The organism is Alicycliphilus sp. T452 (assembly GCF_054512775.1).
Genome location: NZ_JBTNEH010000015.1, coordinates 1 through 54933 on the forward strand (window position 1 = coordinate 1; position 54933 = coordinate 54933).

Annotated in this window: 54 protein-coding genes, 1 other RNA gene and 1 pseudogene (1 of these 56 only partly in view); 16 read left to right on the forward strand and 40 right to left on the reverse strand. The window is 69.3% G+C overall.

Features of this window, described 5'->3' with window-relative positions:
* Positions 1 to 110 (forward strand): annotated as a pseudogene (locus tag ACX12L_RS13940) (IS5/IS1182 family transposase); the annotation flags it as partial.
* Between the two features lie 134 nt (positions 111 to 244).
* Here the strand turns inward: ACX12L_RS13940 and ACX12L_RS13945 are convergent.
* The 9 genes from ACX12L_RS13945 to ACX12L_RS13985 form a co-directional block, all read right to left on the reverse strand.
* Positions 245 to 1522 carry a branched-chain amino acid ABC transporter substrate-binding protein gene (locus ACX12L_RS13945; protein WP_459263140.1) on the reverse strand — a complete coding sequence of 426 codons (1278 nt, stop codon included), beginning with the start codon at positions 1520 to 1522 and terminating at the stop codon, positions 245 to 247.
* 23 nt (positions 1523 to 1545) lie between these two features.
* Positions 1546 to 2325 (reverse strand): DUF2242 domain-containing protein, encoded by a 780-nt coding sequence (locus ACX12L_RS13950; RefSeq protein WP_459263141.1) that lies wholly within the window; start codon positions 2323 to 2325, stop codon positions 1546 to 1548.
* Positions 2326 to 2480: 155 nt separating this feature from the next.
* A complete protein-coding gene (locus tag ACX12L_RS13955) occupies positions 2481 to 3689 on the reverse strand; it encodes an ABC transporter permease (RefSeq protein WP_459263243.1) in 1209 nt (402 codons plus the stop codon).
* Positions 3689 to 4432: an ABC transporter ATP-binding protein gene (locus ACX12L_RS13960; protein ID WP_459263142.1), complete on the reverse strand. Its 744-nt coding sequence runs from the start codon at positions 4430 to 4432 to the stop codon at positions 3689 to 3691. Before ACX12L_RS13960 ends, ACX12L_RS13955 begins: the two co-directional genes overlap by 1 nt.
* Positions 4429 to 5793 (reverse strand): efflux RND transporter periplasmic adaptor subunit, encoded by a 1365-nt coding sequence (locus ACX12L_RS13965; protein WP_459263143.1) that lies wholly within the window; start codon positions 5791 to 5793, stop codon positions 4429 to 4431. The genes ACX12L_RS13960 and ACX12L_RS13965 overlap by 4 nt, the downstream gene beginning before the upstream one ends.
* Entirely contained in the window at positions 5790 to 7190 is a 1401-nt protein-coding gene (locus tag ACX12L_RS13970) for an efflux transporter outer membrane subunit (protein WP_459263244.1), read from the reverse strand. The genes ACX12L_RS13965 and ACX12L_RS13970 overlap by 4 nt, the downstream gene beginning before the upstream one ends.
* Positions 7191 to 7315: 125 nt before the next feature.
* The gene (gene tsaD, locus ACX12L_RS13975) at positions 7316 to 8359 is read right to left on the reverse strand and encodes a tRNA (adenosine(37)-N6)-threonylcarbamoyltransferase complex transferase subunit TsaD (RefSeq protein WP_459263144.1); all 1044 of its coding nucleotides are present in this window, start codon (positions 8357 to 8359) and stop codon (positions 7316 to 7318) included.
* Positions 8360 to 8442: 83 nt separating this feature from the next.
* A complete protein-coding gene (locus ACX12L_RS13980; protein ID WP_201395269.1) occupies positions 8443 to 8880 on the reverse strand; it encodes a CBS domain-containing protein in 438 nt (145 codons plus the stop codon).
* Between the two features lie 86 nt (positions 8881 to 8966).
* On the reverse strand, positions 8967 to 9632 hold the full coding sequence (locus tag ACX12L_RS13985) for a DUF937 domain-containing protein (protein ID WP_459263145.1): 666 nt from the start codon (positions 9630 to 9632) through the stop codon (positions 8967 to 8969).
* A gap of 401 nt (positions 9633 to 10033) precedes the next feature.
* Between ACX12L_RS13985 and ACX12L_RS13990 the strand changes: the two genes are divergently transcribed.
* The 5 genes from ACX12L_RS13990 (at position 10034) to cobA (ending at position 17789) form a co-directional block, all read left to right on the forward strand.
* Positions 10034 to 11272 (forward strand): efflux RND transporter periplasmic adaptor subunit, encoded by a 1239-nt coding sequence (locus ACX12L_RS13990; RefSeq protein ID WP_459263146.1) that lies wholly within the window; start codon positions 10034 to 10036, stop codon positions 11270 to 11272.
* 9 nt (positions 11273 to 11281) lie between these two features.
* Positions 11282 to 14425: an efflux RND transporter permease subunit gene (locus ACX12L_RS13995; protein ID WP_459263147.1), complete on the forward strand. Its 3144-nt coding sequence runs from the start codon at positions 11282 to 11284 to the stop codon at positions 14423 to 14425.
* Positions 14422 to 15930: an efflux transporter outer membrane subunit gene (locus ACX12L_RS14000; protein WP_459263148.1), complete on the forward strand. Its 1509-nt coding sequence runs from the start codon at positions 14422 to 14424 to the stop codon at positions 15928 to 15930. Before ACX12L_RS13995 ends, ACX12L_RS14000 begins: the two co-directional genes overlap by 4 nt.
* 162 nt (positions 15931 to 16092) lie before the next feature.
* The gene (ybiB, locus tag ACX12L_RS14005) at positions 16093 to 17022 is read left to right on the forward strand and encodes a DNA-binding protein YbiB (protein ID WP_459263149.1); all 930 of its coding nucleotides are present in this window, start codon (positions 16093 to 16095) and stop codon (positions 17020 to 17022) included.
* Complete coding sequence (cobA, locus tag ACX12L_RS14010; protein WP_459263150.1) at positions 17019 to 17789, forward strand: uroporphyrinogen-III C-methyltransferase; 771 nt, start codon at positions 17019 to 17021, stop codon at positions 17787 to 17789. The genes ybiB and cobA overlap by 4 nt, the downstream gene beginning before the upstream one ends.
* On the opposite strand, the gene ACX12L_RS14015 is transcribed toward cobA, so the two are convergent.
* A complete protein-coding gene (locus tag ACX12L_RS14015; RefSeq protein WP_459263151.1) occupies positions 17790 to 18290 on the reverse strand; it encodes an acyl-CoA thioesterase in 501 nt (166 codons plus the stop codon).
* A 73-nt stretch (positions 18291 to 18363) separates the two neighbouring features.
* Between ACX12L_RS14015 and ACX12L_RS14020 the strand changes: the two genes are divergently transcribed.
* The 3 genes from ACX12L_RS14020 to ACX12L_RS14030 all read left to right on the forward strand — a co-directional run bounded on the left by ACX12L_RS14020 (position 18364) and on the right by ACX12L_RS14030 (position 21264).
* The gene (locus tag ACX12L_RS14020; protein ID WP_459263152.1) at positions 18364 to 19605 is read left to right on the forward strand and encodes a BaiN/RdsA family NAD(P)/FAD-dependent oxidoreductase; all 1242 of its coding nucleotides are present in this window, start codon (positions 18364 to 18366) and stop codon (positions 19603 to 19605) included.
* Positions 19606 to 19715: 110 nt separating this feature from the next.
* Positions 19716 to 20927: an NnrS family protein gene (locus ACX12L_RS14025; protein ID WP_459263153.1), complete on the forward strand. Its 1212-nt coding sequence runs from the start codon at positions 19716 to 19718 to the stop codon at positions 20925 to 20927.
* A 52-nt stretch (positions 20928 to 20979) separates the two neighbouring features.
* The gene (locus ACX12L_RS14030) at positions 20980 to 21264 is read left to right on the forward strand and encodes a DUF2249 domain-containing protein (protein WP_459263154.1); all 285 of its coding nucleotides are present in this window, start codon (positions 20980 to 20982) and stop codon (positions 21262 to 21264) included.
* Positions 21265 to 21334: 70 nt separating this feature from the next.
* On the opposite strand, the gene sufT is transcribed toward ACX12L_RS14030, so the two are convergent.
* The 6 genes from sufT to sufB form a co-directional block, all read right to left on the reverse strand.
* Complete coding sequence (sufT, locus tag ACX12L_RS14035) at positions 21335 to 21889, reverse strand: putative Fe-S cluster assembly protein SufT (protein WP_459263155.1); 555 nt, start codon at positions 21887 to 21889, stop codon at positions 21335 to 21337.
* The gene (gene sufU / locus ACX12L_RS14040; protein WP_459263156.1) at positions 21886 to 22350 is read right to left on the reverse strand and encodes a Fe-S cluster assembly sulfur transfer protein SufU; all 465 of its coding nucleotides are present in this window, start codon (positions 22348 to 22350) and stop codon (positions 21886 to 21888) included. The genes sufT and sufU overlap by 4 nt, the downstream gene beginning before the upstream one ends.
* The gene (locus ACX12L_RS14045) at positions 22347 to 23627 is read right to left on the reverse strand and encodes an aminotransferase class V-fold PLP-dependent enzyme (protein WP_459263157.1); all 1281 of its coding nucleotides are present in this window, start codon (positions 23625 to 23627) and stop codon (positions 22347 to 22349) included. Before ACX12L_RS14045 ends, sufU begins: the two co-directional genes overlap by 4 nt.
* Positions 23620 to 24855 carry a SufD family Fe-S cluster assembly protein gene (locus tag ACX12L_RS14050; RefSeq protein WP_459263158.1) on the reverse strand — a complete coding sequence of 412 codons (1236 nt, stop codon included), beginning with the start codon at positions 24853 to 24855 and terminating at the stop codon, positions 23620 to 23622. The genes ACX12L_RS14045 and ACX12L_RS14050 overlap by 8 nt, the downstream gene beginning before the upstream one ends.
* Before the next feature lie 4 nt (positions 24856 to 24859).
* Complete coding sequence (gene sufC, locus ACX12L_RS14055; protein WP_459263159.1) at positions 24860 to 25633, reverse strand: Fe-S cluster assembly ATPase SufC; 774 nt, start codon at positions 25631 to 25633, stop codon at positions 24860 to 24862.
* A gap of 70 nt (positions 25634 to 25703) precedes the next feature.
* On the reverse strand, positions 25704 to 27206 hold the full coding sequence (gene sufB / locus ACX12L_RS14060) for a Fe-S cluster assembly protein SufB (RefSeq protein ID WP_459263160.1): 1503 nt from the start codon (positions 27204 to 27206) through the stop codon (positions 25704 to 25706).
* Between the two features lie 279 nt (positions 27207 to 27485).
* Between sufB and rpsU the strand changes: the two genes are divergently transcribed.
* Together rpsU and ACX12L_RS14070 are read left to right on the forward strand one after the other, a co-directional pair.
* Entirely contained in the window at positions 27486 to 27698 is a 213-nt protein-coding gene (gene rpsU, locus ACX12L_RS14065; protein ID WP_007833691.1) for a 30S ribosomal protein S21, read from the forward strand.
* A gap of 87 nt (positions 27699 to 27785) precedes the next feature.
* Positions 27786 to 28232: a GatB/YqeY domain-containing protein gene (locus tag ACX12L_RS14070; RefSeq protein WP_459263161.1), complete on the forward strand. Its 447-nt coding sequence runs from the start codon at positions 27786 to 27788 to the stop codon at positions 28230 to 28232.
* 21 nt (positions 28233 to 28253) lie between these two features.
* On the opposite strand, the gene ACX12L_RS14075 is transcribed toward ACX12L_RS14070, so the two are convergent.
* From ACX12L_RS14075 to ACX12L_RS14085, 3 genes are all read right to left on the reverse strand, one after another.
* On the reverse strand, positions 28254 to 29642 hold the full coding sequence (locus ACX12L_RS14075; protein WP_459263162.1) for an HD-GYP domain-containing protein: 1389 nt from the start codon (positions 29640 to 29642) through the stop codon (positions 28254 to 28256).
* A 145-nt stretch (positions 29643 to 29787) separates the two neighbouring features.
* The gene (locus tag ACX12L_RS14080; RefSeq protein ID WP_459263163.1) at positions 29788 to 30426 is read right to left on the reverse strand and encodes a CoA transferase subunit B; all 639 of its coding nucleotides are present in this window, start codon (positions 30424 to 30426) and stop codon (positions 29788 to 29790) included.
* A gap of 3 nt (positions 30427 to 30429) precedes the next feature.
* Positions 30430 to 31137 carry a CoA transferase subunit A gene (locus ACX12L_RS14085; protein WP_459263164.1) on the reverse strand — a complete coding sequence of 236 codons (708 nt, stop codon included), beginning with the start codon at positions 31135 to 31137 and terminating at the stop codon, positions 30430 to 30432.
* An 82-nt stretch (positions 31138 to 31219) separates the two neighbouring features.
* On the opposite strand from ACX12L_RS14085, the gene ACX12L_RS14090 reads away from it, so the two are divergent.
* The 3 genes from ACX12L_RS14090 to argA all read left to right on the forward strand — a co-directional run bounded on the left by ACX12L_RS14090 (position 31220) and on the right by argA (position 34719).
* Positions 31220 to 31765: a LuxR C-terminal-related transcriptional regulator gene (locus ACX12L_RS14090; protein WP_459263165.1), complete on the forward strand. Its 546-nt coding sequence runs from the start codon at positions 31220 to 31222 to the stop codon at positions 31763 to 31765.
* A gap of 138 nt (positions 31766 to 31903) precedes the next feature.
* Complete coding sequence (locus ACX12L_RS14095) at positions 31904 to 33145, forward strand: acyltransferase family protein (protein WP_459263166.1); 1242 nt, start codon at positions 31904 to 31906, stop codon at positions 33143 to 33145.
* Positions 33146 to 33372: 227 nt separating this feature from the next.
* Entirely contained in the window at positions 33373 to 34719 is a 1347-nt protein-coding gene (gene argA / locus ACX12L_RS14100; protein WP_459263167.1) for an amino-acid N-acetyltransferase, read from the forward strand.
* Positions 34720 to 34729: 10 nt separating this feature from the next.
* Here the strand turns inward: argA and ACX12L_RS14105 are convergent, their stop codons facing one another.
* From ACX12L_RS14105 to ACX12L_RS14135, 7 genes are all read right to left on the reverse strand, one after another.
* Positions 34730 to 36355, reverse strand: coding sequence for a GAF and HD-GYP domain-containing protein (locus ACX12L_RS14105; protein ID WP_459263168.1), 1626 nt, complete (start codon positions 36353 to 36355; stop codon positions 34730 to 34732).
* A 141-nt stretch (positions 36356 to 36496) separates the two neighbouring features.
* Positions 36497 to 37015 carry a disulfide bond formation protein B gene (locus tag ACX12L_RS14110; protein ID WP_459263169.1) on the reverse strand — a complete coding sequence of 173 codons (519 nt, stop codon included), beginning with the start codon at positions 37013 to 37015 and terminating at the stop codon, positions 36497 to 36499.
* 61 nt (positions 37016 to 37076) lie between these two features.
* Entirely contained in the window at positions 37077 to 38204 is a 1128-nt protein-coding gene (locus tag ACX12L_RS14115; protein WP_459263170.1) for a sulfate/molybdate ABC transporter ATP-binding protein, read from the reverse strand.
* A complete protein-coding gene (cysW, locus tag ACX12L_RS14120; protein WP_459263171.1) occupies positions 38201 to 39145 on the reverse strand; it encodes a sulfate ABC transporter permease subunit CysW in 945 nt (314 codons plus the stop codon). Before cysW ends, ACX12L_RS14115 begins: the two co-directional genes overlap by 4 nt.
* Entirely contained in the window at positions 39142 to 40008 is an 867-nt protein-coding gene (gene cysT, locus ACX12L_RS14125) for a sulfate ABC transporter permease subunit CysT (RefSeq protein WP_013519274.1), read from the reverse strand. The genes cysW and cysT overlap by 4 nt, the downstream gene beginning before the upstream one ends.
* 4 nt (positions 40009 to 40012) lie before the next feature.
* Positions 40013 to 41020, reverse strand: coding sequence for a sulfate ABC transporter substrate-binding protein (locus ACX12L_RS14130; RefSeq protein WP_459263172.1), 1008 nt, complete (start codon positions 41018 to 41020; stop codon positions 40013 to 40015).
* Between the two features lie 91 nt (positions 41021 to 41111).
* On the reverse strand, positions 41112 to 42041 hold the full coding sequence (locus ACX12L_RS14135) for a LysR family transcriptional regulator (protein WP_459263173.1): 930 nt from the start codon (positions 42039 to 42041) through the stop codon (positions 41112 to 41114).
* Between the two features lie 127 nt (positions 42042 to 42168).
* Between ACX12L_RS14135 and ACX12L_RS14140 the strand changes: the two genes are divergently transcribed.
* Positions 42169 to 42819: an FMN-dependent NADH-azoreductase gene (locus ACX12L_RS14140; RefSeq protein WP_459263174.1), complete on the forward strand. Its 651-nt coding sequence runs from the start codon at positions 42169 to 42171 to the stop codon at positions 42817 to 42819.
* Positions 42820 to 42886: 67 nt separating this feature from the next.
* On the opposite strand, the gene ACX12L_RS14145 is transcribed toward ACX12L_RS14140, so the two are convergent.
* From ACX12L_RS14145 to dnaX, 9 genes are all read right to left on the reverse strand, one after another.
* Positions 42887 to 43438 (reverse strand): NADPH-dependent FMN reductase, encoded by a 552-nt coding sequence (locus tag ACX12L_RS14145; protein WP_459263175.1) that lies wholly within the window; start codon positions 43436 to 43438, stop codon positions 42887 to 42889.
* 91 nt (positions 43439 to 43529) lie between these two features.
* Positions 43530 to 44294 (reverse strand): MetQ/NlpA family ABC transporter substrate-binding protein, encoded by a 765-nt coding sequence (locus ACX12L_RS14150; protein ID WP_459263245.1) that lies wholly within the window; start codon positions 44292 to 44294, stop codon positions 43530 to 43532.
* A 291-nt stretch (positions 44295 to 44585) separates the two neighbouring features.
* Positions 44586 to 46166: a hypothetical protein gene (locus tag ACX12L_RS14155; RefSeq protein WP_459263176.1), complete on the reverse strand. Its 1581-nt coding sequence runs from the start codon at positions 46164 to 46166 to the stop codon at positions 44586 to 44588.
* Between the two features lie 44 nt (positions 46167 to 46210).
* Positions 46211 to 46876, reverse strand: a complete 666-nt coding sequence (locus tag ACX12L_RS14160) for a methionine ABC transporter permease (protein WP_459263177.1) — start codon at positions 46874 to 46876, stop codon at positions 46211 to 46213.
* 10 nt (positions 46877 to 46886) lie between these two features.
* The gene (locus ACX12L_RS14165; RefSeq protein ID WP_459263178.1) at positions 46887 to 47933 is read right to left on the reverse strand and encodes a methionine ABC transporter ATP-binding protein; all 1047 of its coding nucleotides are present in this window, start codon (positions 47931 to 47933) and stop codon (positions 46887 to 46889) included.
* Between the two features lie 97 nt (positions 47934 to 48030).
* On the reverse strand, positions 48031 to 48444 hold the full coding sequence (locus ACX12L_RS14170; RefSeq protein ID WP_459263179.1) for an MAPEG family protein: 414 nt from the start codon (positions 48442 to 48444) through the stop codon (positions 48031 to 48033).
* Between the two features lie 64 nt (positions 48445 to 48508).
* Positions 48509 to 49099 carry a recombination mediator RecR gene (gene recR / locus ACX12L_RS14175; protein WP_459263180.1) on the reverse strand — a complete coding sequence of 197 codons (591 nt, stop codon included), beginning with the start codon at positions 49097 to 49099 and terminating at the stop codon, positions 48509 to 48511.
* Between the two features lie 19 nt (positions 49100 to 49118).
* Positions 49119 to 49451: a YbaB/EbfC family nucleoid-associated protein gene (locus ACX12L_RS14180; RefSeq protein ID WP_013519285.1), complete on the reverse strand. Its 333-nt coding sequence runs from the start codon at positions 49449 to 49451 to the stop codon at positions 49119 to 49121.
* 31 nt (positions 49452 to 49482) lie between these two features.
* Positions 49483 to 51318: a DNA polymerase III subunit gamma/tau gene (dnaX, locus tag ACX12L_RS14185; RefSeq protein ID WP_459263181.1), complete on the reverse strand. Its 1836-nt coding sequence runs from the start codon at positions 51316 to 51318 to the stop codon at positions 49483 to 49485.
* Positions 51319 to 51379: 61 nt separating this feature from the next.
* Here dnaX and ffs point away from each other — a divergent pair.
* Positions 51380 to 51476: signal recognition particle sRNA small type (gene ffs / locus ACX12L_RS14190), an RNA gene on the forward strand.
* Between the two features lie 23 nt (positions 51477 to 51499).
* Here the strand turns inward: ffs and ACX12L_RS14195 are convergent.
* The 5 genes in view from ACX12L_RS14195 to ACX12L_RS14215 are tightly spaced (at most 47 nt apart) and all read right to left on the reverse strand, a layout consistent with a single transcriptional unit that may run on beyond the window.
* Positions 51500 to 52327, reverse strand: coding sequence for a TOBE domain-containing protein (locus ACX12L_RS14195; protein WP_459263182.1), 828 nt, complete (start codon positions 52325 to 52327; stop codon positions 51500 to 51502).
* Between the two features lie 47 nt (positions 52328 to 52374).
* Complete coding sequence (gene modD, locus ACX12L_RS14200; protein ID WP_459263183.1) at positions 52375 to 53226, reverse strand: ModD protein; 852 nt, start codon at positions 53224 to 53226, stop codon at positions 52375 to 52377.
* Positions 53223 to 53882 (reverse strand): molybdate ABC transporter permease subunit, encoded by a 660-nt coding sequence (gene modB, locus ACX12L_RS14205; RefSeq protein ID WP_459263184.1) that lies wholly within the window; start codon positions 53880 to 53882, stop codon positions 53223 to 53225. The genes modD and modB overlap by 4 nt, the downstream gene beginning before the upstream one ends.
* Positions 53883 to 54599: a molybdate ABC transporter substrate-binding protein gene (gene modA, locus ACX12L_RS14210; protein ID WP_459263185.1), complete on the reverse strand. Its 717-nt coding sequence runs from the start codon at positions 54597 to 54599 to the stop codon at positions 53883 to 53885.
* Positions 54600 to 54610: 11 nt separating this feature from the next.
* Positions 54611 to 54933 carry the 3' end of a Rossmann-like domain-containing protein gene (locus ACX12L_RS14215; protein ID WP_459263186.1) on the reverse strand. The gene runs 517 nt beyond the window's last position, so the window shows 323 of its 840 coding nt (coding positions 518-840); its start codon lies off the right edge, out of view — the gene reads right to left on this strand; the stop codon is at positions 54611 to 54613.

The window sequence follows — 54933 nt, forward strand, 5'->3', positions numbered from 1 at the left end:
TCGGACGGCTCAAGCAGTTCCGACGCATCGCCACGCGCTACGACCGCAAGGCCGCCCACTTCATGGCCTTCCTCTGCCTCGCTGCAAGTCTGGCTTGGCTGACAGATTGAATGTCGATTCGCCCTAGAGCACCCAATTTGCTAAGTTAATTTAAGCAAATTTTGTTTCTTGATGTTTTTTACCACCAAGCTAGAAACTAGAACAGGAGACACGTTGGCGACACGCCACGGAATATTAACTTGAGTCAATAACGCTGCATCTGGCAGGTGGTCGGCATCTGCGCTTTGTCCGCCGCGATCTGGCGCACCACGCGAAAGCCGTAGCCCGAGCCTTCCACGTCGAACTTGACGCCTGGCGCGCCCAGCCTGTCCATCACGCCGACCACCAGCGGTTGCTGGAACTGGTGGTCCTGCGCGCGCATGCTGCCCGCCTGGCCGTACAGGCTGACGCTGGCGCGCTCCAGCGCGCGCGCCACGGGCAGCGCGTCGGTGCTGCCGGCCTGCTGCATGGCCTGGGCCAGGGCCTCGACCATGAGCTGCATGCGCATGTGCACGTAGTCGTCCTGCGGCTGCGGGAAGCGCGCGCGGAAGGCCCGGTAGAAGTCCTCGCTGCCCTTCGTGGGCAGGTTGGGCAGCCAGTCGGCCACGGCCACCACCTTGCCCACGCCGGCGTCGCCCAGGGCGGCGGGCGCGCCCAGGGCGTTGCCGTAGAAGGTGTAGAACATGCCGTCGTAGCCCACCTCGCGCGCGGCCTTGACGAGCAGCGTGAGGTCGTTGCCCCAGTTGCCGGTGATGACGGCCTGCGCGCCGCTGGCCTTGATCTTGACGGCATAGGGCGCGAAGTCCTTCACGCGGCCCACGGGGTGCAGTTCGTCGCCGACGACCGCGACGTCGGGGCGCTGGGCAGCCAGCTGCCGGCGGGCCTCGCGCAGCACGGCCTGACCGAAGCTGTAGTCCTGGCCGATCAGGTAGACGCTCTTGAGCGCCCGGTCCTCGCGTATCACGTCCATGAGCGCGGCCATGCGCATGTCGGCATGGGCGTCGAAGCGGAAGTGCCAGAAGCTGCACTTGTCGTTCGTGAGCGCGGGGTCGACCGCCGAGTAGTTGAGGAACACCACGCGCCGGCCCGGCTCGCGCTGGTTGTGCTTGTTGATGGCCTCGATGAGCGCAGCGGCCGTGGCCGAGGAGTTGCCCTGCATGACGAAGCGCGCGCCATCGTCGATGGCCGCGCGCAGGGCCGACAGCGCCTCCTCGTTCGTGCCCTTGCTGTCGTAGCGCGCCAGCTGCAGCGGCCTGGCGCCGCCCGGCAGCGGCACGCCGCCGCGCGCATTCACGCGCTCCATGGCCCAGGCGATGTTGCGCAGCACCGCCTCTCCGGTGTTGGCGAAGCTGCCGGACAGGCTTTCGATGAGCGCGACCCTGATGGGCGCGCCGGCGGCGGGCTGGGGCTGGGCGCCGGCCGCCAGGGGCAGCAGCGCCAGGGCGCAGGCACGGATGGCCTGGCGGCGTGACGGAAGGGACATGGAAAGACTCGGGAAAAAGAGGGTTACTGGGCCATGAGCTGCTCGATGGACTGCGGCACCGGCTCCGCGGACGCACCGGCCCGCTGCACCGCCGCGCGCTCCTGCAGGGGCAGCTGGCTGGCGCTGGCGCCAGGCTCGGGCACGGCGGCCGTGGTGGCCGGCGCCGGCTCGGGTGCGGTGGCTGCCGGCGCGGCAGCCGCGTCTGCAGGCAGCTGCACGCCGGTGGCGCCGGCGGGCGCCATGCGCACGTAGCGCTCGAAGAGCTGGAAGAAGCGCTCGTAGAACTGCGCGTCGGTGATGGTCTCGCTGCCCACCTTGACCAGGGTGTCGTCGGTGGCGGAAACGGGCAGCGACACCGAACCTATGCCGCCCACGCCCAGCGAGGCCGAGTTGTTGACCTTCTTGATCACGTAGCGGTCCTGCAGCGCGCTGGCGAAGGCCGAGGTGCGCGCGTCCCCCTGTCCCTCGGGGGCGCAGACCACGCGCATCTCCACCTCGTAGTGGACGTCGGCCAGGGGCTGGTAGTACTTGCGCCCGGCCACCGTCTCGGCGCTGGCCGTGTTCACCAGATACCCCTGGCTCAGCAGGGCTCGGCGCGCGGCCTCGCAGGTGCGCGCCTGCGAGGCCAGGATATGGCGCGTGTGCATGCTGGTGCTGTCGAAATCGTTGGGGGTGAACTGCAGGTTGCGCTCCAGGCCGGGCATGGCCTCGGGCAGGCGCGCGCAGCCCGCCAGCAGGGCGCAGGCCAGCAGGCCAAGGCACTGGCCCAGGGTTGTGGAAGCAATGGGCAGGAATCGGGACACGGGGAGACGGGCAAAAAAATCCACAGCAGGCCTGCATTGTGAATGCCCGCCGCGCAGGGGCCGGGCAAATGCCCGGCGAGTCCCTTTTTTACTATCGAATAGAGAGCTGCCAGCGCTCTATCACAAAGGGCTAGGTCCTTATTTGAGCAATAACCCTATTCATGGCGCAGCGCCTCGATCGGATCGAGCCGCGCCGCGCGCCGCGCGGGAAAGAAGCCGAACAGCACGCCGATGCCGGCCGAGAACACGAAGGACAGCAGGTTCACGCCCGGGTGGAACACGTAGGGTATGCCCATGGCCTTGGACAGCGCCACGGACGCCCCCGTGGCCAGCACGATGCCGATGAGCCCGCCCAGCGCCGCCAGCACCACGGCCTCGATGAGGAACTGCATGAGCACTTCGCGCTCCAGCGCGCCTATGGCCAGGCGCAGGCCGATCTCGCGCGTGCGCTCGGTCACGCTCACCAGCATGATGTTCATGATGCCTATGCCGCCCACCAGCAGGCTCACGGCGGCCACGGCGCCCAGCAGCGTGGTCATGACGCGCGTGGTGCCCGAGAAGGTGTCGGCGAGCTGCTTGGTGTCGAGCACGTTGAAGTTGTCATCGTCGGTCTCGGCCAGCTTGCGTCGCTCGCGCAGCAGGTCGGTCAGGCTGGCCTTGACGCGCTCGGGATCGCTGCCGTCCTGCATCGACACCAGCAGCGTGGGCACGCGCGTGCTGCCGATCACGCGCCGCTGCAGCGTCTTGAGCGGCAGCAGCACCAGGTCGTCCTGGTCGTTGCCGAACGCGCCCTGCCCCTTGGAGGCGAGCACGCCCACCACTTCGCACGAGAACTGGCGCACGCGCACGCGCTCGCCCAGCACGTCGACGCCGGCGCCGAACAGCTCGCGGCGCACCGTCTGGCCTATCAGGCACACGGCGGCGCCCACGCGCAGCTCGTCGGCGGTGAATTCGCGCCCGCCCGCGAGCGTCCAGTTGCCCGTCTGCAGCCAGGCGTTGGTGCTGCCCAGCACGCTGGTGGTCCAGTTGCGCCCGCCCGCCACGGCCGTGGCGCTGGTGCGCGCCTCGGGGGCCACGGCCAGGATGCCGCCGATCTGCTGGGCGATGGCGTCGGCATCCACGTCCTTGAACGAGGGCGCGCCGCTGCTGCCGCCCGGCCCCATGCGCTGGCCCGGACGCACCTGCAGCAGGTTGGTGCCCAGGCTGGCGATCTGCGCCTGCACGGCCAGCGTGGCGCCGTTGCCCAGCGTGACCATGGTGATCACCGCGCTCACGCCGATCACGATGCCCAGCACGGTGAGGAAGGAGCGCATCAGGTTGCGCCGGATGGAGCGCAGCGCCAGCAGCAGGGAGTTGAGCAGCATCATGGCGCCACCGCCTCCTGCGCCAGCGCATAGGGATGCGGGTTGCGCGTGTCGCTGTCGATGCAGCCATCGACGAAGCGCACGATGCGCCGCGCGTACTGCGCCATCTCCGGCTCGTGCGTGACCATGAGCACGGTGATGCCCTGCTCGGCATTGAGGCGCCACAGCAGCTCCATGATCTCGCGACTGCGCTGCGTGTCCAGGTTGCCCGTGGGCTCGTCGGCCAGCAGCACGGCGGGCTCGCTGACGATGGCGCGCGCGATCGCCACGCGCTGCTGCTGCCCGCCCGACAGCTCGGCGGGCGTGTGGTGCTCCCAGCCCTTGAGGCCCACCGACTCCAGCGCGCGCGCCGCGGCCGCATGGCGCGCCGCCGCGCTCTCGCCGCGGTAGAGCAGCGGCAGCTCCACGTTCTCCTGCGCCGAGGTGCGCGCCAGCAGGTTGAAGCCCTGGAACACGAAGCCCAGGAAGCGCCGGCGCAGCCGCGCGCGGTCGTCGCGCGAGAGCGACTGCACCGGCACGCCGCGGAACAGGTAGCTGCCCGCGCTGGGCCGGTCCAGGCAGCCGATCACGTTCATGGCCGTGGACTTGCCCGAGCCGCTGGGGCCCATGATGGCCACGAAGTCGCCGCTGTCGATGTCCAGGTCCACGCCCTTGAGCGCCTGCAAGGCCAGCGCGCCCTCGCCATAGACCTTGGTGACGCCGCGCAGGCGGATCAGCGGCTGCGCATCGGCCGGCGCATTCATGGACGTGCCCCGGCGGCCAGTTGGTCGGTGATGACCTGCATGCCGGGCTGCAGGGCATCGCCCTCGACCTCGGTCACGCGGCCGTCGCTGATGCCCACCTTGACGCGCACGGCCCTGGGAGCGCCGTCCTCGAGCACCCAGATCCGGCGCAGCCCGGCGCCGCCCTTGCCGCTGCCGTCATCGGCGCTGCGGCGCTGGCCCGCCGGGTGCGGCATGCGCGGCATGAGCTGGCCCATGATGCCGCCGCCCGCCCTGCTGCCGCTGGCCGCCGGTGCCGGCGTCCGCGGGGCATCGTCGCCGGCCGCGCCCATGGGCGTGAAGCGCAGGGCGGTGTTGGGCACGGTGAGCACGCCGTCGCGCTCGGTGGAGGTGATGGTGGCCGCGGCCGTCATGCCGGGGCGCAGGCTCAGGTCGGCGTTGTCCACCTCCAGGTAGGTGATGTAGGTCACCACGTTGTCGGTCTTGGTGGAGCCGAAGGCCACGCGCGTGATGCGCGCGGGATAGGGCCGCGAGGGGTAGGCGCTCACGGTGAAGCTGGCCTTCTGGCCCGGCTGGACGGAGCCCACGTCGGCCTCGTCCACGTTCACCTCCAGGCGCAGGCGGGCCAGGTCCTCGGCCAGCGTGAGCAGGGTCACGGCCTGCAGCGACGCGGCCACGGCGTTGCCCGGCTCCACCGCGCGCGACAGCACCACGCCGTCGATGGGAGAGCGGATCGAGGCCTTGGTGACATTGGTCTCGTCGGTGGCCAGGGCGGCCCGGGCGTCCTCCACGCTGGCGCGGGCGCTGGCCTCGTCGGCCTGGGCCCGGTCGTAGGCGGCGCGGCCCGCGTCCAGTTCCGCCGCCGAGGGCACCTTGCCGCCGGACAGGCGCGCCACTTCCTCCAGCCGCGCCAGGCTCGCGCGCGCTTCCTTGACGGTGGCCCCGGCCTGCGCCAGGCGCGCCTGCGCCGACGCCACGGAGGCGCGCGAGCGCAGCACCTGCGCTTCGAGCTTGGTGGTGTCCAGCTCCACCAGCACCTGGCCCTTCTTGACGATATCGTTCACGTCCACCAGCACGCGGCGCACCGTGCCCGAGAGCTCGCTGCCGATGTTCACCGAGCGCGTGGGCTGCAGCGTGCCGTTGGCGGCCACGGTCAGCTTGACCTGGCCGCGCTGCACCGGCTGCGTGACGTAGCGCGGCGCGGCCTTGGCGCGCTGGCCGGCCTGCCAGTACCACCAGCCGCCGGCCGCGGCCGCCAGCGCCAGCGCTGCGAGCCAGAGGGTGATGCTCTGCCACCAGCGCCGGCCCAGGCCGTCGCCCAGGAGAGACTGCAGGTCCTGCGCGGCCGGCGCGGCGGAGTTGGTCGTTCGTTTCTCTGTCATGGTTCCTGTCCTTGAGGCCCTGCCTCCCTGGGGGCCTGCCAGCCGCCGCCCAGCGCCTTGTACAGGCGCACGTGGTTGGTGCTCGCGCTGGCCACCGTGCTGGCCACGCCGTCCTGCGTCGTCAGCAGCGTGCGCTGCGTGTCCAGCACCGTCTGGAAATCCACCAGGCCGCTGGCGTACTGGTGCTGCGCCAGCAGCGCCGCGTTGCCCGCCGCCTCGGCCGCGGCCTCCAGGCGCGCGAGCCGATCGCGGTCGCCCCGCAGCGCCACCAGGGCGTCCTCCACGTCCTGGAGCGCGCCCAGCACCGCCGCCTCGTAGCTCGCGCGCGCCTGCTCCAGCGCCGCCTCCTGTACGCGCACCTGGGCGCGCAGCGCGCCGCCGTCGAACACGGGCAGCGACACGCTGGCCAGCAGCGAGGCCGCCGTGGTGCCACCGCCCGTGAGCGCGCCCAGGGACAGCGCGCTCAGCCCCAGCGTGCCGCCTATGCGCAGGCTGGGCAGGCGCTGGGTCTCGGCCTGCGCCACGCGCTCCCAGGCGGCGCGCACGCGCTGCTCGGCCTGGCGCACGTCGGGGCGCTGGCGCAGCGTATCGGCGGGAAAGGCCAGCGCCAGTTCGGCGGACGGCTGCGGCACGGGCGCGCTGGCGGCCAGTTCCTGATCCAGCGCCGCGGGTGGACGGCCGGTGAGCACGGCCAGCGCATGGCGCGCCTGGGCGATGCCGGCCTGCAGCGTGGGCAGCTGGGCCGCGGTCTGCTCCACGATGGTGCGCGCCTGCTGCTCGGCCACTGAGCTCGCCAGCCCCGCCTGCACGCGCCACTGCGTGATCTGCGCCGTCTCGCGCTGCGCCGCCAGGTTGCTCTCGGCGATCTGCAGGCGCTGCTGCTGGCTGCGCAGGCTGACGTAGTTCACGGCCACCTCGGCCGCCAGCGCCACCTGGGCGGCGGCCACGCCCGCCTCGGCCGCCAGCAGGTCGGCCTCGCCGGCGCGCACACCGCTCGCGATGCGGCCGAACAGGTCGGGTTCCCAGCTCGCGTCCAGCCCCAGCTGGAAGCTGTTGCCCGTGGCGCCGTTGCTGCGGCTGCGCTGCGCCGACCCCGAGGCGTCCAGCGACGGCAGCAGCCCCGCCGCCTGCACGTCGCGCTGCGCGCGCGCCTGCTGCACGGCCGCGCGGGCGCTGCGCATGCTGGTGTGGGCCTGCAGCGCCTGCGTGATCAGGCCCGTGAGCTGCGCATCGCCCAGCTGCTGCCACCATTGGGTGAGGTCGTCCGCGGGCCGCGCAGCCGGCGCCGCGGCCTGGCCGGCCCAGGCGCCGGGCACCGGCACGCTGTCGTCCGGCGCCGGTGGCAGGCGCGTGGCGCAGCCGGCCAGCACCAGGGCCGCGAGCAGCGGCGCGCACAGGCGCGGCGCGGGCCATGGGCGGGAAGAGTCGGAAGGATCGGAGGAAGGCGGGGCAGGCAGCATGCTGCGCATTGTTACAACACCGTTTGTCGCCCCCGCCAGCGCGGGATGAACTTTTGTAAAGGTCAGGCCGCGATCGCGTCCAGCGGCCAGCGCGGCTTCACGTCGAATGCGTAGTCGCGGTTGGCCTGCTGCTGGCCCGACTGCAGCCGCATGGCCGCGGCCATGGCGATCATGGCGCCGTTGTCGGTGCACAGGTGCAGCTCGGGGTAGTGCACGCGCACCCGGCGCGCTGCGCAGGCGGCGTCGAGCTGCGCGCGCAGCAGCCGGTTGGCGCCCACGCCGCCGGCCACCACCACGCGCCGCATGCCGGTCTGGTCGATGGCCGCCAGGGTCTTCCTGACCAGCACCTCGACGATGGCGGCCTGCGTGCTCGCGGCCAGGTCGGCCTTGCGCGCCGCCAGTTCGTCGCCCAGCTTCTTCGCCTGTGTGAGCACGGCGGTCTTGAGCCCGGCGAAGGAGAAATCCAGGTCGCCGCTGTGCAGCAGCGGCCGCGGCAGTTTGAAGGCCTTGGCGTCGCCCTGCTCCGCCAGGCGCGACAGCGCCGGCCCGCCGGGGTAGCCCAGGCCCATGAGCTTGGCCGACTTGTCGAAGGCCTCGCCGGCCGCGTCGTCTATGGTCTCGCCCAGGATCTCGTAGCGGCCCACGCCGTCCACGCGCATGAGCTGGGTATGCCCGCCCGAGACCAGCAGCGCGACGAAGGGGAACTCGGGCGGATCACTGCTCAGGAAGGGCGACAGCAGATGGCCTTCGAGGTGGTGCACGCCCAGCACGGGCCTGTCGAGCGCGGCCCCCAGGGCGCAGGCCACGCCCGCGCCCACCAGCAGCGCGCCCGCCAGGCCCGGCCCGCGCGTGTAGGCCACCACGTCCACGTCGGCCAGGCGCTGGCCGGACTCCTTCAGCACCGTCTCGGTCAGCGGCAGCACGCGGCGGATGTGGTCGCGGCTGGCCAGCTCGGGCACCACGCCGCCATAGGCCTGGTGCATATCGATCTGGCTGTGCAGCGCATGCGCGAGCAGCGTGGGAACGGCATCGCCGCCCTGCCCGCGCACAAGGGCCACGCCGGTTTCGTCGCAGGAGGATTCGATGCCCAGGATCAGCAGACTCATGCCTGCGAGTGTAGGGCCTGTCATCGAATGATTTCCCCACGCGCTGCCCCCCGTAATACGGATGGATGCGCGTAGTCCGGGGCTCAGCGTGCGCCCGTGATGTAGCGCTCCATCTCGGTGATGATGAACTGCTGCTCGGAGATCACGCTCTTGACCAGGTCGCCGATGGACACCAGCCCCGCCACGCGCCCCTCGTCCACCACGGGCAGGTGGCGCAGGCGGTTTTCCGTCATCAGGGCCATGCACTGCTCGGCGCTGTGCGAGGGGTGCACGAAGCGCACCGCGCGCGTCATGACCTCGCGCACGGGCGTGTCGACCGATGCGCGGCCGAGCAGCACCACCTTGCGGGCGTAGTCGCGCTCGGTGAAGATGCCCGCGATCTGCTCGCCCTCCATGACCAGCAGCGCGCCGATGTGCTTCTCGGCCATGAGCCGCAGGGCGGCGAGCACAGTGTCCGATGGCGCGACGCAGTGCACCTGCGCGTCGGGCTTGGACTTGAGGATTTCTGCAACGGTTGTCATGGCGGCCTCCCAGGCTGTGAAGTGTGAAGCGAAAGCTTAGCCGAAAGTGCCCGCCGAACCGATGCCGAGATGCAAACGGATACCGCTCAGCGCCGCCCGCCCAGCAGGTTGGCACCGATCTTGACCAAATCCCCCAGCCCCACCTGGCCGTCGCCATCCTGGTCCAGCAGGCTGCCCAGCAGGTCGCCGCCCGGCATGCCCGAGCGCTGGGCCTGGGCGCGCTCCTGGCCGAGCATCTGGCCGAGGCCGCCCGCGTCCATGCCGCCGGAATTCACGCGCTGCGCCAGGAAGGACATGACGATGGGCGCCAGCATCTGCAGCAGCCGGCCCGCATCCACCCCCTGGCCCGTGCTCTGGCCCAGGGCGGACTCGGCCCGCTCGCGTGCGCCGCCAAAGATATGGCCCAGGATGGCCGCGCCGGCATCGCCGCCCGGGGCCGCGCCAGACGGCGCACCGCCACCGAGCAGGGAGCCCAGCAGTCCTCCCAGGTCCATGCCGCCCAGGCCCATCGCCTGCTGGGGCACGGCAGGCATGTGGTCGCGCTGCAGCGCGCCGAACAGGGACTCGGCGCCCTGCGCATCCTGCGCGTTGCGGCCCAGGGCGCCCAGCAGCATCGGCAGCGCCATGGCCACGGCGCTTTGCGTTTCGGCGTGGCCGGCGCCCAGTTGCCGGGAGATGTCCTGCAGGGGCGCGCCCTGCAGTTGCTGCATCAGCTGCTCGGCCAGCAGCGGCGTGGTGTCAGGGGTGTTCATGGTCGCGGATTCCTTCCAACGGTGGGGGCGGCGCGCACGGGCCGCACGCCCGCATGGTATGACGGACCGCGTCCGCCGCGCGGGACATGTCCCTGCCCGCAACCGAAGTTGACAATCGCAGTGCAGCCATTCATCAAATTTGATAGCTATTGGCGCTTACCCCATAAGCGCCATATGCACTTCTTATTAAAATTACCGGTGCGTGCCGCGCACGGCCTCCATGGCGCGGAGCCACCCCGTGGCCTGGGACGCCAACCCTGGAGAATGTAAAGAAAAATGAAGAGATACGCCCTGGGGAGCAGCCTTGGCACCGATGTGCGACATTCTGTGTCTGGCCGGGGCCGGCCCGCTCGACGCCCCGCCCCTGCCGGCCCCACCGAGACCCACTGCGTTCCGCACCCATGACCTCCGCGATCTGCGACAGCCCTGCCCTGGTCCCCGCTTCTCCGCCGCGCACCGTTCCCTTACCCAGCCTGGCCTGCGTGCTGGCGCTGTCCCTGCTGCTCGCCGCCTGCGGCGACAAGAACGCCAAGCCTGCCGCCGCGGACCAGCCGCCCGAGGTCGGCGTGGTCACGCTGCAGCCCGAGCGCCAGGTGGTGACCACCGAGCTGCCGGGCCGCACCACGGCCTTCCTCTCGGCCGAGATCCGCCCGCAGGTCGGCGGCATCGTGCAAAAGCGCCTGTTCACCGAAGGCGCGCGCGTGGCGGCCGGCCAGGTGCTCTACCAGCTCGACCCCGCGCCCTACGAGGTGGCGCTGGCCAGCGCCCAGGCACAGCTCTCCAAGGCACGCGCCACGCTGAACACGGCCCAGACCAACGCCCGGCGCAATGCCGAGCTGGTGAAGATCGACGCCGTCAGCCGGCAGGTGTACGACGACAGCCAGGCCGCGGTGGCGCAGGCGCAGGCCGACGCGGGCGTGGCCGCCGCCGCCGTCGAGGCGGCGCGCATCAACCTGGGCTACACGCGCATCAAGTCGCCCATCGCGGGGCTGACCACCACCTCGGCGGTCACGCCGGGCGCGCTGGTCACGGCCAACCAGGCGGCGGCGCTGACCACGGTGTCGCAGATCGATCCGCTCTACGTGGACGTGACGCAGTCGAGCAGCGAGGTGCTGCGCCTCAAGGGCGACCTGGCCGCCGGCCGCTTCAAGCGCGAGGGCAAGAGTGACGCGCGCGTGGCCATCAAGCTCGACGATGGCAGCACCTACGCGCAGGAGGCCGTGCTGCGCTTCAGCGGCGTGCAGGTAAACCCGGCCACGGGCGCGGTCACGCTGCGCGCCGTGGTGCCCAACCCCGACGGGCTGCTGATGCCCGGCATGTACGTGCGCGCCGTGCTGGAGGCGGGCGTGAACGAGCAGACCCTGCTCGCCCCGCAGCAGGCTGTGACGCGCGACCCCGCGGGCAACCCGAGCGTGCTGGTCGTCACGCCCGAGGACAAGGTCGAGCGCCGCCGCATCGCGACCGGCGCGGCCGTGGGCAACCGCTGGGAGGTGCTCTCGGGCCTGGCCGCCGGCGAGCGCATCCTGGTGGACGGCGCGCAGCGCGCGCGCCCCGGAGACACCGTGCGCCCCGTGCCCTGGGCGCCCAAGGCGCGGCAGGGCGCGGCGGCCCAGGCCTCCCAGCCCGCGCCCCAGCCCTGAGGAGCCGCCATGGCGCAGTTCTTCATCAACCGCCCCGTCTTCGCATGGGTGCTGTCCATCGTCATCATGCTCGCGGGCGGGCTGTCCATTCTCACGCTGCCGCTGGAGATGTACCCCGAGATCGCGCCGCCGCGCGTGACCCTCAACACCACCTACACCGGCGCCTCGGCCGAGACGGTGGAGAACTCCGTCACCCAGGTGATCGAGCAGCAACTCAAGGGCCTGGACAGGCTGCTCTACATGAGCTCCACGAGCGACTCGGCGGGCCGCTCGCGCACCACGCTCACCTTCGCGCCCGGCGCCAACATCGACGTGGCCCAGGTGCAGGCGCAGAACAAGCTGCAGGGCGCGATGAACCGCCTGCCCGACGCCGTGAAGAGCCGCGGCGTGTTCGTGAACAAGGGCGGGCAGGACTACCTCGTGACCTACGTGTTCACCTCGCCCGACCCGAACGTGTCGCAGGTGACCATAGGCGACTACCTGACCAGCAACGTGGTGGACGTGATCGCGCGCGTGGACGGCGTGGGCGACGTGACCGTGTTCGGCACCAACTACGCCATGCGCATCTGGATGGACCCGGCGCTCATGGAGAAGTACGCACTCATGCCGTCGGACCTCGTGAACGCGCTCAACGCGCAGAACGCGCAGGTCTCGGCCGGGCAGCTCGGGCAACTGCCCGCGGTGCCGGGGCAGATGCTCAACGCCACGGTCACCGCGCGCTCCAAGCTGCAAACGGTGCAGGAGTTCAAGGACATCGTGCTCAAGTCCGCGCCCGACGGCTCGGTGGTCACCATGGCCGACGTGGCGCGCGTGGAGCTCGCGGCCGACTCGCTCACAGTGCGCTCCATCCTCAACGGCCAGCCCGGCGCGGGCCTCGGCATCGTGCTGGCCGACGGCGCCAACGCCATGCAGGTGGCCGACGCGGTGGCCAGGAAGATCGCCGAGCTCGCGCCCTACTTCCCCGACGGCATCACGGGCTTCGTGAGCTCGGACACCACGCCCTTCGTGCGCGCCTCGATCAAGGAGGTGATCAAGACGCTGGGCGAGGCCATGGTGCTCGTGACGCTGGTGATGTTCCTCTTCCTGCAGAACTTCCGCGCCACGCTGATCCCGGCGATCGCCGTGCCCGTGGTGCTGCTGGGCACGCTGGGCGTGCTCTCGGCCATGGGCTACTCGATCAACATGCTGACCATGTTCGCGCTGGTGCTGGCCATCGGCCTGCTGGTGGACGACGCCATCGTGGTGGTCGAGAACGTCGAGCGCGTGATGGGCGAGCAGGGCCTGCCCCCGAAGGAGGCCACGCGCAAGTCCATGAAGGAGATCACGCCCGCGCTCGTGGGCATCGGCCTCACGCTGTCGGCCGTGTTCGTGCCCATGGCGTTCTTCGCGGGCTCGGTGGGCGTGATCTACCGGCAGTTCTCGATCACCATCGTCGCGGCCATGGGGCTGTCGGTGTTCGTGGCGCTCACGCTCACGCCGGCGCTGTGCGCGTCGCTGCTCAAGCCCATGGCGCACGAGCGCACGGTGCGGCGCGGCCCGCTGGGCTGGGTCGACCGCTTCTTCCTCTGGTTCAACCACCACTTCGACCGCAGCGCCACGCGCTACCAGGGCACGGTGGCGCGGCTGCTGCGCCGCACGGGCCGCATGATGGTGCTGTTCGGCGCGGTGCTGGCGGCGGTGGCCTTCATGTTCCACCGCCTGCCCACCTCGTTCCTGCCCAACGAGGACCAGGGCTTCGTCGGGGTCACCGTCACGCTGCCCTCGGGCGCGACCGACGCGCGCCTGATGGAGGTGATGGACCAGATACGCCTGTACTTCAAGGACAAGCCCGAGGTCTTCAGCACCAACGCCATCCTGGGCAACAACGGCAACCAGAGCTCGGGCAACATGTGGGTGCGCCTCACGCCCTGGGACAAGCGGCCCCTGCCCGGCCAGTCGGCCGAGGCCATCGCCAACCAGGCCACCAGGGACCTGGCCAGCATCCGCGACGCGCGCGTCTTCGTCACGCTGCCGCCGGCCGTGCGCGGCCTGGGATCGAGCGCGGGCATCAACTTCGTGCTCAAGGACCTGAACGGCCTGGGCCACGATGCGCTGATGAAGGCCATGAACGACGTGATCGCCGCCTCGCGCAAGGAGCCCGCCATCATCAACATGCGCACCACGGGCTTCGACGACACGTCCGAACTCAAGGTGGAGATCGACGACCGCAAGGCCGCCGCGCTCGGCGTGTCGGTGGCCGACATCAACGGCGTGCTCTCCAGCGCGCTGGGCGGCACCTACGTGAACGACTTCGTGCACTACGGCCGCGTCAAGCGCGTCTACATCCAGGGCGACGCGCCCTCGCGCATGCTGCCGCAGGACATCGCCCAATGGTCGGTGCGCAACCGCGACGGGCAGATGGTGCGCTTCTCGGCCTTCGCCACCACCAGCTGGGGCAACGGCTCGCCGCAGCTCATGCGCTACAACGGCAGCCCGGCGCTGGAAATGCAGGCCAACACGCCGCCCGGCGCGAGCTCGGGCGACGCCATGGCCGCCGTGGAGCGCATCATGGCCACCATGCCGCCCGGCATCGGCTTCGAGTGGACGGGCGCCTCGCTGCAGGAGCGCCAGTCGGGTTCGCAGGCGCCCATGCTGTACGCCGTCTCCATCCTGTTCGTGTTCCTGTGCCTGGCCGCGCTGTACGAGAGCTGGAGCGTGCCCTTCTCCGTCATGCTGGCCGTGCCGCTGGGCGTGATCGGGGCGCTGGCCGCCACCTACGGGCGCGGCATGGCCAACGACGTGTACTTCCAGGTCGGGCTGCTGACCACCGTGGGCCTGGCCTCGAAGAACGCCATCCTGATCGTGGAGTTCGCCGTGCAGCTGCAGGAGCGCGGGCGCAGCCTGATCGACGCCACCGTCGAGGCCGTGCGCCTGCGCCTGCGGCCCATCCTTATGACCTCGCTGGCCTTCGGCTTCGGCGTGCTGCCGCTGGCCATCGGCACCGGCGCCGGTGCGGGCGGGCGCCGGGCCATTGGCACCGCCGTGCTCGGCGGCATGGTGTTCTCCACGCTGCTGGGCATCTTCTTCGTGCCCGTGTTCTTCCTGATCGTGCGGCGCCTGTTCACCTCGCGCGGCGCGCCCGCGCACACACCCCAGCCGGAGGCCGCGCCATGATCCCCCGCCGCGCCCTGCTGGCCGCACCGCTGGCGCTGGCGGCCTGCACCTCGCTCGCGCCCGACTACCAGGCCCCCGCCCTGCCCGTGCCGCCCACCATGGGCGCCGCGCAGCCGCCCATTGCCGCGCAGGCGCCGGACCCGGCGCGCGAGGCCACGCTGCACGTGACCGGGGCCGGCTCCCAGCCCTGGAGCGACTTCGTGCAGGAGCCGCGCCTGCGCGAGGTGGTGGCCCTCGCGCTGGTCCACAACCGCGACCTGCGCGTGGCGGCGCTGGCCATCGAGCGCGCGCGCGCGCAGTACGGCATAGAGCGCTCCGCCCTCTTCCCCGCCGTGAACGCCACGGGCGCCGGCGCCCGCAGCCGCACGGCCGATGACCTGACCACCGCCGGGCGCCCCAACACCACGGGCCAGTACAGCGCCCAGCTCGGCTTCAGCAGCTACGAGATCGACTTCTTCGGGCGCGTGCGCAGCCTGAACGACGCAGCGCTGCAGGAATTCTTCCGCGTGGCCGAGAACCGCCGCAGCGTGCAGCTGAGCCTGGTGGCCGAGGTCATGAACGCCTGGCTCACGCTCGACGCCGACGCCCGCCGCCTGCAGCTGGCGCGCGAGACCCTGCGCACGCGCCAGCAGGCGCTGGACCTCACGCGCCGCAGCTTCGAGCTGGGCGCCACGTCGGCCCTGGCCCTGGCGCAGGCCCAGTCGAGCGCCGACACCGCGCGCGTGGACGCGGCCGCCTTCGCATCGCAGGTCGCGCGCGACCGCAACGTTCTCGCGCTGCTGGCGGGCACGAGCGTGCCCGATGCGCTGCTGCCCGCCAGCGTGGCGTCCGTCCTGCCCGGCGCGGGCAAGATTCCCGCGCTGCTCCCGCCCCCGGCGCCCGCCACGGCGCTGCTGGGCGTCGCGGCAGACCTGCCCTCCAGCGTGCTGCTGCACCGGCCGGACCTGCGCGCGGCCGAGCATGCGCTGCGCGGCAGCTACGCCAGCATAGGCGCGGCGCGCGCGGCCTTCTTCCCGTCCATCACGCTCACGGCATCGGTGGGCACGGCCAGCAACGCGCTGTCGGGCCTGTTCGGCGCGGGCAACGGCACCTGGACGTTCGCGCCCCAGATCCGCCTGCCGATCTTCGACGCCGGGCGCAACCAGGCCAACCTGCGCGTGGCCGAGGTCGCGCGCGACACCGCGCTGGCCCAGTACGAGAAGGCCATACAGACGGCCTTCCGCGAGGTCGCCGACACGCTGGCCGAACGCGCCACGCTGGACGAGCGCCTGAGCGCCCAGCGCTCGCTGGTGCAGGCCAGCGAGCGCGCGCTGGAACTGTCCGACGCGCGCTTTCGCCTGGGGGCCGACAACTACCTCACGGTGCTCGATGCGCAGCGCTCGCTGTACGCGGCGCAGCAGGCGCAGATCGCGCTGCAGCTGGCCGAGCAGGTCAACCGCGTCACGCTCTACAAGGTGCTGGGCGGGCAGTGGGCCGGGGATGCCGCTGCCCCGGAAAGCTCCTGAACCAGCTGCTGCGAGGTTGCTGCCTTCCCGCCCCCGGGGGATTGTCCGGCCAGACCCCGGGGACGCCGTCCATGCGGCCCGGCGCGCGCATCGGGCTGAAACAGCGGCCGGCCGGAACATGCCGGACAATCGGCGCAGCTTCTCTCATCCCCACGCTACACCATGGGCATCAGCCACTACATCAAGGAAATAGGCCGCGGCGCGCGCGGCGCCAAGGCTTTGGACCGCACCCAGGCCGCCGACCTGTTCGGCCAGGTGCTCGACGGCCGGGCGAGCGACCTGGAGGTCGGCGCCTTCTGCGTGGCCATGCGCATCAAGGGCGAGACCGTGGACGAGATGTGCGGCTTCCTGGACGCGGTGTACGCGCGCATCGCCGCCTTCCCCGCCTGCTCGGATGGGCGGCCGCTCATCGTGCTGCCCAGCTACAACGGCGCGCGCAGGCTGCCCGTGCTCACGCCGCTGCTGGCCCTGCTGCTGGCGCGCGAGGGCCAGAGCGTGCTGCTGCACGGCATGCGCACCGAGGCGCGCCGGGTCCTGGCGTCCGATGTGCTCGAAGCGCTCGACATCCCTGCGCTGGCAGCTCCCGAAGAAATAGCACCCGGCAGCGTGGCGCACATATCCACCGCGGCGCTGCTGCCGGGCCTGGCGCGCCTCTTGTCGGTGCGCGAGGCGATAGGCCTGCGCACCCCCGGCCACAGCGTGGCCAAGCTGGTCGCCCCCTGCGCGGGCCCGGCGCTGGTGGTGGCCAGCTACACCCACCCGGAGTATTTCGAGCTGCTGGGCGCCACCTTCGGCGCGCTGGGCGCGCATGCGCTGCTCTCGCGCGGGCTGGAGGGCGAGGTGGCGGCCGACCCGCGCCGCCAGCCGCGCTACGACGCCTTCGTGGCCGGCGCGCACCAGCTGCTGCAGGAGCAGCAGCCCGGCACGGCCGACGAGGTGCCGGGCCTGCCGGCCGAGATCGACGTGGCCAGCACCGCGGCCTACACGCGCCGCGTGCTCGCGGGCCAGGCCCCCGTGCCTGCGCCGCTGCAGCAGCAGGTGCGGCACATCGTGCGGCTGAGCCGACAGATCACGGCGCGGGGCCGGCCATGACGGCCCCGCCCACAAACGGCAGCTGCACCCTGGTGGGCGCCGGCCCGGGCGACCCGGAGCTGCTCACCATCAAGGCGCTCAAGGCCATCCAGGCGGCCACCGTGCTGCTGGTGGACGACCTGGTGAGCGACGCCATCCTGGCCCTGGCCCCGCCCGGCACGCGCGTCGTGTACGTGGGCAAGCGCGGCGGCTGCAGGAGCACGCCCCAGGCGCATATCGAGGAACTCATGGTCGCGGCCGTGCGCGAGGGCGAGACCGTGGTGCGCCTCAAGGGGGGCGACCCCTTCATCTTCGGCCGCGGCGGCGAGGAGGTGCAGCACCTGGTCGGCGCGGGCATCGCCGTGCAGGTGGTCAACGGCATCACGGCGGGCCTGGCCGGCATGACGCTGCTGGGCGCGCCGCTCACGGACCGCCGGTACGCCCATGGCGTGGTCTTCGTCACCGGCCACAACCACCCCGGAGAAGCCGGCACCGACTGGCGCCGGCTCGGCGCCACGGCGCGCGATGCGCGCCTCACGCTCGTGATCTACATGGGCATCGCCAGCTGCGCCCGCATCCAGCGCGAGCTGCTCGACGCCCTGCCCGCGCACACGCCGGCGGCCGTGATCCAGCACGTGAGCCTGCCGCAGCAGCGCCACGCGGTCACCACGCTGGGCGCGCTGCAGGACACGATAGCGCGCGAGCGGCTCGCGAGTCCCTCGGTGATCGTGATCGGCGACGTGGTGCGCGGCATCCATGCCGCGCAAGCCGGGGCGCGCCCGGCCTGATCAGCCGCCCGCACCGGCCTGCCCCGCCTGGCGGATCTCCTCGAAACGCTGGGCCTGCTCCCGGCGCAGCGCCTTGCGCAGCAGCGCGGCCTCCCAGCGGCGGCGCCCGTCGTGGCCCGTGGGCGCGAGCGGCGGCACGGGCGTGGACCTGCCCGCATCGTCCACCGCCACCATCGAGAAGAAGCAGCTGTTCACGTGCCGCACGACCTGGGTGCGTATGTCCTCGGCCACCACCTTGATGCCGATCTCCATCGACGACTTGCCCGTGTGGTTGACGCTGGCCAGGAAGGTCACGAGCTCGCCCACGTGGATGGGCTGCAGGAACGTCACCTGGTCCACGCTGAGCGTGACCACGTAGCGGCCCGAATAGCGGCTGGCGCAGGCATACGCCACCTGGTCGAGCAGCTTGAGGATGGCGCCGCCGTGGACGTTGCCGGAGAAGTTGGCCATGTCGGGCGACATGAGCACGGTCATGCTGAGCTGGTGGGCGGGCAGGTTCATCCGGGGCATTGTAGAAAGCCGCCCCCGCGGCTGCGCGACAATCGCAGGCTTTGCCCGCCAGGATAGCCGCCCCGTGTCCACACCGTTCTTTGACGCCGTCATCATCGGCGCCGGCGCCGCCGGCCTGTTCTGTGCCGCGCAGGCGGGCCAGCGCGGGCTCAGGGTGCTGCTCGTCGACCATGCGGAGAAGGTGGCCGAGAAGATCCGCATCTCGGGCGGCGGGCGCTGCAACTTCACCAACCGCGACCTGGACCCGCGCGCGCCGCAGCGCCACTTCCTGGGGCAGAACCCGCAGTTCTGTCGCTCCGCCCTCTCGCGCTACACCCCGCAGGACTTCATCGCGCTGGTGCAGCGGCACGGCATCGCGTTCCATGAAAAGCACAAGGGCCAGTTGTTCGCCGACCGCTCGGCCGAGGACATCATCGCCATGCTGCTGGCCGAATGCGACGACGGCCGGGTCCGGCGCTGGCAGCCCTGCGGCGTGGAAAAAATAGCCTTTTCGGCCCCTGGTGCCCAGGGGACGGGCGCCGGCAGCTATCAAATCGATACCGACCGCGGCCCCGTGCAGGCGCGCAGCCTGGTCGTCGCCACGGGCGGGCTGTCCATCCACAAGATCGGCGCGAGCGACTTCGGCTACCGGATCGCCCGGCAGTTCGGCCTGCCGCTGGTGCCGCAACGCCCCGGCCTGGTGCCGCTGACCTTCGACGGCGCGGACTGGGCACCCTACGCGCGGCTGGCGGGCCTGGCCCTGCCGGTGGAGATAGGCACCGGCGCCGGGAAGGAGCGCACGGTCTTCCACGAAGACCTGCTGTTCACCCACCGGGGCCTGTCGGGGCCGGCGGTGCTGCAGATATCGAGCTACTGGCAGGACGGCGCGCCGATCGACATCGACCTTGCGCCGGGCATCGACCTGCCCGCCGCGCTGGCGCAGGCCAAGGCGCGCTCCAGGAAGCGCGTCGCCAACGAGCTCGCCACCCTGGTGCCCGGCCGCCTGGCCGACGCCTGGGCCAGCACCGACGCCGACTGGCAGCGCCCCATCAACGAAGCCAGCGACAAGGCCCTGGCGCGCCTGGCCGCGCAGCTCGCACACTGGCGGCTCACGCCCACCGGCACCGAGGGCTACAGGAAAGCCGAGGTCACGCTGGGCGGCGTGGACACGCGCGCCCTGTCGCAGCAGACCATGGAGTGCAGGGCCCAGCCGGGCCTGTACTTCATCGGCGAGGTGGTGGACATCACCGGCTGGCTCGGCGGCTACAACTTCCAGTGGGCCTGGTCCAGCGCCCATGCGTGCGCCCAGGCCCTGCCGATGGATTGATCGATACAGGCGAAAAACCTGCCTTTCGGCCGGACTGCTGCTGCCTTCGTAATAATGTTCATATAAAATGAATCTTATCGGGCGATGCCCCCACCTCGAATTCACAGGCCATGCCCCAGCCACTGCCCCCGCTCATGTCCATCTCCGACAAGGCCCAGCCCGCCGCCCCGCTCAAGGGCTGGCCGCTGTTGCGCCTGGGCTTCCGGCCCTTCTACCTGGGCACGGCCCTGCTGGCCTGCCTGTCGGTGCCGCTGTGGATCGCCATCTTCCTGGGCCGCATCCAGATGCAGCTGGAAATGCCGCCGCTGCTGTGGCACGGCCATGAAATGCTGTTCGGCTTCGCCGCGGGCGTGGTGGTGGGCTTCCTGCTCACGGCCGTCAAGGCCTGGACGGGGCTGGAAACCGCGCGCGGCCCGCTGCTGGGCTCGCTGATCCTGCTCTGGCTGGCGGCGCGCGTGGCGGCGCTCGTGGCGCCCTACCCCGTCTTCGCGGCGCTGGACATGGCGCTGCTGCCGGCGGCCGCGGCCATCCTGCTGCGCGTGCTGCTCAAGGCCGGCAACAAGCGCAACATCCCGCTGATCTCGCTGCTGGTGCTCATGGCGATGGCCAACCTGGCGTTCCACCTGTCGGTGCTGGGCGCCATCGCCGTGCCCGCCGTCGCGGCCCTGTATGCCGAGCTCGCGCTCATCATCATGGTGGTGTGCGTGATGACCGGCCGCGTCGTGCCCATGTTCACCAAGAACGTGACGCCCGGCCTGGTGATCAACGTGCCGCGCAGGTTCGAGCTCACGCTGCTGGCCGTCACGGCCATCGCCCTGGCGCTGTGGGTGCTGCCCACGCCCGCGCCCCTGGTGCTGGTGGCCAGCCTGGCCGCCGCCGTGCTGCACGCCGCGCGGCTGTGGATGTGGCACCCGCGGGTCACGCTCAAGCGGCCCATCCTGTGGATCCTGCATGCCTCCTACGCCTGGCTGCCGGTCGGCTTCGCCCTTCTGGCGCTCGCGCAGCTGGGCTGGGTCAACCCGTCGCTGGCGGTGCATGCCCTCGCCGTGGGCGTGATCGGCGGCCTGATCATCGGCATGGTCACGCGCACAGCGCGCGGCCACACCGGCCGGCCGCTGCAGGCCTCGCGCGGCGAGGTCGCGGCCTACGCCCTGGTGATGGCGGCCGCCGTGCTGCGCGTGCTGGTGCCCGCCGTGCAGCCGGGCTGGTACGCCTACGCCCTGGAGGGCGCGGCCTGCCTGTGGGCCATCGCCTTCGCCATCTACCTGTTCATCTACACCCCCTGGCTCACGCGCACGCGCCTGGACGGCAAGGACGGCTGAGCCCCCCGCTTCCCCCCGTTTTCCTCCTCCCCCCCTTGAAAGGTTGAACCCCATGAGCAACGCAGCTTCCGTGATCGACGTGCGCACCATCGCCCCCTTCGAGCGCCACGCACGCATCTTCGGCCAACTGGACGCGCTCGCCGCCGGCCAGTCCCTGCAGATCGTCAACGACCACGACCCCGTGCCGCTGCACATGCAGCTCGAGGGCCGCGCGCCCGGCCAGTTCCAGTGGACCTACCTGCAGTCGGGCCCCGACCTGTGGCAGATCGAGGTCACCAAGAAGGCCACCGCGCAGGCGGAAGATTCCTGCTGCTCCGGCGGCGCCTGCTGCGGCTGACCCCGGGGCACCAGGCCAAACGGCAAGGGGCAGGTTTTCACCTGCCCCTTTTGCTTTGGATCCGCCCCGGCTACAGCCCCAGCGCCAGCTGCGCCTCTTCGCTCATCATGGAGCGGTCCCATTGCGGGTCGAACACCAGGTTCACCGTGATGTCGCCCACGCGCGGCAGGGCCAGCACCTTGTCGCAGACCTCGTTGGCGATCGCCTCGCCCATGCCGCAGCCGGGAGCGGTGAGGGTCATGTCGATGACCACGCGCACCTTGTCGGGCTCGTCGTGCGGCTCGAAGTCCAGGCGGTAGACCAGGCCCAGGTCGACGATGTTGACCGGGATCTCGGGGTCATAGCAGGTGCGCAGCGTCTCCCAGATCAGGGGCTCCAGGTCGTCGATGTGCAGGTCCTCGGGCACGGCCATGGCCTCGGGCGGCTGCTTGCCGATGGCATCGGCGTCCGCGCCCTTCAGGCGCATGAGCTGGCCTTCGACCAGGAGCGTGAAGGACGAGCCCAGCGCCTGGGTGATCTGCGCGAGCATCCCGGCCTCCAGTTCCACGGGGTGGCCGCTGGGGATGGTCTCCGCCATCACGTTGCGGCGCACCAGCACGTCTTCGCGGTGGCGGCGGTGCATCATGGCCGGCCCTCCTCGGTCGATACCGGGTCGCTGCCGCTGCCCGCGATCGCGTGCATGAGGGCATGCCAGCCCAGCAGCGCGCACTTGATGCGGCTCGGGTACTGGCGCACGCCCGCCAGGCTCACGAGCTTGCCCAGGGGGACTTCCTCCGGGTCTTCCTCGCCCGTGAGCACGGCGCGGAAATGCTGCTGCAGCGCCTGGGCATGGGCCAGGTCGCGGCCCTTGACGGCCTCGGTCATCATGGACGTGGAGGCCATGCAGATGGCGCAGCCCTGGCCCGTGAAGCGTATGTCCTGCACCTTGTCGCCCGCCAGCTGCAGCTCGACGGCGATGCGGTCGCCGCACGAGGGGTTGGTGCCCTGCGCCTGGTGCGTGGGCTGCTGCAGGTGGCCGAAGTTGCGCGGCGCGCGCTTGTGCTCCAGCACCACTTCCTGGTAGAGGTCGTTTTCCGCGTTGCTCATTGAAAGACCTCGATGGCGCGCGCCACTGCGGCGACGAGGCGGTCGACCTCCTCGCTGGTGTTGTACAGGGCGAACGAGGCGCGCGTGGTCGGCCCCAGGCCCAGGTGGTCGAGCAGCGGCTGGGCGCAGTGGTGGCCGGTGCGCACGGCAATGCCGCGCTCGTCGAGCAGGGTGCCGATGTCGTGCGGGTGCACGTCCCTGGCCACGAAGGACACCAGCGATGCCTGCGCGGCATGCGGCGCGAGCACGGTCACGCCCGGGATGGCCGAGAGCCCCGCCACCGCCTGCGCGCGCAGGGCGTGCAGGTGCCGGTCGATGGCGCCGCGCCCCACGTCCGTGATGAACTGCGCCGCCGCCGCCAGGCCCACGGCCCCGGCCACGTTGGGCGTGCCGCCTTCCAGGCGCGCGGGCAGAGCGGCCCAGCCGGCCGATTCGTAGCTGACCCATTCCACCATGTCGCCGCCCAGGCGCAGGGGATGGAGCAGCTCCAGCGCCGCGCGCCGGCCCGCCAGCGCGCCCGTGCCCATGGGGCCGTACATCTTGTGGCCCGAGAAGGCCATGAAGTCGCATTCGAGCTGCGCCAGGCCGGGCATGGCATGGCCCACGGCCTGGGCGGCATCGAGCACGGTGAGCGCCCCGGCCGCGCGCGCCATGGCCAGCATCTCCTCGTAGGGCGGGCGCTCGCCCGTGGCGTTGGCCCCGGCGGTAAGCGCCAGGACGCGGGTGCGCGGCGTGAGCAGCGCGCGCAGGCCGTCCACGTGCACGCGGCCCTGCGCGTCAGGCCTCAGGATGGCGAGCTCCGCCCCGCTCATGCGCGCGGCGTGCTGCCAGGGCACGAGGTTGGCGTGGTGCTCCAGGCCGCTCACGACGATGCGGTCGCCCACGCGCAGCCAGGCCTTGGCCGGCCCGGCGGCCCACAGGCCCTGGGCGACGAGGTTCAGCGCCTCGGTGGTGCCGCTGGTGAACACCAGTTCATGCTCCGCGCCCGCGCCGACGAAGCGCTTGAGCGTGGCGCGCGCCGCCTCGAAGGCGTCGGTGGCGCGCTGGCTCAGGCTGTGCACGCCGCGGTGGATGTTGGCGCGGTCGTGCTGCTCGAAGCGCTGCACGGCCTGCTGCACGGCCAGCGGCGTCTGCGTGGTCGCGGCGTTGTCCAGGTAGGCCAGCGGATGGCCGTGGATCTTCTGGTGCAGCACGGGGAACTGCGCGCGCAGCTCCTGCACGGGCAGGCCGTCGCCGGCGGCGCCCGCCAGCACATGTTCAGGCAATTTGTCACCCATGCTGCACCTCCACGCTCGCTTGCAATTGCGTACCAATGGTGCGCGAAAGCCAGCCGCCCTGCAGCCATTGCGCAAGAAGGCCCTCCTCCTCGCTGCCCAGGCAGCGTTCGAGCAGCGCGCGCGCCATGCCCTCGATGATGAGGGCGCGGGCGCAGGCCTCGCCGAGCCCGCGCTGGCGCGCGTAGAACAGCGCGTCCTCGGGCAGCGCGCCCCAGGTGGCGCCGTGCGCCGCCTGCACGTTGTCGTGCAGGATCTCCAGGTGCGGGCGCAGGATCAGGCGCGGGCTGCCCGCCAGCGGCACGCCCATGAGGCGCTGGCGCACGCCGGCCTCGTCGCAGCCGGGCGCGATGCGCGTGTGCGCGTTGGCCACGGCGTGCGCCCTGCCCTGGGCCAGCACCAGGGCCTCGGCCTGGCTGACGGTGTGCGCGGCCTGCACCTGGGTGTAGGTCTGCAGGTCGATCTGCTGCGAGCCCGCCAGGGCCAGGGCGGCGCCGTGCGCCTGCGCGCCCTGGCCCTGCAGCGCGATGCTGCTGCGCTGCAGGTGGTAGCCGCCGCAGGTGGCCACCAGGGCCTGCGCGTACTGTGCGCCCGCGGCCAGGCTGGCGTGGATGTGGTGCGCCACGCTGTCGGCGGCGCCGGGGCTGACGATGCGCAGGTGCTGCAGCTGCGCGCCCGCGCCCAGGCGCACGTGGGCGTGCAGGTTCTGCGCCACGGGGTGCAGGCAGTCGCCCTCGGTGCGCTCGTGGGTCTCGATGAGCACGCAGCGCACGCCGGGGTCCACGTCCAGCACCAGCAAGGGCGCCTCGGCCTGCGCGCGCGGCTGGTGGCGCAGCTCCAGCCAGACGGGTTCGCGCTCCTTGCCGGGCGTGGCGCCTATGCGCAGGCGCAGCCCCAGGCGGCACAGCGCGCGGTGCGCCCAGGCAAAGGGCGCGGCCTCGCCGTCGCCGGGCTGGGGCAGGCCCGCGAAGAGCTCCGCGCGCTCGGCGGCGTCCTGGGCGTCGAGCCAGCGCGCCTGGATGCCGCTGGCCGCGTGGCTTCCGAGCGGGTGCAGCGTCCAGCCCGCCCCGCCCAGGACGGGCGCCGCGCAGGCGTCCTCCTGGGCGCTGCCCAGCCAGTGCGCCAGCTGCGGCGGCGGCAGGTGGTGGAAGGCTTCACTGCGCCGCGCGATCCAGCCCTGCTGCTGCAGGTGGGCGCGCGCGGCGAGGATGTCGGCTCTTGCGCTGTCCATGGCCTCAGGCCTCCACCGCTTGGGCACGCGCGCGCGCGAACCCGGTGCGGGCGATGCCGCGCGCCAGCTCCAGATCGCCCGTCTCGGCGATGCAGCCCTGGTCCAGGCGCAGCACGGCGTCGGGTTCGAGCTGCTCGATCATTTGCAGGTAGTGCGATACGACGATGAAGGCCGTGCCCTCGCGCCGCAGCTTCTGCACCAGGGCCACGACGGCGCGCACGCCGTCCACGTCCATGCCGGAGTCGATCTCGTCGAGCAGCGCCAGGCGCGGCCTGAGCAGCGACAGCTGCAAAAGCTCGTTGCGCTTGCGTTCGCCGCCGGAGAAGCCCTCGTTCACCGGGCGGCCCAGCATGGCCTCGGGCAGGCCCAGCTCCTTGGCGGCCTTCTTGGCGCTGGCGAGGAAGTCGAACGCGTCCAGCGGCTCCTGGCCTCGCGCCTCGTGCATGGCGTTCAGGGCCGTGCGGATGAAGAGGTTGTTCTTCACCCCCGGTACGTCGGGCGGCGACTGGAAGGAGACGAAGAGCCCCGCGCGGGCGCGCTCGTGCGCGGGCATCTGCAGCAGGTCCTGCCCGTCCAGCAGCGCCTGCCCGCCCTGCACGGCATAGCTGGGATGCCCGGCCAGCGCCATGCCCAGCGTGCTCTTGCCGCTGCCGTTGGCGCCCATCAGCACCACGAGGTGGCCGGCGGGCACGTCCAGCGAGACCGAGTGCAGGACGGTGCGCTCGCCCACATTCACGCGCAGGTCGCGCACTTGCAGCAGGGGTGGGGTGTGGTTCATGTGGGTTCCTATTGTTTTGATAGCTGTCAGCGCTTTCCAGATAAGCGCCAGAGCGTGTTTTCCATCAATTTCAGCCTACGGCGCCTTCGAGCGACACTGCCAGCAGCGCCTTGGCCTCCAGGGCGAATTCCATGGGCAGTTCCTCCAGCACGGCCTGGCAGAAGCCGCCGACGATGAGGGCCGTGGCCTCCTGCGGGTCGATGCCGCGCTGCTGGCAGTAGAACAGCCGCTCCTCGGAGATGCGCGTGGTCGTCGCCTCGTGCTCCACCACGGCGTCGCCGCGCGCGGTGTCCACGTAGGGAAAGGTGTGGGCGCCGCAATCTGAGCCTATGAGCAGCGAGTCGCACTGCGTGTGGTTGCGCGCGCCCGCCGCGCCGGCGTTGACCCGCACCAGCCCGCGGTAGCTGTTCTGCGCATGGCCCGCGCTGATGCCCTTGGAGACGATGCGGCTGGTGGTGTTCTTGCCCAGGTGGATCATCTTGGTGCCGGTGTCCGCCTGCTGGAAGTGGTTGGACACGGCGATCGAGTGGAACTCGCCGTTCGATTCTTCGCCGCGCAGCACCACGCTCGGGTACTTCCAGGTGATGGCCGAGCCGGTCTCGATCTGCGTCCAGGCAATGCGCGAGCGCCTGCCCGCCGCCAGGCCCCGCTTGGTGACGAAGTTGTATATGCCGCCCACGCCGTTCTCGTCGCCCGGGTACCAGTTCTGCACCGTCGAATACTTGATGAAGGCGTCGTCGTGGGCGATGAGCTCGACCACGGCCGCGTGCAGCTGGTTCTCGTCGCGCTGCGGCGCGGTGCAGCCCTCCAGGTAGCTCACCGAGCTGCCCTCCTCGGCGATGATGAGCGTGCGCTCGAACTGGCCGGTGTTCTGCGCGTTGATGCGGAAGTAGGACGACAGCTCCATGGGGCACTTGACGCCCTTGGGGATGTAGACGAACGAGCCGTCGGAGAACACCGCGGAATTGAGCGCCGCGTAGAAGTTGTCGCCCTGGGGCACGACGCTGCCCAGGTAGCGCTCGACCAGCTCCGGGTGGTTCTGCACCGCGTGCGAGAAGGAGCAGAAGATCACGCCCACGTCGGCGAGCTGCTTGCGGAACGTCGTGCCCACCGAGACCGAGTCGAACACCGCGTCCACCGCCACCCCCGCCAGGCGCGCTCGCTCGTGCAGCGGCACGCCGAGCTTTTCGTAGGTTTCCAGCAGCTTCGGATCGACCTCGTCCAGGCTCTTGGGCGCGTTCTTCAGCGACTTCGGCGCCGAGTAGTACGACAGGGCCTGGAAGTCAATGGGCTCGATCCTCAGGTGCGCCCAGTCGGGCAGCTCCATCGCACGCCAGCGCTCGAAGGCCGCCAGGCGCCAGTTCAGCAGGAACTCGGGCTCCTTTTTCTTGCGCGAGATCGCGCGTATGGTGTCCTCGTCGAGCCCCGGCGGCAGGCTGTCGGACTCGATGTCGGTGACGAAGCCATGCTGGTAGGGGCGCGCGAGCGCCTGCTCCAGGGCGGGCGCCTGCTGGACAGGCGGCGCATCCGGGCTGGCCACGGGCGCGTCGAAGGTGACGGGTTGTAGGGGCATGGCTGAAGCACTGGTTTAAATATTCATATGATATGAATCTTTTACCGTTTCAGCAAATCATCCTCCTGTCCCTGCACCCGTGCCAGGGGTATCGCCAGCACCCCTCCAGCGCGCAGGAACCCTTGCCACTGCGGCCCGCTTCGCTATAATGCTTGGCTTTGCTGGCAATGCCCCGTCGGCCGGATACTAGTTACAGACGGGCGAACCCGCCACGCATGGCTTGCCGGGCCCGATCTTCTCGACAACCCCTCTGCTGGCACATTTGGAACACATTAGCTAATGACGACCATCCGTGTAAAAGAAAACGAACCCTTTGACGTGGCCCTGCGCCGCTTCAAGCGCACCATCGAGAAGCTGGGCCTGCTGACCGACCTGCGCGCCCGCGAGTTCTACGAAAAGCCCACCGCCGAGCGCAAGCGCAAGAAGGCCGCCGCCGTCAAGCGCCACTACAAGCGCGTGCGCAGCATGCAGCTGCCCAAGAAGCTGTACTGAGCACGGCCGGCGCAGCCTGACGCCCGCCCAACCCGCGCTAGGGACGCCGAGCGCGGGTTTTTTGTTTTTTGCCGGAGAAGCCACACCATGAGCCTGAAGGAACAGATCACCGAAGACATGAAGAACGCCATGCGCGCCAAGGACGCCGGGCGCCTGGGCACGATCCGCCTGCTGCAGGCCGCCATGAAGCAGAAGGAAGTGGACGAGCGCGTCACCCTGGACGACGCGGCCGTCATCGCCATCGTGGACAAGCTCATCAAGCAGCGCAAGGACAGCATCGCCGCGTTCGAGGGCGCCGGCCGCCAGGACCTGGCCGACAAGGAGAAGGCCGAGATGGCGGTGCTGCAGGCCTACCTGCCCGCGCGCATGTCCGAGGCCGAGATCGTCCAGGCCGTGCAGGCCATCGTGGCCGAGGTGGGCGCCAAGGGGCCCGGCGACATGGGCAAGGTCATGGGCGTGGTCAAGGCCCGCCTGGCCGGCAAGGCCGACATGGGCCAGGTGTCGGCGGCGGTCAAGTCCGCGCTCGCGGGCTGAGCCCTGGGCCAGGCCTGCGCATCACTCCAAAGCAGCCGCGCCCAGGCACCGCCCTGCTGCGATCCGGCTGCACGACGAGGCAATGGCATCGAGCTGCGCCGCGCAGGCATCGCGCCATTGCCCGACGGCGATGTCGCCGGCGTCCATGCTGTCCTGCAGCTGCGGCCAGCGTCCGTGGATGAAGTCCACGATGCTCTGCAGTTGCCACAGCGCCTCGCATCCCAGCAGGGCCAGTTCCACCAGGCCTTGCTCATCGCCCTGCAGATGCTGCAGCACCTCGGCCAGCTGCCGGGGGTGCGAACCGGCCTCGAACAGCGTTTTCTGCAATGCCGCCAGCCGCTGCGCCACGAAGGCGCAGGGCTGCTCGGATGGATGCTCCAGCGCCTGTGGCGGCAGGACGGCGCAATGCCTATCCCAGTCGCCGAACGCGCTGGACAACAGCTCGACGGTGCGCTGCACATCCTCCTGCATGACCGGCACGTCGGACTGCACGGCCCGGATCTGCAGCACCGGCAACATGTGGGCCACCAGCTCCGCGGGGAACTTGCGGTGGTTCAGCTTCAGCATCAATGCCAGGCGCTGGGCGGCCGCCTCGTGGGCGTATTTCTCGAAGAAGGCGGACACCACCTCGGCGAGCAGCAGTATCTGCCCCATGCGCGAGATCTCCTCGCCCCGCAGGCCGCGCGGGTAGCCGCTGCCGTCCATGCATTCATGGTGCTCGAGCACCGCCTGCTCCACCGAGCGGGGATAGACGCCCTGCTCCCGAACGATCAGCATGGCCGTGACCGGGTGCACCAGGAGCTGTTTGCGCCCTCCTCCCGTCACCTTGTTGGCCGGATCGTGCCAGACAGGGTCCATGTGCATGACGCCGATGTCGTGCAGCAACGCCGCCGCGGCCAGCGGCACGCATTCGCGCTCGCTCCATCCGTTCTTGATGCCCAGGTACACGGCCACCAGCACCATGCGCACGCTGTGGACAAACAGTGCGGGATGCTGCTCGCGCATCACCGTGAGCTTGAAGGCGATTGCGGACGGCAGCGGCATGGAGCGCAGGGGGGCGAGCAGCCTGTCGACTGCCATGCCCTCCAGCGTATGGACCAGCAGGTAGGCCAGGGTGTCGCTTTCGCACTGCGCGCCGGCCAGCTGCACCAGGGACTGCACGCTGACCATGTCGTCCATGGCCAGGTGCTCTTCGATCTTGCCGCGCAGCTTGTGCATGACGAGCCGGTCATAGAGCCGGGTGTCCACGCGCACGCCCTTGTCCAGCAGCTTGACGCCCCGCTCGGTATAGAGAGCCTCCTGCGTGACCACGTTGCGGCGGTCGGCCATGTCGGTGAGGGCTCGCAGGTAGTGGCGGTTGTCGCCCGCTGCATCGGCAGCCGCTACCGGGCTTGTGTCGGGTGCATTCATGCGGTGGAGCTGGAAATGTTCACAAAATGTCAACGGCGACTATACGGCGCTTTGCTCCCGTGCACATGGACAAAAGCCGGGCATGCATCCCGGCTTGGCGAATCGGCTGGCTCCACCCCGCATGGCGGGGCTGGCTGGCAACGGATCAGCGCAGCAGCGTCACACCCGTCTTGGACTGGATGTCCTCGAAGCTCACGTCCGGGGCCAGCTCCACCAGCTTCAGGCCCTCGGGCGTGACGTCCATCACGCCCAGGTCGGTGATGATGCGGTTGACCACGCCCACGCCGGTCAGCGGCAACGTGCATTGGGGCAGGATCTTCAGGTCGGACGTGCCGTCCTTCTTCCTGGCCACATGCTCCATGAGCACGATCACGCGCTTGACGCCGGCCACCAGGTCCATGGCGCCGCCCATGCCCTTGACCATCTTGCCGGGGATCATCCAGTTGGCCAGGTCGCCCTTCTCGGACACCTGCATGGCGCCCAGGATGGACAGGTTGATCTTGCCGCCGCGGATCATGGCAAAGCTGTCGTGGCTGCCGAAGATGGACGAGCCGGGGAGAGTCGTCACCGTCTGCTTGCCCGCGTTGATCAGGTCGGCATCGACCTGGTCTTCGGTCGGGAACGGGCCGATGCCCAGCATGCCGTTCTCGGACTGCAGCCACACTTCCTTGTCGCCGGTGTAGTTGGCCACCAGCGTGGGGATGCCGATGCCGAGGTTCACATAGAAGCCGTCCTGCAGCTCCTGCGCCGCACGGGCGGCCATCTGGTCTTGGGTCCACGGCATGGCTCAGTCTCCTGTTTTCTCGGTGATGGTGCGCTTCTCGATGCGCTTTTCGGGATGGGGGTTGTGCACGATGCGGTGCACGTAGATGCCAGGCAGGTGGATCTGGTCGGGGTGCATGGCGCCCGTCTCCACGATTTCCTCCACCTCCACGATGCAGATCTTGCCGGCCATGGCGACGGCCGGGTTGAAGTTGCGCGCCGTCAGGCGGAACTGCAGGTTGCCGCTCTTGTCGGCGCGGTGCGCCTTGACCAGTGCCACTTCGGGCACCAGAGAGCGCTCCATCACATAGGTTTCCCCGTCGAAATCGCGCAGTTCCTTGCCCTCGGCCACCAAGGTGCCCACGCCCGTCTTGGTGAAGAAGGCCGGAATGCCGGCGCCGCCGGCGCGCAGCTTCTCGGCCAGCGTGCCCTGGGGCGTAAACTCCAGCTCCAGTTCGCCGGACAGGTATTGGCGCTCGAACTCCTTGTTCTCGCCCACATAGGAGCTGATCATCTTCTTGATCTGGCGCGTGTTCAGCAGCTTGCCCAGGCCAAAGCCGTCCACGCCGGCGTTGTTGGAAATGACGGTGAGATCCTTGACGCCGCTGGCGCACAGCGCGTCGATCAACGCCTCGGGGATGCCGCACAGGCCAAAACCGCCGACGGCCATCAACTGGCCATCCGCCACGACGCCCTTGAGCGCCTCGGCCGCAGAGGGGTAAAGCTTTTTCACTACTGTCTCCTGGTGTACTGGGTCGATGCGCTACGATACTACGTATCCGCTTAAGTAGTATTCCCTAAAGACTTGCACTACCATGAACGTTGCCGACTACCGCCTGGCCTTCGAGATGGCGCCCGTGGGCCTGGTGATTTCGCGCAACCGCACCATGGTGGACTGCAACCGCCACGTGTGCGAGATGTTCGGCGCCTCGCGCGAACTGCTCATCGGCCAGTCCTTTCTCATTCTGTATCCCACGGCCGACGAATATGAGCGCCTGGGCAAGCGCATGGAACCCATCCTGAACGCCAAGGGCCACTACGCCGACAACCGCATCATGAAGCGGGCCAGCGGCGAAACCTTCTGGTGCCATGTGTCGGGCCGCGCCCTGAATCGCGCAGACCCGCACGCCTCGGGCATCTGGAGCTTCGAGGACCTGTCCGCCCAGCGGCCCGTGCGCGCCGAGCTCACCGCGCGCGAGCGCGAGGTGGCGGCGCGCGTGCTCGACGGCATGACCTCCAAGGAGATCGGCCGTGCGCTCGGCATCAGCCATCGCACGGTGGAGATCTACCGCGCGCGGCTGATGCGCAAATACGGCGCCTCCACGGCAGCCGATCTGGTGCAGAAACTCCTGGCCGGTTGAAAAAAGCGAGCGGCCGGCGCTTGGCGCACAACGGTTGCGGCCCCAAGATGTAACCGTTCGGCACTATCCGCCCGCCGCCGTTCCCGGGGGGCCTCCCCGGGAGCCCTGCAGCGGCACGAAAGTCATCATTCCTTGTGAATGCTGACATTCGGCTACGTCTTGCACCACCTCCCCTGCCTAGAATTTTCCGCACCGGACACTGATCCTGCGGTGGCATGCGCCACCCGCACCCTCGTTTTGCCCGACAAGATCCACGACACCCGGCGCAGCGGCGCCACCACCCAAAGCAGCCACCCCTTCGCCCTGGCCCACAATCCCGCTCTGGACGGATTGCGCGGCGTGGCGATCCTCCTCGTCATCCTCTCGCACGCGCATGCGCCGCTGTTCGACGGGGCGTTCTACGGGGTGGACCTGTTCTTCGTGCTCAGCGGCTTTCTGATCACCACGCTCCTGCTGCAGGAGCTGCAGCGCGACGGGCGCCTGGACTACTGGCGCTTCTACCGCCGGCGCCTTTGGCGGCTGATGCCGGCGCTGGCGTTGCTGCTGCTGGCCTACTGCGTGTTCGCGCCCATGCTGTGGCCCGGGCTCACGGACGTGTATTCCGACGCGCTGGTGTCGCTGCTGTACCTGGCGGACTACGGCATCGCCTTCTTCGACAGCCCGGGCACGCTGCTGCACATGTGGTCGCTGTCGGTGGAGGAGCATTTCTACCTGGTCTGGCCGCCGCTGCTCGCGGTGTTGGCGCGCACTGCGCCGCGCGGCAGACTGTGGCGCCGGATAGCGGGCCTGCTGCTGCTGGCCTGGGCCTGGCGCGTGCTGTGGGTGGTGCAGGGCCAGCAGTTCTACGAAATCTTCTTCCGCTTCGACACCCGCGCCACGGGCCTGCTGGCCGGCAGCCTGCTGGCGGCGCTGGTGCTGGAGCAGCCGGCCTGGTTCGAGGCGCTGCGCCAGCGGCTGACCCACTTCATGTGGGTGGTGCTGGCCGTGCCGCTGCTCATGGCCCAGGCCTGGGACGACATGAACGCCATGGTCTGGGGCATGACGGTGGTGGAATGCGCGGCCGTGGTCGTGCTGCTGGCCATACTGCAGCGCCGCGGCGCGGTGTACGAGATGCTGAGCGCGCCGGCGCTGACCATGACGGGCAGGCTGTCCTACGGCATCTACCTGTGGCACTACCCGGTCGTGCGCTACCTGCGCGCCGACCTGCCCTGGCCCGCCGCCGCGCTGCTGGGGCTGGCCATCTCGGCGGCGCTGGCTGCCCTGTCGTACTACACCATCGAGCGCTGGGCGCTGCGCAGGCGCGACGCGCGGCCCACGCCCAGGGCAGCGAGGCCGCGCCCCGCGGGCGTCGAGGGCATGCAACGGCCGCTATCGCAGTGATAGCTGCCAGCGCTTGACCCAAGGCACTTTCAGCTGAAAATCCATTGATTTTCCTTGACTGGCAAGCGCCAGCAGCTATCGGATTGAAAGCAAGGCCCGGCGCCAGGCACACGCGGGCCCGCAACCGCTACACTGCGCTCTGCGCTTGCAGGCGCCGCTGCCACCACCGCCGGTGGCATGGGGCCGCAGGCGTTTTTTCTTCGCCCGCCCTCCGCCTACAACCGCCCATGTCCACGGTCTTCAACTTCACCTTCGTCCCCTGGTTCCGCTCCGTGGCGCCGTACATCCACAAGTTCCGGCACCAGACCTTCGTGGTGGGCCTGACGGGCGAGGCCATCGCCGCAGGCAAGCTGCAGAGCATCGTGCAGGACCTGGCCATGATCCAGGCCATGGGCGTGAAGATCGTGCTGGTGCACGGCTTTCGCCCACAGGTGAACGAGCAGCTCGCGGCCAAAGGGCATGCCGCCAGGTACTCGCACGGCATGCGCATCACCGACCCGGTGGCGCTGGACTGCGCGCAGGAGGCCGCCGGCCAGCTGCGCTACGAGATCGAGGCCGCCTTCAGCCAGGGCCTGCCCAACACGCCCATGGCCGGCGCGCGCGTGCGCGTGATCTCGGGCAACTTCCTCACGGCGCGGCCCGTGGGCATCGTCGACGGCGTGGACTTCCAGCACACGGGCCTGGTGCGCAAGGTGGACGTGGCGGGCATACGCCGCTCACTCGAATCGGAAGCGATGGTGCTCATCTCGCCCTTCGGCTTCTCGCCCACGGGCGAGGCCTTCAACCTGGCCATGGAGGAAGTGGCCACGCGCGTGGCCAGCGAGCTCAAGGCCGACAAGCTGCTGTTCCTCTCGGAAGTGCCCGGCATACGCACGCGCCCGGACGACCCCGCAGGCGAGGACAACCCCATCGACACCGAGCTGCCGCTGGCCCAGGCGCGCCAGCTGCTGGCCAGGCTGCCCGCGGCCCAGCGCCCCACGGACGCGGCCTTCTACCTGCAGCACTGCGTGCGCGCCTGCGAGCATGGCGTGGAGCGCAGCCACATCATCCCCTTCGCCGTGGACGGCGCGCTGCTGCTCGAGATCTACGTGCACGACGGCATCGGCACCATGGTGGTCGATGAGAAGCTCGAAGAGCTGCGCGAGGCCACGGCCGACGACGTGGGCGGCATTCTGCAGCTCATCGAGCCCTTCGAGAAGGACGGCACCCTGGTCAAGCGCGACCGCACCGAGATCGAGCGCGACATCGCCGCCTACACCGTGATCGAGCACGACGGCGTGATCTTCGGCTGCGCCGCGCTCTACCCCTACCCCGAGGCCGGCACGGCCGAGATGGCCGCGGTGACCGTTTCGCCCAACAGCCAGGGCACGGGCGACGGAGAGAAGCTGCTCAAGCGCATCGAGCAGCGCGCGCGCGTGCTGGGCCTCACGAGCATCTTCGTGCTGACCACGCGCACCATGCACTGGTTCATCAAGCGCGGCTTCCAACCCGTGGACCCCGACTGGCTGCCCGAGGCGCGCAAGCGCAAGTACAACTGGGACCGCAAGAGCCAGGTGCTGGTCAAGAAGCTCTGACCGGGGAGCGCTACAGCGCCGGCGCGTGCACCGCGTCCAGGTCGACCTGCTCGGGCTCCAGGAACTGCCGGGCGTAGCGCAGGTAGACGCGTTCGCGCACGAAGACGTCGAACAGGTCGGGGTCGATGTGGCCGTTGTCGCGCATCTTGCGCATGATGGCCAGCGCCTGCGACAGGGTCATGGCCCGCTTGTAGGGCCGGTCGGCTGCGGTGAGCGCCTCGAAGATGTCGGCCAGGCCCAGCATGCGCGCCTGCCACGACAGCTGCGCGCGCACGAGTCCGCGCGGGTAGCCCTTGCCATCCATGCGCTCGTGGTGGCCGCCCGCGTATTCCGGCACGTTGCGCAGGTGCCTGGGCCAGGGCAGGCTTTCGAGCATCCTGATCGTGGCCACAATGTGGTGGTTGACGATGGCGCGCTCGGAGCGCGTGAGCGTGCCCGAGCGGATGCTCAGGTTCTCGATTTCGTCCTGCGTGAGGAAGCTCGCCTGCTGCCCCTGCGGATCGCGCCAGCCGCGCCCCGTGCCTATGTCGCGCACCCGCTGCTGCTCGTGGGGGAGCATGGCCTCGCTGCCCAGGTTGCAGTGGCGCAGGAAGGCGCGCTCGCCGTCGAGCTCCTGCAACTGCTCCTGCAGGCCGCGCTGCAATTGCGCCTCCGCCGCGGCATCGGACTGTGAGCGCAGCGCGAGCTGGCGGCGCAGCATGTCGATCTCGGCGTCGCGCTTGAGCACCTCGAAGCGCGTGTCCACGAGGCCGATGCGGTCGTAGAGGGTCTGCAGCTTGGTCGCCTTGTCCACCACGTGCACGGGCGTGGTGATCTTGCCGCAGTCGTGCAGCAGGCCCGCCATCTTGAGCTCGTAGCGGTCGCGCTCGGTCATGGCGAACGCCGCCAGCGGCCCCTCGGTGGTGGCGGCGGCGGCCTCGGCCAGCATCATGGTCAGGGCGGGAACGCGCTGGCAATGCCCGCCCGTGTAGGGCGATTTTTCGTCGATCGCCAGGTTGATGAGGTTCACGAAGGATTCGAACAGGCGCTCGTGCTGCGTGATGAGCAGGCGGTTCGTCACCGCGATCGCGGCCTGCGAGGCCAGCGATTCGGCGATGCTGCAGTCCTCCTGCGAGAACGCCTGCACCGCGCCCGTGGCCGGGTCGATGGCATTGATGAGCTGCAGCACGCCGACCAGCTCGTGGTCGTGGTTCCGCAAGGGCACCGTGAGAAAGGACCGCGAGCGGTAGCCCGTGCGCTGGTCGAAGGCCCGCGAGCCGGCGAAGTCGAAGTCCGCGCTGCCATAGGCATCTGCGATGCTTACCGTGCGATCGTGCACGGCGGCGTGCACGGCCACCAGCGAATCGTTCGCGCGCCCGTCGGGCAGGTGGAGCGGCAAATCCGGAAAATCGACCGCCTGCCCCGACCTTCCCCCCTGGTGCAGCCCCAGCGAATGGGTGCGCACCAGCGCGAAGCGCAGCGCGCTGCCGTCATCGGTCACGCGGTACAGGGTGCCGGCGTCGGCATGGGTGAGCATCTGCGCCGCATCCAGGATGCGTTCGAGCAGGAGGTCGATGTCCCGCTCGCGCGACAGGGCGGAGCCCACCTCGTTGAGCTCCTGCAGGCGCCCCAGCAATTTCTGCGATGCATCGGGCATGCAGGCGCTCCCTCCTTCGGTCAAGCCATGGATCAGTGTGACGGTGGGTCACACCGCACCAGCGCAACCCGGGTGCCGATTGTCGCAGTCTTTATTTACAAATGTTGGTGGCGGAAACAACACTGCCGGTGCGGCAAGGGTCTATGCGAACCGGGCCTGCGAGCCCCCTCTGCGCAGCAGCAGCACCAGCAGCAGCACGGCAAGCACCGTGAACCAGACGAAGGACCAGTTGGCGATGGAGCCGCCCAGGAAGGTCCAGTCCACCGCCGTGCAGTCGCCCGAGCCGCGGAAGATCATCGGCACCGCGCGGCTGATGGAGTAGTTTTCGATCATCCCGTAGAAGTCGCGCCCGCAGGTCGCCATCTCGGGCGGGTACCACTGCAGCCAGCTCTGGCGCGCGGCGGTGAAGGCACCGAAACCCGCCATCACCAGGGCCAGCGCACCCCAGCCCATCCACCAGGATTTTTGGTTTCTAAGGCTTGCCAGGCCTGCGGAAACAGCTATGCCAATGAGAGCATAGCGCTGCACGATGCACATGGGGCACGGCTCCAGGCCCACCACATGCTGCAGGTACATGCCAAAGGCCAGCATGGCCACGCAGGCGGCGCTGACCAGCACCAGGGTGCGGCGCGGGGCGATCGTTATCCAGTTCAGCAACACTTTTCTTTTTCCCTATAGAGCCGGCCCGGGCGCCGCGCCGCTCCACAGGAGCAGGCGGGGCTCAGATGCCGGCGGCTTCGTCCAGAAACACCTTGGCGCGCCGTGGCGTGACCACCAGCATCTCGCCGTCGCGCAGCCCCATGTCATGGAACTGCTGCGCCGGGATCTGCGCCTCGATCAGCGTATCCGGGGCCGCATTGTCCGCCGATTGGGTGCTGCCTTCGGGAATTAGTTCCAGACGCGCGATCGGCCCCACGACGATGGAGCGCACCAGCTGCACCACGATGCCGCGCGGGCGGCCGTGCGCGTCGAGCGCCTGGCCCGGAGAGTAGCGCTCCACGTCCAGGTCGTGCGGCCGCACGTAGGCGAAGGCCTGCGCGCCGTCGGCATGCCGGGCCTCGGGGCTGTCGAGCTGCATGCCCTCGTCCAGGTGGATGCGGCCGTCGTTGGCGCGGCCCTTGAACAGGTTCACATCGCCCAGGAACCCGTAGACGAAAGGGCTGGCCGGGTTGTCCCACACCTGCTGGGGCGTGCCCTGCTGCTCGATGCGGCCCTGGTTGATGACGACCACGCGGTCGGCCACCTCCAGCGCCTCCTCCTGGTCGTGCGTCACGAAGATCGACGTGACGTGCAGTTCGTCGTGCAGGCGGCGCAGCCAGCGGCGCAGTTCCTTGCGCACCTTGGCGTCCAGCGCGCCGAAGGGCTCGTCGAGCAGCAGCACCTTGGGCTCCACCGCCAGCGCGCGCGCCAGGGCGATGCGCTGGCGCTGGCCGCCCGAGAGCTGCGAGGGGTAGCGGTCGGCGATCCAGTCGAGCTGCACGAGTTTCAGCAGGTCCATGACCTTCCGGCGGATCTGCGCTTCGCTGGGCCGCTCCCTGCGCGGCTTCATGCGCAGGCCGAAGGCCACGTTGTCGAGCACCGTCATGTGGCGGAACAGCGCGTAGTGCTGGAACACGAAGCCTACGCCGCGCTCGCGCACGTGCACGTCGGTCTGGTTCTCGCCGCTGAAGTGGATGCTGCCCGTGTCGGGCGTCTCCAGCCCGGCGATGATGCGCAGGAGCGTGGTCTTGCCGCAGCCCGAGGGGCCAAGCAGCGCGATCAGCTCGCCCGACTCGATGTCCAGGCTCACGTCGCGCAAGGCCTGGAAGCTGCCGAACTGCTTGCTCACGTTGCGGATTTCGATACTCATGATTCGATAGCTTTCAGCGCAGGCTGGGTGCGGGCTGAGGGGGGATTTGGGCTTGAAGCCGGGCGCTCGGGCGGCAATGCCGCGGCGGCCTTGCGCTGCTGCTCGTTCTGCCACTCGGCCACCGTCTTGATCATCAGCGTGACCAGCGCCAGCAGCGCCAGCAGCGAGGCGGCGGCGAACGCCGCGACCGACTGGTACTCGTTGTAGAGGATCTCCACGTGCAGCGGGATGGTGTTGGTCTGGCCGCGGATGTGGCCCGAGACCACCGACACCGCGCCGAACTCGCCCATGGCGCGCGCGTTGCACAGGATCACGCCGTACAGCAGGCCCCACTTGATGTTGGGCAGCGTCACGTGCCAGAAGGTCTGCCAGCCGCTCGCGCCCAGCACGATGGCGGCCTGCTCCTCGTCGTTGCCCTGGGCCTGCATCAGCGGGATCAGCTCGCGCGCGATGAACGGGAAGGTGACGAACACGGTGGCCAGCACGATGCCGGGCACGGCGAAGATGATCTTGATGTCGTGCGCGGCCAGCCAGGGGCCGAACCAGCCGTTGGCGCCGAACACCAGCACGTACATCAGGCCCGCCACCACGGGCGAGATGGAGAACGGCAGGTCGATCAGCGTGGTCAGGAAGGCCTTGCCCCTGAACTCGTACTTGGCGATGCACCAGGCCCCCGCCACGCCGAACACCAGGTTCAGGGGCACGGCGATGGCCGCGGTCAGCAGGGTCAGCCGGATGGCGGACCAGGCATCGGGCTCGGACAATCCCGCCAGGTAGGCATCGACGCCCTTGCGCAGCGCCTCGGTGAACACGGCCGCCAGCGGCAGCACCAGGAACAGCAGCAGGAACGCCAGGGCGATGCCGGTGAGCAGCCACCGGACCCACGGCGCCTCGGTCGTGCCCGCGCGGGCGCGCGGGGCGGTACGGACGGCGGCGCTCATGCCGGCATCCCCGCGTGGCGCCGCTGCCAGGCCTGCAGCGCGTTGATGACCAGCAGCATGACGAAGGAGATCAGCAGCATCACCACGGCCACGGCCGTGGCGCCCGCGTAGTCGTACTGCTCCAGCTTGCCGATGATGATGAGCGGCGTGATCTCCGACACCATGGGCATGTTGCCCGCGATGAAGATGACCGAGCCGTACTCGCCGATGGCGCGCGCGAAGGCCATGGCGAAGCCCGTGAGCAGCGCGGGCATGATGCCCGGCAGGATCACGTGGCGGAAGATCTGCCAGCGCGTCGCGCCCAGGCTGGTCGCGGCCTCCTCCAGTTCCTTCTCGCTGTCCTCCAGCACCGGCTGCACCGTGCGCACCACGAAGGGCAGGCCGATGAAGATCAGCGCGATCACCACGCCGTTGGGGTTGAACGCGAGCTGTATGCCCAGCGGCTCGAAATACTGGCCCACCCAGCCGTTGCCCGCCAGCAGCGCCGTGAGCGAGATGCCGGCCACGGCCGTGGGCAGGGCGAACGGCAGGTCCACCAGCGCGTCCACGACCTTCTTGCCCGGGAACTGGTAGCGCACCAGCACCCAGGCGATCAGCAGGCCGAACACCAGGTTCACGCACGCGGCGATGAACGACGCGCCGAACGTGAGCCGGTACGAGGCCAGCACGCGCGGCGCGGCCACGGCCTCCCAGAACTGCGGCCAAGTCATGGAAAAGCTCTTGAACAGCAGGGCCAGCAGCGGGATCAGCACGATGAGGCTCAGGTAGAACAGCGTGTAGCCCAGCGTGAGCCCGAAGCCGGGCAGCACGCGCCTGGGCGCGCGCTTTCGGGGCTGGGCGGCGCCCAGCGCTAGCGTGGTCATGAAATTACTTGCCGCTCTGGTAGAGCTTGTCGAACTGGCCGCCGTCGTTGAAATGCACCTTCTGCGCATCGCTCAGGGAGCCGAAGTACTTGGCCACAGTGAACTGCTGGATGGGCTTGAACTGGTCGGCATGCTTCTTGAGCACCGCCTCGGAGCGCGGGCGGATGGCGTGCCGGGCCGCGATCTCCTGCGCCTCGTCCGAGTACAGGTAGTCCAGGTAGGCCTTGGCGAGTTCCGCCGTGCCCTTCTTGGCCACGGTGCGCTCGACCACGGCCACGGGGTTCTCGGCCGTGATGCTCACCGAGGGGTAGACCGCATCGACCTTGCCCTTGCCGAACTCGCGCTCCACCGACACCACCTCGGACTCGAAGGTGATCAGCACGTCGCCGATGCTGCGCTGCAGGAAGGTGGCCGTGGCGTCGCGCCCGCCCTTGGCGAGCACGGGCACGTTCTTGTAGAGCTTGGCGACGAACTCGGCCGCCTGCGCGTCGGTGCCGCCCTTCTCGCGCACGGAGCCCCAGGCGCCCAGGTAGGCGTAGCGGCCGTTGCCGCCGGTCTTGGGGTTGACCACGATGACCTTCACGTCGGGGCGGGTCAGGTCGTTCCAGTCGCGGATAGCCTTGGGATTGCCGTGGCGCACCAGGAACAGCATGGTGGACGTGGTGGGCGATGCGTCGTGCGGGAACTTCTTGGCCCAGTCCTTGGCCACCACGCCGTTGTCGGCCAGGAACTGCACGTCGGTCGTGGTGTTGAAGGTCACCACGTCGGCGGCCAGGCCGTCGTTCACGGCGCGCGCCTGGGCGCTGGAGCCGCCATGGGCCTGGTCCACCTTGACTTGAACGCCCTTGGTCTTTTGATAGTGGGCGATGAAGGCCTGGTTGTAGTCCTTGTAGAACTCGCGCGCCACGTCGTAGGAAACGTTGAGCAGGGTGTTGGACTGGGCCGATGCCAGGGCGCTGGCGGTCAGGGCCAGGGCGGCGAAAAGGGTCTTGAGTTTGCTTGCCGGTGTCATTGATGCCTCTCCACGATGCAGGAATGGGAGGCATTGTCGAGACGGCATCTTAAAACTCAAAAGAATATATCGTTTTTAATTTATAGAAAATTCATCTATCGCCAGCACCCTCTTCGTCCTCTTGCCTGCCGCCGGGCACGGTCTCGCCCAGGAAGTCCAGGAAACCGCGCACCGCCGGCGACAGCCCCCGCCGCGAGGCGAACACCGCATGCACGATGCCCGGCGGCTGCGACCACTGGGGCAGGATCCGCACCAGGCGCCCCTGCTGCAGCTCGGCCTGGCACATGTAGTCGGGCAGCCAGCACAGGCCCGTGCCCGCCAGGGCCGCGAACTTGAGGGTGAGCAGGTCGTCGGCCACGTAGCGCGGCGCGAACTGCACCGTTTCCTCACGCCCCGCAGGCCCTATCAGGCGCAGGCTGGCGCGCCCGTCGGTGGCGGACATGGCCAACATGTCCATGCGCGCGAGGTCCTGCAACGCGGCCGGCGTGCCCTGGCGCGCCAGCTGCGCGGGGCTGGCCACCAGCAGCTGCCGCCCCTCGTCCAGCCGCTTGACCACCATGCTGGCGCTGTCGTCCAGGGTGGCGCGCACGCGCAGGGCCACGTCCACGCCCTCCTCCACCACGTTGACCACGCGGTTGGTCACCTGCATCTCCAGCCGCACCAGGGGATGGCGTGCCAGGAAAACGGGAATCAGCCGCGCCAGCACGGTCTGCGCCAGGGTCACCGGGCAGGTCACGCGCACGGTGCCGCGCGGCTCGGAGCGCACCTGGGCCACCGCATCCGCAGCGGCCTGGGCCGACTCGCGCATCGCCAGGCAGTGGCGCAGGTACGCCTCGCCCACCGCGGTCAGCGACAGCGTGCGCGTGGTGCGCTGCAGCAGGCGCACGCCCAGGTGCGCCTCCAGCTCGGCCACGCGCCGCGACAGGCGGGACTTCGGAATGCCCAGCGCCCGCCCGGCAGCGGCAAAGCCGCCGCGCTCGGCCACCTCGGCAAAATACAGCATGTCGTTCAGGTCTTGCATGGGAGCGTGGATTGGCGACGAGTTCAGGACAATTTATCGTGATTCCTCCACCTAATCAAAGATTGATCCCAAAAATACAATACACCCATCGCCCAAACCCAGGGTTTGCACTCAGACAGGAAATTTCATGCAATTGCTGCACATCGATTCCGCCATCACCGGCGACCAGTCCGTCTCCCGCCAGCTCACGGCCCGCATCGTCCAGGCCTGGCAGGCCAGCCACCCCGCCACCCAGGTCAGCTACCTGGACCTGGTGGCCGAGGCCCCCGCACACTTCACCATGGAGGCCATGGCCCCGCGCACGGGCCAGACCGAAGGGCTGAGCAAGGCGCAGCAGCGCGAGAACGCCGTGTCCGAGCGCCTGGTGCGCCAGTTCCTCGCGGCCGACGTGGTGGTGATCGGCGCGCCGTTCTACAACTTCGCCATTCCCACCCAGCTCAAGGCCTGGATCGACCGCATCGCCCAGCCGGGCCGCACCTTCCGCTACACGGCGAACGGCCCCGAGGGACTGGCCAAGGGCAAGACGGTGATCGTGGCCTCCAGCCGCGGCGGCGTGTACTCCACCAGCGAGGCCGGCCGCGCCATGGAGCACCAGGAAAGCTACCTGCAGACCGTGCTGGGCTTCTTCGGCGTGACCGACGTGCGCTTCGTGCGCGCCGAGGGCATGGCCCTGGGCGAGGAGGCCAAGGCACAGGCCCTGGCCGCCGCCGCACAGGCCATCGAGGCCCATGTGCAGGCCGGCGCCGCCAACCAGGAGCGCATCTCGCAGGCCGCCTGACGCGCGGGGCCCCTCTCCCCAACCCCTCCCCCCGCCAGGGGGGAGGGGCTCGGGCGCGTGGTTCACTTCAGGCGCTGTGGCGCTTGACCCAGGCGACGTAGGCGTCCATCCACGACTGCACGAAGCCCCGGCTGGCCTCGCCGATGTTGCCGTCGGCGTCGAAGAAGCCGTCCTTGGCCTGCAGGAAGGCCTCGGGCTGCGCCATGGCGGGCATATCCAGGAAAACCAGCACGTTGCGCAGGTGCTGCTGCGCCATGGCCGTGCCGATGGTGCCGATGGAGATGCCGATCACCCCCGCCGGCTTGCCCGCCCAGGCGCTCTGGCCGTAGGGGCGCGAGGCGTTGTCGATGGCGTTCTTGAGCACGCCGGGGATGGAGCGGTTGTATTCCGCCGTCACGAACAGCACGCCCTGCGCCGCGGCGATCTCCTTCTTGAGCCGCAGCACCTGCGCGGCCTGGTGGCCGTCGTCGTCCTGGTTGTACAGCGGCAGGTCGTCGATGCGCACCTGCTCGAACTCGAAGTCCGGCGGCGCCAGGCGCGCCAGCGCGTTCGCGAGCTTGCGGTTGAAGGAATCCTTGCGGAGGCTGCCCACGACGACAGCGATGCGGTACTTGCTCATACGGAAGCCTTTCTGGGAGAAGCCGCCGGGGCGCGGCCGCTGCATCGTACGGCAGCCCCACGCGCGGGGCTGTCGGACGAGAGGCTGTCGATCACCAGCCGGCCAGCACCGAGCCCTTGAACTGCGTGTCGATGAAGCGGCGTATCTCTTCGCTGTGGTAGGCCTTCACGAGCCTGGCCACCCAGGGCTTGTCCTTGTCGGCCGCGCGCACCACGAGGATGTTCACGTAGGGACCGTCGGGGTTTTCCTGGGCGATGGCGTCGGTCTTGGGGTTGAGCCCTGCCGAGATGGCGAAGTTGGTGTTGATGGCCGATGCGTCCAGGTCGTCGAGCGAGCGCGGCAGCTGCGCAGCGTCGAGCTCCACGAACTTGAGCTTCCTGGGGTTGCCCACCACGTCCAGCGGCGTGGCCTTCAGCCCCGCGCCGTCCTTGAGCTTGATCAAGCCCTGGGCCTGCAGGAGCAGCAGCACGCGGCCGCCGTTCGTGGGGTCGTTGGGAATGCCGAAGCGCGCGCCCTCCTTGAGATCGGCCAGCTTCCTGATCTTCCTGGAATAGATGCCGATGGGGAAGTTGACCGTATTGGCTGCCACGGCGAACGCGTAGCCGCGGTCCTTGATCTGCGCGTCAAGATAGGGCTTGTGCTGGTAGCTGTTGGCGTCCAGGTCGCCCGCGGCCAGGGCCGCGTTGGGCTGCACGTAGTCGCTGAACTCCACCACCTGGATCTTCAGGCCCTGCTGCTCGGCCACCTTCTTGACCTGCTCCATGATCTGCGCGTGCGGACCGGCCGTGACGCCGATCTTGAGCGGCTTGTCCTGTGCGAGCGCGGTGGATGAAAGGCCAGCCACAAGGACCAGCATGATGCTCGATTGAAGCAAGGAACGCTTGTTCACGAAAAGTACCTTTCCATTGAGAGATGACACGCATCCTAGGCGCTCCCGTACAGCGCAAAAAGAATAAATTTTCATTTCCACACAACCCATGCATATATGAGTACGCCCACTGGCCGTGGCGGCATCCGCAGAAACATCTGCGCCTTGTGCAATGCCTCATAGAGCGTGGCGTGGGGCCCCCATCGGACGGGCAGCAGGCGCGACCAACGCGTCACCGCCCCGATCACGCTTCGGCAAACTTGTCAAATTCCGGAATCTTTATTTCCTCTCCAGCACTTTGTAAAGCTGCCATTCGCCGCTGACTGCGATCTGCGCCACCCGGCCGCCTGATCTTTCCTTCAACCAGGCCTCACCACTCTCCTGGCGGCGTATCAAGACATACTGAAACGAATCACCTTGGTGCCTCTGCCAGTCCAAGGATTGGGGATACCATTCGAAATCCTGCGAAGCCCCTTCCAACAAGTCTTTCTTGTATTGGAGCGGAGAAACCCAGAAACGGGCAAAATTGAACTCCGCCAATCCTTCATGTTCTGCCTGATACCATCCAGCCATATGAAGCATTAATGGTGCATAGGATGCTTTGCTCGTCAGAGCAAAATCCAGCATCAATATCTTTTCTCCGGACTCTGCTTTCGCCACGACATTTTTGTAGCCAGCCACTTCTGCATTGAAAACTGTTGCACAAACACTGTGCCACCCCACAATGGCGATGGCCATGGTCACTAGCCCTGACCGCACCATCGCCAAGCGATATGCTTTCCGCGCATCCTGCCTCTTTTCAAAACACAGTAGGTAGAAAGGAAGGCCGAGAATACCGAAGCGCTCATAGGTAAAAAACGTCCCTACCATATAATGCGGAACAACACCCATCCAAACCACATAAAAGATAAATGGCAAATACGCCACCCAGTCCCTTTTTGGTTTTGCGCCAGACAGAAAAGGTATGAGCAAAAAGACAAAGCCAATCATTTGACCAGTCCTCGTATCGGGTGCGGATACCAGCGCGGGTAGAAATTCAACGAGCCGCCGTTCGTCAATATGCCATACGATTGGATCACCTGCAGATGGTGTACTCAACAGGCTGACGCCCAACCAGAGTATGGTCAACGGCAAGATGGTGAGCAACGGCAGACATCGCCGCAACCAAACCCGCCAGCCCGCCCACGGAGCGGCCAGCAATAGCATTGCAACAGCGCAGAAGAATCCAGCGATCAGAATATGGGCAAAAAACAGGCAATGCAACCATACGGCGACGCGGATTACGGCACACCAGTCATTGCGCCCGTTTAAATCCAGCAACATCACCAGAAACAGGAAACCCAAAGGGGCCGCCACAATAAAGTTGAGAAACCCCCATTGAAAGGCAACGCCATAAGGCAATACCAATAGCATCCAGATCCAGACCGAGGGCACTCCCATTCGGATGCAAAAACGCGCAGCCGCCCATACAAAAAGACTCAGAGAGCCTGCCACTATCAGCTTGACCGCCATCACGATTCCAAAAGGCACGGACAGAGCCATGGAGATTCCGTACCCCAACCAATAGGGAGTAAAGGGCTTTATTTCAAATAAATTACTGTAGGGCCAATTTCCGCCAAAGAGAATGGCTTTGAGCGACATAATCTGTGCTGCATGCTGAGGAACGTCCACCATGGGCGGATACGTTGACAACATGACTGGCAAACCACACAACAGGCAGGCCAGTGCAAAGAATTTATTCTCGTTACAGGAAAATTGCATTTCAAGTCGTTTTATATTGAGGCGCCCATCGAATTTTCGATGATCCATGCTCGGAAAACGATTTTTATTCTCGCACAAAAATACATGAAGCCCTTGCATCGCAAGGGCTTCATGCAGTGAAAACGGGAAACGATTTCGGCAAATCAGCGGTGCGACATACGGCGCACGGCCCAATCGCCCAGGCTCTGAATGGCCTGCACGAAGACGATGAGGATCAGCACCACGGTCAGCATCACGTCGGGCAGGAAGCGCTGGTAGCCGTAGCGGATGCCCAGGTCGCCCAGGCCGCCGCCGCCCACGGCGCCGGCCATGGCCGAGTAGCCCGTGAGGCTCACGAAACTGATGGTCAGCCCGGCGACGATGCCCGGCAGCGCCTCGGGCAGCAGCACCTTCCAGACGATCTGCCAGGTGGTCGCGCCCATGGACTGCGCGGCCTCGACCAGGCCGGCATCCACCTCGCGCAGCGCGGTCTCCACCAGGCGCGCGATGAAGGGCGCGGCCGCCAGCGTGAGCGGCACCACGGCGGCCCAGGTGCCGATGGACGTGCCCGTGACCAGCCGCGTGAACGGGATGATGGCCACCAGCAGGATGATGAAGGGCGTGGAGCGCACGGCGTTGACGATGCCGCCCACCACGGTGTTGAGCGGCGCGTTCTGCAGGATGCCGCCCTTGTCGGTCAGCCGCAGGAACACCCCCAGCGGTATGCCCACCAGGCCGCCGACGATGCCGGAGGCGCCGACCATGATCACCGTCTCCCACAGCGAGGTGGCGAACAGCTCCAGCATCATTTCGGAAAAATTCTCGAACACCGCCCGCTCCTTATGCGCTCACGTCCACGGTGCGCACCACCACCCCGTTGGCGCGCAGATAGTCGATGGCCGCGCCTATGCGCGCCATGGGGCCGCTGGCGTACACGGCCAGCGAGCCGAAGGTCTGCTCCTGGATCTCGTCGATCTGCCCGTGCAGGATGGACAGGTCCAGCCCCAGCTCGCGGATCAGGTGCGACAGGATGGGCTCGTAGGCCTGCTCGCCCGCGTACGACAGGCGCAGCAGCTGGCCGCTGGCCTGCGGCGCCAGGCGCGCGGCCAGGCCGCGCACGCGCGCGAGCACGCCCGCGGGCAGCTCCTGCGGCACGATCTCGTCGATCAGGCTCTTGGTGATGTCCTCGCGCGGGCGCGTGAACACCTCGATCACCGGGCCCATTTCCACGATGCGCCCGGCGTCGATCACGGCCACGCGGTCGGCGATTTGCTTGATGACCTGCATCTGGTGCGTGATGAGCACCACCGTCACGCCGAGCTCGCGGTTCACCTGGCGCAGCAGGTCCAGGATGGAACGCGTGGTCTCGGGGTCGAGTGCGCTCGTGGCCTCGTCGGACAGCAGCACCTTGGGCCGGCTGGCCAGCGCCCGGGCGATGCCCACGCGCTGCTTTTGCCCGCCCGAGATCTGCGCCGGGTAGCGGTCGGCCAGGTGCGACAGGCCCACGAGCTCCAGCAGGGGCTGCACACGCGCGTGGATCTCGGCCTTGTCCAGGCCCGCCAGTTCCAGCGGAAGCGCCACATTGTCGAACACGGTGCGCGAGGACAGCAGGTTGAAATGCTGGAACACCATGCCGATCTCGCGCCGCGCGGCGCGCAGCTCGGCATCGGTGAGCCGCGTCATGTCGCGCCCGTCCACGATCACCTGTCCGGCCGCGGGACGGTTGAGCAGGTTGATCACGCGCACCAGCGAGCTCTTGCCCGCGCCCGAGCGCCCGATGATGCCGAACACCTCGCCCGGCGTGACGTGCAGGTCGATGCCGCGCAGGGCCTCGACCGGGCCCTGCGGGCCCTGGTAAATCTGGGTGATGCCCCGAAGATCGATCATGGAAAACGAGGAGAAACGCCGTGCGCGCCAGTCGATGCAGGCCCACGGCACTATGGAATAAATAGCGGCCTGCGCTGAATGGGCAGGCCTGCGATGGCTATTTTACCGCCCAGCCCAGCAGCAGGATGGCGATGTTCACCAGGAAGGCCAGGCCCCACACTGCGCTGCGTGCCGTGGGCATGTCCCCGACGTACATGCTGATGTAGGACACGCGCAGCAGGATGAACACGAAGGCCAGCAGGTCCAGCACCGTCTGCGGCGCGCCGAGCTGGTGCGCGATGATGACCGCGCCGATGAAGAACGGCAGCGCCTCGAAGCTGTTGGCCTGCGCGGCGTTGGCGCGTGCGCGCCAGCCGCTCTGGCGCGCCAGCCAGGCACGCGGGTCGTGGTTGTCGGCGCCGCGAAAGCTGCCGCGCTTGGCCAGCAGCGCGCACACCATGGGCAGGAGCGCCGCGATGAGTACGCACCAGTAGGCCACGGTGAAACGCGCCACATGCAGGCTGGTGTTCATTTTTGAAGGTCCTTGGCAGATAGCGCTTGGCGGCCAAGCATGGGCAGCTATTGTTTTGGGGGTCTCAACGCCGGTCCGCGAGCGCGTGGGCGATGGTGCCCAGGTCCACGTACTCCAGCTCGCTGCCCACGGGCACGCCGCGCGCCAGACGCGTGACGTGGATGCCGCGGCGCTTGAGCGACTCGGCGATGGCGTGGGCCGTGGCCTCGCCCTCGGCGGTGAAGCTGGTGGCCAGAATCACCTCCTGCACCACACCGTCGCCGGCGCGCTCCAGGAGCTTGTGCACGCCGATGTCGCGCGGCCCCACGCCGTCCAGCGGCGACAGCCGGCCCATGAGCACGAAGTACAGCCCCTTGAAGGCGGCCGTGCGCTCCATGGCGGACTGGTCGGCCGGCGTCTCCACCACGCACAGGCGCGTGGCGTCGCGCGCCGGGTCCAGGCAGGTGCCGCACACCGCGCCCTCGGTGAAGGTGTGGCAGCGCTCGCAGTGGCGCACCTGCTCGCACGCCCTGGCCAGCGCCTGCGACAGCTGCTGCGCCCCGCCACGGTCGTGCTGCAGCAGGTGGAAGGCCATGCGCTGGGCCGACTTCACGCCCACGCCCGGCAGGCGCCGCAGGGCCTGGATCAGCGCGTCGAGGGAGCCGGTGTCGGACATGCGCAGAGCCGCAGCGCCGTCAGAACGGGAACTTCATTCCGCCGGGCAGGCCTGGCATGCCGGCCGTGATCTTGCCCATCTTCTCCTGCGAGGTTTCCTCGGCCTTGCGCACGGCGGCGTTGAAAGCCGCGGCCACCAGGTCCTCCAGCATGTCCTTGTCGTCCGCCAGCAGGCTGGGGTCGATGGTCACGCGCTTGACGTCGTGCTTGCAGGTCATCAGCACCTTGACCAGGCCGGCGCCGGATTCGCCCTCGACCTCGATGCTGGCAAGCTCCTCCTGGGCCTTCTTCAGGTTGTCCTGCATGGCCTGGGCCTGCTTCATGAGGCCGGCGAGCTGTCCCTTGTTGAACATGGGTGGTTTCCTTTGCTTATAAAAAAGATGCTTATGCGGGCTTGATGCTGCCGGGCACGATTTTCGCGCCGAAGTCGCGCACCAGCTGCTGCACGTAGGGGTCGTTGTGGACGATGTCCTCGGCCGCGCGCTGGCGCTCGTTTGCGGCCTGGGCGTTGCGGCGCGCGGGGCTGTCGATGACCACGCCCAGCTCCACGCTGATCTGGCGCGCGTGGCCCGCGGCCTCGAGCGCCGCGCGCAGGCGTTCGCGCGCCGTGGGCTGGTTCAGCGACTCGCGCTCCACGCGCAGCAGCCAGTGGCCCTCGTCGCGCGCCACGAGCTGCGACTGCAGCGCGAGTTCGCGCACCAGGGCGGTGATGGCCTCCTGCGCGATGAGCTGCTGCACCACGGCGTACCAAGTGTCGCCCTCCTCGGTGGGCACGAGCCGCGCCGGCGCGGGCGCGGCGCCGTTCGGCGCCATGGGCTGCAGGCGTGCGCCGGGCTCGGGCACCGTGCGCACGGGTATTGCTACTGTTTCTGGAGCTGCTTGCGCTTGGCTGGCGGGCGCTTGAGGCTTATTTTGCCTGAATTCCTCGGGCGCCCGCACGGGCAGGCGCACGGCGGGCGCGGGAGGCTCTACCGCGTCTAGCGCCTCGTGCACCGCCTGGTTCACATCGTCCGGCATGGGCTGCGGCGGCGCTTCACGGGCCCGCGCAGGCGCCGCGGCGGCGGGTTCAGGCCGCGTCAGAGTTTTTTTTTCCGCCATGGCCGCATCGGCCGGAGCGGGTTTGAAGGCCAGCAGGCGCAGCAGCACCATGGTCAGGGCGGCGTATTCGTCGGGCGCCAGGCCCAGTTCGGTGCGGCCGTGCAGGCAGATGCTGTAGAGCAGCTGCGTCTCGTCGGCCGGCATCAGCGCGGCCAGGCGAGCGATCTCGGCGGCCTCGGGATCGGCCGCGTCCACGGCGGCGGCCATCTGCGGCACGGCCTGCAGCACGGCCATGCGCTGCAGCACGGCGCTCATTTCCTCCAGCGTGCTGGCGGCCGACAGGCCATGGGTGCGCAAGGTGTCCGCCGTCTCCACCACGGTCCGGCCGTCGCCCTGCGCCAGCGCCTCGACCAGGCGGAACACGTGGCTGCGGTCCACGCTGCCCAGCATCTGGCGCACGGCGGCTTCCTGCAGCTGGCCGCTGCCGAAGGCGATGGCCTGGTCGGTCAGGCTGAGCGCGTCGCGCATGGAGCCGCGCGCCGCGCGCGCGAGCAGGCGCAGCGCCTGGGGCTCGGCGGTCACGCCCTCCTGCGCCAGCACGCGCACGAGATGCTCGAGCACCGTCTCGGGCGCCATGGGCCGCAGGTTGAACTGCAGGCAGCGGCTGAGCACCGTGACCGGCACCTTCTGCGGATCGGTCGTGGCGAGCACGAACTTGAGGTACTCGGGCGGCTCCTCCAGCGTCTTGAGCATGGCGTTGAACGCCGTGTTCGTGAGCATGTGCACTTCGTCGATCATGAAGACCTTGAAGCGCCCCTGCACCGGCTTGTAGACGGCCTGCTCCAGCAAGCCCTGCACCTCGTCCACGCCGCGGTTGGAGGCCGCGTCGAGCTCGGTGTAGTCGGGAAAGCGCCCGCTGTCGATGTCCTGGCAGGCCGGGCACACGCCGCAGGGCGTGGCCGTGATGCCGCCCTGGCCGTCGGGCCCCTGGCAGTTGAGCGACTTGGCCAGGATGCGCGAAACCGTGGTCTTGCCCACGCCGCGCGTGCCGGTGAACAGGTAGGCATGGTGCAGGCGCTGCTGCGTGAGCGCGTTCGTCAGTGCCTGCACCACGTGCTCCTGGCCCACCATCTCCGAGAAGGTCTTGGGACGGTATTTGCGGGCGAGCACGAGATAGGACATGGGGCGTGATTCTATGGTGCGTGGCCGCTCGCCCCGGTTTCCCGGCGTACAATCTCGCCTTGACGGGCCTCCCCGCATGGTGAAGCGGCCAACCGGGTCAGGTGGGGAACCAAGCAGCCCTAACTGTGGAGCCAGTGCCGGGGGTAAGGCTCGTCACCCTCCCCTTTCTTTTTCCCTCGCCCTACGCGGGCACCCCCACGATCACGCTCGACGCCTTGAACAGCGCCGACGCCGCCGCGCCCGGCGCCAGACCCAGCGCGTCGCAGCTTTCGTTGGTGATGATGGCGGCCACCGCGCCGCCGCCCGGCAGGCCGATCACCACCTCGGTGTTCACGGCGCCCTTCTGCACGCGCGACACGGTACCCCGCAGGCGGTTGCGCGCCGAGAATTTGGCGCCCTGGTCGTCCGTCACCACGATGATCGACGAAGCCTTGACCAGCGCGAACGCCTCGGCCCCCGGCGCGAGGCCCAGGTCCACCGCGCTGCCGTGCGTGACGATGGCGACGAGCTTCTGGCCCATGCCGGGCACGTCCAGTTCGATCTCGTCGTTCACGGCACCATGGGTCACGCGCGAGACCGTGCCGAAGAATTGATTGCGTGCACTCGTTTTCATACCCATTCTCCGTATCAAAAGAAAATCATCGGCCACGCCCTGCGCCTGCGCGCTGAGCTGGTCCACGAACCGGCGGTGCGCGCGCTCGATGACGCCGAAGCTGCGCACCAGCCGCATGCCCCTCTCGGTGAGCTTCGTGCCTCCGCCGCCCTTGCCGCCCACGAGCCGCTCCACGAGCGGCTCGCCCGCGAGCTGGTTCATGGCATCGATGGCGTCCCACGCGGCCTTGTAGCTCATGCCCATGGCCTTCGCCGCCTGGCTGATGGAGCCATGCGCGGCGATGTGCGTCAGCAGCTCCACCCGGCCCGGGCCACCCAGGCTGCGGCCGTCCACCGTCATCCACACCGATCCGCGCAATTCGATGCGCCCGCCGCCCTGCTGCTCTGCTGCCGCCATGGCCTCCCTTTCATTGAAGGTGCCAGTGTAGAGAAAAGACAGGCCGGCTACAGCGGCTGCACGCTCACGCCCACGTCGGCGGCCGGGGCGTAGTGCAGGCTGCTCGTGACCAGCGCATCCACGCCGCTGGCCGCGTAATCCGCCGCGTTGCCCGCGTTGATGCCGCCGGCGGCCAGCAGGCGCAGCCGCGGGTGGCGCTCGCGCAGCGGCGGGCACCACGCGCGCAGGTCCTCGGGCGCAGCCTTGTCGAACTGCACCACGTCCGCGCCCGCATCGGCCGCGCGAAGCGCCTCGTCGAGCGAATGCGCCTCGATCACGCATTTTTTCTCGGCCAGCGCGTGCGCCACGGCGGCCAGGCGCTCGGCCACGCCGTCCCAGCCGCCGAGCAGCGCGCGGTGCTGGGGGAACACCAGCACCGTCTCGCCCACGCCCAGCCGGTGCGGGAACGCGCCGCCGCTCAAGGTGGCCTTGAGCGCGATGCGCCGCAGCCCCGGCGCATGCTTGCGCGTGGTGAGCACGGCCACGCCAGGCGCGGCGGCCTGCACGGCGCGCACCATGCGCGCGGTGGCGCCGGCCACGCCGCAGGCGTACTCCAGCAGGTTCTGCGCCACCTTCCAGGCGCGCAGCAGGCCGGCCGCGTCGCCCGTGGCGGCCAGCAGCACGTCGCCCGCGGCCACGGGCGTGCCGCTCGCCAGCAGGCTCTCCACCCGACCGCCGCAGTGCTGCACGATGCGCGCGGCCTCCTCGGTGCAGGCCGCCACCGATTCGCCGCGGATCGTGAAGCGCATGCGCGCGGGCTTGCCGCCCACGGCGAGCAGGTGGGTGGTCAGGTCCACGAGCGGCGCGTCCTCAGCGATCCAGGCGTCGATCGTGGCGTGGTCGAAAAACACGGAATTCATAGCGCTCCCCATCGGCGTAATACGAAGAAAGCCAGCGCGGCGATGCCCGCCAGCAGCAGCGACAGCGCGTTGGCGCAGGCCAGGTTGCCGTCCATGACGTGGTTGTAGATGGCCAGCGACAGCGTCTCGGTGCGCCCGGCGATGTTGCCGCCGAGCATCAGCGACAGGCCCACCTCGCCCAGCCCGCGCCCGCCCGCCAGCACCAGCCCCGCGGCCACGCCCCGGCGCGCCAGCGGCACGTCGATGCGCCAGAACACGCTCCAGGGCCGGTGCCCGAGCAGCGCCGCCGCCTCGCGCAGACGCGGCGGTATGCCCGCGAACGCCGCCTGCGCGGGCTTGACCATGAGCGGCAGCCCGGCGACGAAGGCCGCGATCACCAGCCCCGTCTGCGTGAACACGATCTCGGGCCGCAGCAGCGGCGGCAGCCACTGCGTGAGCCAGCCCTGGCGCCCGAGCAGCAGCAGCAGGCCGTAGCCCAGCACGATGGGCGGGAACACCAGCGGCAGCGTGACCAGCGCGTCGAGCAGCCCACGCCCCGCGAAGCGCCTGCGCGCGAGCAGCCACGCCAGCGCCGTGCCCAGCACGAGCTGCAGGCCCATGCTCCACGCCACCACGCCGAAGGTGAGCGGCAGCGGCGCGCCCGGACAGCCCAGCATTCACATCCCGTGGCGTTCGAGCAGCTTGCGCGCGGCGGGCGAGGCCAGGTAGTCGAGGAAGGCCCGTGCGGCGGCCCCGCCGGCGCGCCCCTTGAGCACGCCCACGCTTAGCTCGATGGGGTCGTAGCAGTCCTGCGGCGCGTCGATGGCCGTGCCCGCGCGGCCCTGCAGCGCCAGCGCCTCGGTGCGGTTGAGGAAGCCCGCGTCCACCTCGCCCGTGGCGACATAGGCGCTCACCTGGGGCACGGTGGCGACCTCCACGAGCCGGTCGGCCAGCGGCTGCGCCAGACCCAGGCGCGCCAGGCAGGTGGCGGCCGCGTTGCCATAGACCGCCTTGGTGCGGTCGGGCAGCGCGATGCGCCGGAAGCGCGGCTCGCGCAGGTCGGCCAGGGAGGCAATGGCCTGCCCGCGCGCCGTCACCAGCACCAGCCTGCCCGTGCCCAGGGGCTGGAAGCGCTCGGCCAACCCCATGGGCTCCAGGAAGGCGCGGTCGCCGATCATCAGCGCGATGCCGGGGTTCTGGCGCGCCTGCGTCTCCACCTGCTTCATGTTGCCGAAGCTCGCCTCGGTGCGGATGCCGCTGGACTTCGAGAAGTCCTCCAGCAATTCCATGACGGGCTTGCGGTAGCCGGCGCCCGCGGCGACCAGCAGCGCATCGGCGGCCCAGGCGTTCGCGGCCAGGAGGAAGGCCACGCAGGCCAGGAAGAAACGTTGCATGAGGATTCCTTTCACAGGCAAAGACAAATGCGTTCCACCGACTTACCGAAGAAGTGGTAGCCCGAGCCCCCTTCGGCCAGCAGATCGAGCAGTTCGGCGGGCGCGCGCACGCGCGTGCCGCCCACCACGGTGGCGCCCCGGCGCGCGAACGGCGCCGCGCGCAGTGTGGCCGTGGGCCCCACCACGGCGGCCTGCGCGCCGGGGCGCAGGTGGCGCAGCAGGTCGTCCAGCGTGCCGTTGACCAGGGTGGTGCCGGTGGTGATGAGCACGTCGGCCCCGCCCACGATCTCCGGGGCGCGCTCGGCGGGTGCGTAGAACGGCAGTTCCTCGGGCT

What these genes read in the sequence shown, in the direction of transcription:
- ACX12L_RS14180 (WP_013519285.1), bottom strand. Translation starts at nt 49,451, where the DNA reads ATGTTCAACAAGGGACAGCTCGCCGGCCTCATGAAGCAGGCCCAGGCC.
- ACX12L_RS14140 (WP_459263174.1), top strand. Translation starts at nt 42,169, where the DNA reads ATGCAATTGCTGCACATCGATTCCGCCATCACCGGCGACCAGTCCGTC.
- ACX12L_RS14150 (WP_459263245.1), bottom strand. Translation starts at nt 44,294, where the DNA reads ATGCTGGTCCTTGTGGCTGGCCTTTCATCCACCGCGCTCGCACAGGAC.
- ACX12L_RS14105 (WP_459263168.1), bottom strand. Translation starts at nt 36,355, where the DNA reads ATGCCCGATGCATCGCAGAAATTGCTGGGGCGCCTGCAGGAGCTCAAC.
- modD (WP_459263183.1), bottom strand. Translation starts at nt 53,226, where the DNA reads ATGAATTCCGTGTTTTTCGACCACGCCACGATCGACGCCTGGATCGCT.
- sufT (WP_459263155.1), bottom strand. Translation starts at nt 21,889, where the DNA reads ATGATGCACCGCCGCCACCGCGAAGACGTGCTGGTGCGCCGCAACGTG.
- ACX12L_RS14095 (WP_459263166.1), top strand. Translation starts at nt 31,904, where the DNA reads ATGCTGACATTCGGCTACGTCTTGCACCACCTCCCCTGCCTAGAATTT.
- ybiB (WP_459263149.1), top strand. Translation starts at nt 16,093, where the DNA reads ATGGGCATCAGCCACTACATCAAGGAAATAGGCCGCGGCGCGCGCGGC.
- ACX12L_RS13965 (WP_459263143.1), bottom strand. Translation starts at nt 5,793, where the DNA reads ATGACAGAGAAACGAACGACCAACTCCGCCGCGCCGGCCGCGCAGGAC.
- ACX12L_RS14130 (WP_459263172.1), bottom strand. Translation starts at nt 41,020, where the DNA reads ATGACACCGGCAAGCAAACTCAAGACCCTTTTCGCCGCCCTGGCCCTG.
- ACX12L_RS14015 (WP_459263151.1), bottom strand. Translation starts at nt 18,290, where the DNA reads ATGAACCTGCCCGCCCACCAGCTCAGCATGACCGTGCTCATGTCGCCC.
- sufB (WP_459263160.1), bottom strand. Translation starts at nt 27,206, where the DNA reads ATGCCCCTACAACCCGTCACCTTCGACGCGCCCGTGGCCAGCCCGGAT.
- modA (WP_459263185.1), bottom strand. Translation starts at nt 54,599, where the DNA reads ATGCAACGTTTCTTCCTGGCCTGCGTGGCCTTCCTCCTGGCCGCGAAC.
- cysW (WP_459263171.1), bottom strand. Translation starts at nt 39,145, where the DNA reads ATGAGCGCCGCCGTCCGTACCGCCCCGCGCGCCCGCGCGGGCACGACC.
- ACX12L_RS14145 (WP_459263175.1), bottom strand. Translation starts at nt 43,438, where the DNA reads ATGAGCAAGTACCGCATCGCTGTCGTCGTGGGCAGCCTCCGCAAGGAT.
- ACX12L_RS14080 (WP_459263163.1), bottom strand. Translation starts at nt 30,426, where the DNA reads ATGCCGTGGACCCAAGACCAGATGGCCGCCCGTGCGGCGCAGGAGCTG.
- ACX12L_RS14000 (WP_459263148.1), top strand. Translation starts at nt 14,422, where the DNA reads ATGATCCCCCGCCGCGCCCTGCTGGCCGCACCGCTGGCGCTGGCGGCC.
- ACX12L_RS14025 (WP_459263153.1), top strand. Translation starts at nt 19,716, where the DNA reads ATGCCCCAGCCACTGCCCCCGCTCATGTCCATCTCCGACAAGGCCCAG.
- ACX12L_RS14170 (WP_459263179.1), bottom strand. Translation starts at nt 48,444, where the DNA reads ATGAACACCAGCCTGCATGTGGCGCGTTTCACCGTGGCCTACTGGTGC.
- ACX12L_RS13985 (WP_459263145.1), bottom strand. Translation starts at nt 9,632, where the DNA reads ATGAACACCCCTGACACCACGCCGCTGCTGGCCGAGCAGCTGATGCAG.
- rpsU (WP_007833691.1), top strand. Translation starts at nt 27,486, where the DNA reads ATGACGACCATCCGTGTAAAAGAAAACGAACCCTTTGACGTGGCCCTG.
- ACX12L_RS14030 (WP_459263154.1), top strand. Translation starts at nt 20,980, where the DNA reads ATGAGCAACGCAGCTTCCGTGATCGACGTGCGCACCATCGCCCCCTTC.
- cobA (WP_459263150.1), top strand. Translation starts at nt 17,019, where the DNA reads ATGACGGCCCCGCCCACAAACGGCAGCTGCACCCTGGTGGGCGCCGGC.
- ACX12L_RS14070 (WP_459263161.1), top strand. Translation starts at nt 27,786, where the DNA reads ATGAGCCTGAAGGAACAGATCACCGAAGACATGAAGAACGCCATGCGC.
- ACX12L_RS14045 (WP_459263157.1), bottom strand. Translation starts at nt 23,627, where the DNA reads ATGGGTGACAAATTGCCTGAACATGTGCTGGCGGGCGCCGCCGGCGAC.
- sufC (WP_459263159.1), bottom strand. Translation starts at nt 25,633, where the DNA reads ATGAACCACACCCCACCCCTGCTGCAAGTGCGCGACCTGCGCGTGAAT.
- dnaX (WP_459263181.1), bottom strand. Translation starts at nt 51,318, where the DNA reads ATGTCCTATCTCGTGCTCGCCCGCAAATACCGTCCCAAGACCTTCTCG.
- ACX12L_RS14075 (WP_459263162.1), bottom strand. Translation starts at nt 29,642, where the DNA reads ATGAATGCACCCGACACAAGCCCGGTAGCGGCTGCCGATGCAGCGGGC.
- ACX12L_RS13980 (WP_201395269.1), bottom strand. Translation starts at nt 8,880, where the DNA reads ATGACAACCGTTGCAGAAATCCTCAAGTCCAAGCCCGACGCGCAGGTG.
- ACX12L_RS13995 (WP_459263147.1), top strand. Translation starts at nt 11,282, where the DNA reads ATGGCGCAGTTCTTCATCAACCGCCCCGTCTTCGCATGGGTGCTGTCC.
- ACX12L_RS14165 (WP_459263178.1), bottom strand. Translation starts at nt 47,933, where the DNA reads ATGATCGATCTTCGGGGCATCACCCAGATTTACCAGGGCCCGCAGGGC.
- ACX12L_RS14155 (WP_459263176.1), bottom strand. Translation starts at nt 46,166, where the DNA reads ATGCAAGGGCTTCATGTATTTTTGTGCGAGAATAAAAATCGTTTTCCG.
- ACX12L_RS13945 (WP_459263140.1), bottom strand. Translation starts at nt 1,522, where the DNA reads ATGTCCCTTCCGTCACGCCGCCAGGCCATCCGTGCCTGCGCCCTGGCG.
- sufU (WP_459263156.1), bottom strand. Translation starts at nt 22,350, where the DNA reads ATGAGCAACGCGGAAAACGACCTCTACCAGGAAGTGGTGCTGGAGCAC.
- ACX12L_RS14115 (WP_459263170.1), bottom strand. Translation starts at nt 38,204, where the DNA reads ATGAGTATCGAAATCCGCAACGTGAGCAAGCAGTTCGGCAGCTTCCAG.
- ACX12L_RS13955 (WP_459263243.1), bottom strand. Translation starts at nt 3,689, where the DNA reads ATGCTGCTCAACTCCCTGCTGCTGGCGCTGCGCTCCATCCGGCGCAAC.
- argA (WP_459263167.1), top strand. Translation starts at nt 33,373, where the DNA reads ATGTCCACGGTCTTCAACTTCACCTTCGTCCCCTGGTTCCGCTCCGTG.
- ACX12L_RS13990 (WP_459263146.1), top strand. Translation starts at nt 10,034, where the DNA reads ATGACCTCCGCGATCTGCGACAGCCCTGCCCTGGTCCCCGCTTCTCCG.
- tsaD (WP_459263144.1), bottom strand. Translation starts at nt 8,359, where the DNA reads ATGAGTCTGCTGATCCTGGGCATCGAATCCTCCTGCGACGAAACCGGC.
- ACX12L_RS13960 (WP_459263142.1), bottom strand. Translation starts at nt 4,432, where the DNA reads ATGAATGCGCCGGCCGATGCGCAGCCGCTGATCCGCCTGCGCGGCGTC.
- ACX12L_RS14135 (WP_459263173.1), bottom strand. Translation starts at nt 42,041, where the DNA reads ATGCAAGACCTGAACGACATGCTGTATTTTGCCGAGGTGGCCGAGCGC.
- modB (WP_459263184.1), bottom strand. Translation starts at nt 53,882, where the DNA reads ATGCTGGGCTGTCCGGGCGCGCCGCTGCCGCTCACCTTCGGCGTGGTG.
- cysT (WP_013519274.1), bottom strand. Translation starts at nt 40,008, where the DNA reads ATGACCACGCTAGCGCTGGGCGCCGCCCAGCCCCGAAAGCGCGCGCCC.
- ACX12L_RS14195 (WP_459263182.1), bottom strand. Translation starts at nt 52,327, where the DNA reads ATGGCGGCAGCAGAGCAGCAGGGCGGCGGGCGCATCGAATTGCGCGGA.
- ACX12L_RS14090 (WP_459263165.1), top strand. Translation starts at nt 31,220, where the DNA reads ATGAACGTTGCCGACTACCGCCTGGCCTTCGAGATGGCGCCCGTGGGC.
- ACX12L_RS14050 (WP_459263158.1), bottom strand. Translation starts at nt 24,855, where the DNA reads ATGGACAGCGCAAGAGCCGACATCCTCGCCGCGCGCGCCCACCTGCAG.
- recR (WP_459263180.1), bottom strand. Translation starts at nt 49,099, where the DNA reads ATGTCCGACACCGGCTCCCTCGACGCGCTGATCCAGGCCCTGCGGCGC.